At 55.1% G+C, this 57,437-nt stretch carries 54 protein-coding genes, 1 tRNA gene and 1 other RNA gene (2 of these 56 cut by a window edge); 24 read left to right on the plus strand and 32 right to left on the minus strand.

The genetic code is table 11. The annotated features are described in order from the left end of the window. The 8 genes from ACSC94_RS11225 to ACSC94_RS11260 all read right to left on the minus strand — a co-directional run. Window positions 1–1,455: the 5' portion of a S41 family peptidase gene (locus ACSC94_RS11225; RefSeq protein ID WP_435640928.1), read on the minus strand. 54 nt of this gene lie to the left of the window's left edge; 1,455 of the gene's 1,509 nt are visible here — the first part of the coding sequence; it begins with the start codon at window positions 1,453–1,455; the stop codon falls past the left edge of the window. 39 nt (window positions 1,456–1,494) lie between these two features. Beyond that, entirely contained in the window at window positions 1,495–2,979 is a 1,485-nt protein-coding gene (locus tag ACSC94_RS11230) for a S41 family peptidase (RefSeq protein WP_435640929.1), read from the minus strand. Window positions 2,980–3,142: 163 nt separating this feature from the next. Further along, entirely contained in the window at window positions 3,143–4,822 is a 1,680-nt protein-coding gene (gene ctaD / locus ACSC94_RS11235; RefSeq protein ID WP_435640930.1) for a cytochrome c oxidase subunit I, read from the minus strand. Between the two features lie 40 nt (window positions 4,823–4,862). Beyond that, window positions 4,863–5,708 (minus strand): cytochrome c oxidase subunit II, encoded by an 846-nt coding sequence (gene coxB, locus ACSC94_RS11240; RefSeq protein WP_435640931.1) that lies wholly within the window; start codon window positions 5,706–5,708, stop codon window positions 4,863–4,865. 153 nt (window positions 5,709–5,861) lie between these two features. Then, a complete protein-coding gene (locus tag ACSC94_RS11245; RefSeq protein ID WP_435640932.1) occupies window positions 5,862–6,425 on the minus strand; it encodes a hypothetical protein in 564 nt (187 codons plus the stop codon). 131 nt (window positions 6,426–6,556) lie between these two features. Continuing rightward, on the minus strand, window positions 6,557–8,032 hold the full coding sequence (locus ACSC94_RS11250) for a S8 family serine peptidase (protein ID WP_435640933.1): 1,476 nt from the start codon (window positions 8,030–8,032) through the stop codon (window positions 6,557–6,559). A 3-nt stretch (window positions 8,033–8,035) separates the two neighbouring features. After that, entirely contained in the window at window positions 8,036–9,496 is a 1,461-nt protein-coding gene (locus ACSC94_RS11255) for a hypothetical protein (RefSeq protein WP_435640934.1), read from the minus strand. A gap of 90 nt (window positions 9,497–9,586) precedes the next feature. After that, complete coding sequence (locus tag ACSC94_RS11260; protein WP_435640935.1) at window positions 9,587–10,312, minus strand: 16S rRNA (uracil(1498)-N(3))-methyltransferase; 726 nt, start codon at window positions 10,310–10,312, stop codon at window positions 9,587–9,589. A 106-nt stretch (window positions 10,313–10,418) separates the two neighbouring features. Here ACSC94_RS11260 and ACSC94_RS11265 point away from each other — a divergent pair, with 106 nt between their 5' ends. Genes ACSC94_RS11265 through ACSC94_RS11275 form a run of 3 tightly spaced genes read left to right on the plus strand, consistent with a single transcriptional unit; the run spans window position 10,419 to window position 12,723 of the window. Beyond that, window positions 10,419–11,027 (plus strand): hypothetical protein, encoded by a 609-nt coding sequence (locus tag ACSC94_RS11265; protein ID WP_435640936.1) that lies wholly within the window; start codon window positions 10,419–10,421, stop codon window positions 11,025–11,027. A gap of 7 nt (window positions 11,028–11,034) precedes the next feature. Continuing rightward, window positions 11,035–11,934: a 4-hydroxybenzoate octaprenyltransferase gene (gene ubiA / locus ACSC94_RS11270; protein ID WP_435640937.1), complete on the plus strand. Its 900-nt coding sequence runs from the start codon at window positions 11,035–11,037 to the stop codon at window positions 11,932–11,934. Between the two features lie 57 nt (window positions 11,935–11,991). After that, window positions 11,992–12,723, plus strand: coding sequence for a hypothetical protein (locus tag ACSC94_RS11275; protein WP_435640938.1), 732 nt, complete (start codon window positions 11,992–11,994; stop codon window positions 12,721–12,723). Window positions 12,724–13,161: 438 nt separating this feature from the next. Here the strand turns inward: ACSC94_RS11275 and ACSC94_RS11280 are convergent, their stop codons facing one another. Beyond that, window positions 13,162–18,009: an NAD-glutamate dehydrogenase gene (locus ACSC94_RS11280; protein WP_435640939.1), complete on the minus strand. Its 4,848-nt coding sequence runs from the start codon at window positions 18,007–18,009 to the stop codon at window positions 13,162–13,164. A gap of 305 nt (window positions 18,010–18,314) precedes the next feature. On the opposite strand from ACSC94_RS11280, the gene ACSC94_RS11285 reads away from it, so the two are divergent. After that, entirely contained in the window at window positions 18,315–18,488 is a 174-nt protein-coding gene (locus ACSC94_RS11285; RefSeq protein WP_435640940.1) for a hypothetical protein, read from the plus strand. Window positions 18,489–18,688: 200 nt separating this feature from the next. Here the strand turns inward: ACSC94_RS11285 and ACSC94_RS11290 are convergent, their stop codons facing one another. Further along, the gene (locus ACSC94_RS11290; protein ID WP_435640941.1) at window positions 18,689–19,477 is read right to left on the minus strand and encodes a 3-hydroxybutyrate dehydrogenase; all 789 of its coding nucleotides are present in this window, start codon (window positions 19,475–19,477) and stop codon (window positions 18,689–18,691) included. Window positions 19,478–19,591: 114 nt separating this feature from the next. Here ACSC94_RS11290 and ACSC94_RS11295 point away from each other — a divergent pair, with 114 nt between their 5' ends. The 5 genes from ACSC94_RS11295 (at window position 19,592) to phhA (ending at window position 24,423) form a co-directional block, all read left to right on the plus strand. After that, window positions 19,592–20,389, plus strand: coding sequence for a hypothetical protein (locus tag ACSC94_RS11295; protein ID WP_435640942.1), 798 nt, complete (start codon window positions 19,592–19,594; stop codon window positions 20,387–20,389). Between the two features lie 227 nt (window positions 20,390–20,616). After that, window positions 20,617–21,684, plus strand: coding sequence for a 4-hydroxyphenylpyruvate dioxygenase (gene hppD, locus ACSC94_RS11300; protein ID WP_435640943.1), 1,068 nt, complete (start codon window positions 20,617–20,619; stop codon window positions 21,682–21,684). A 148-nt stretch (window positions 21,685–21,832) separates the two neighbouring features. After that, the gene (locus tag ACSC94_RS11305) at window positions 21,833–22,813 is read left to right on the plus strand and encodes a fumarylacetoacetate hydrolase family protein (RefSeq protein ID WP_435640944.1); all 981 of its coding nucleotides are present in this window, start codon (window positions 21,833–21,835) and stop codon (window positions 22,811–22,813) included. After that, window positions 22,810–23,496, plus strand: a complete 687-nt coding sequence (maiA, locus tag ACSC94_RS11310) for a maleylacetoacetate isomerase (protein WP_435640945.1) — start codon at window positions 22,810–22,812, stop codon at window positions 23,494–23,496. Before ACSC94_RS11305 ends, maiA begins: the two co-directional genes overlap by 4 nt. Before the next feature lie 30 nt (window positions 23,497–23,526). After that, window positions 23,527–24,423, plus strand: coding sequence for a phenylalanine 4-monooxygenase (gene phhA / locus ACSC94_RS11315; protein WP_435640946.1), 897 nt, complete (start codon window positions 23,527–23,529; stop codon window positions 24,421–24,423). Window positions 24,424–24,441: 18 nt separating this feature from the next. Here phhA and ACSC94_RS11320 read toward each other — a convergent pair whose 3' ends face one another. Beyond that, a complete protein-coding gene (locus tag ACSC94_RS11320) occupies window positions 24,442–25,719 on the minus strand; it encodes a hypothetical protein (RefSeq protein ID WP_435640947.1) in 1,278 nt (425 codons plus the stop codon). Between the two features lie 204 nt (window positions 25,720–25,923). Here ACSC94_RS11320 and ACSC94_RS11325 point away from each other — a divergent pair, with 204 nt between their 5' ends. Beyond that, window positions 25,924–27,255 (plus strand): FAD/NAD(P)-binding protein, encoded by a 1,332-nt coding sequence (locus ACSC94_RS11325; RefSeq protein WP_435640948.1) that lies wholly within the window; start codon window positions 25,924–25,926, stop codon window positions 27,253–27,255. A gap of 63 nt (window positions 27,256–27,318) precedes the next feature. On the opposite strand, the gene ACSC94_RS11330 is transcribed toward ACSC94_RS11325, so the two are convergent. Then, window positions 27,319–27,525: a cold-shock protein gene (locus ACSC94_RS11330; RefSeq protein ID WP_435640949.1), complete on the minus strand. Its 207-nt coding sequence runs from the start codon at window positions 27,523–27,525 to the stop codon at window positions 27,319–27,321. Window positions 27,526–27,761: 236 nt separating this feature from the next. Next, window positions 27,762–27,856, minus strand: an RNA gene (gene ffs / locus ACSC94_RS11335) — signal recognition particle sRNA small type. A 178-nt stretch (window positions 27,857–28,034) separates the two neighbouring features. Here ffs and ACSC94_RS11340 point away from each other — a divergent pair. Further along, window positions 28,035–28,109 (plus strand) — tRNA-Thr (locus ACSC94_RS11340). A gap of 110 nt (window positions 28,110–28,219) precedes the next feature. Here the strand turns inward: ACSC94_RS11340 and ACSC94_RS11345 are convergent. From ACSC94_RS11345 to ACSC94_RS11355, 3 genes are all read right to left on the minus strand, one after another. Further along, window positions 28,220–29,911 (minus strand): hypothetical protein, encoded by a 1,692-nt coding sequence (locus ACSC94_RS11345; protein WP_435640950.1) that lies wholly within the window; start codon window positions 29,909–29,911, stop codon window positions 28,220–28,222. A 19-nt stretch (window positions 29,912–29,930) separates the two neighbouring features. After that, a complete protein-coding gene (locus tag ACSC94_RS11350) occupies window positions 29,931–31,169 on the minus strand; it encodes a PDZ domain-containing protein (protein ID WP_435640951.1) in 1,239 nt (412 codons plus the stop codon). 259 nt (window positions 31,170–31,428) lie between these two features. Next, the gene (locus ACSC94_RS11355; protein WP_435640952.1) at window positions 31,429–31,812 is read right to left on the minus strand and encodes a hypothetical protein; all 384 of its coding nucleotides are present in this window, start codon (window positions 31,810–31,812) and stop codon (window positions 31,429–31,431) included. A gap of 244 nt (window positions 31,813–32,056) precedes the next feature. Between ACSC94_RS11355 and ACSC94_RS11360 the strand changes: the two genes are divergently transcribed. The 4 genes from ACSC94_RS11360 to ACSC94_RS11375 all read left to right on the plus strand — a co-directional run bounded on the left by ACSC94_RS11360 (window position 32,057) and on the right by ACSC94_RS11375 (window position 34,583). Continuing rightward, window positions 32,057–32,638: a hypothetical protein gene (locus ACSC94_RS11360; RefSeq protein WP_435640953.1), complete on the plus strand. Its 582-nt coding sequence runs from the start codon at window positions 32,057–32,059 to the stop codon at window positions 32,636–32,638. Between the two features lie 93 nt (window positions 32,639–32,731). Next, complete coding sequence (locus ACSC94_RS11365) at window positions 32,732–33,472, plus strand: helix-turn-helix transcriptional regulator (RefSeq protein ID WP_435640954.1); 741 nt, start codon at window positions 32,732–32,734, stop codon at window positions 33,470–33,472. Between the two features lie 29 nt (window positions 33,473–33,501). Next, window positions 33,502–34,239: a helix-turn-helix transcriptional regulator gene (locus tag ACSC94_RS11370; RefSeq protein WP_435640955.1), complete on the plus strand. Its 738-nt coding sequence runs from the start codon at window positions 33,502–33,504 to the stop codon at window positions 34,237–34,239. Between the two features lie 38 nt (window positions 34,240–34,277). Further along, entirely contained in the window at window positions 34,278–34,583 is a 306-nt protein-coding gene (locus ACSC94_RS11375) for a hypothetical protein (protein WP_435640956.1), read from the plus strand. Window positions 34,584–34,589: 6 nt separating this feature from the next. On the opposite strand, the gene ACSC94_RS11380 is transcribed toward ACSC94_RS11375, so the two are convergent. From ACSC94_RS11380 to ACSC94_RS11405, 6 genes are all read right to left on the minus strand, one after another. Then, on the minus strand, window positions 34,590–35,615 hold the full coding sequence (locus ACSC94_RS11380; RefSeq protein ID WP_435640957.1) for an Lnb N-terminal periplasmic domain-containing protein: 1,026 nt from the start codon (window positions 35,613–35,615) through the stop codon (window positions 34,590–34,592). Then, the gene (locus ACSC94_RS11385) at window positions 35,593–36,345 is read right to left on the minus strand and encodes a hypothetical protein (protein WP_435640958.1); all 753 of its coding nucleotides are present in this window, start codon (window positions 36,343–36,345) and stop codon (window positions 35,593–35,595) included. The genes ACSC94_RS11380 and ACSC94_RS11385 overlap by 23 nt, the downstream gene beginning before the upstream one ends. Then, a complete protein-coding gene (locus ACSC94_RS11390; protein WP_435640959.1) occupies window positions 36,311–36,880 on the minus strand; it encodes a hypothetical protein in 570 nt (189 codons plus the stop codon). Before ACSC94_RS11390 ends, ACSC94_RS11385 begins: the two co-directional genes overlap by 35 nt. 108 nt (window positions 36,881–36,988) lie before the next feature. Beyond that, window positions 36,989–37,576, minus strand: coding sequence for a hypothetical protein (locus tag ACSC94_RS11395; protein WP_435640960.1), 588 nt, complete (start codon window positions 37,574–37,576; stop codon window positions 36,989–36,991). Window positions 37,577–37,753: 177 nt separating this feature from the next. Further along, window positions 37,754–38,461 (minus strand): isochorismatase family protein, encoded by a 708-nt coding sequence (locus ACSC94_RS11400; RefSeq protein WP_435640961.1) that lies wholly within the window; start codon window positions 38,459–38,461, stop codon window positions 37,754–37,756. 33 nt (window positions 38,462–38,494) lie between these two features. After that, window positions 38,495–39,376, minus strand: a complete 882-nt coding sequence (locus ACSC94_RS11405; protein ID WP_435640962.1) for a pirin family protein — start codon at window positions 39,374–39,376, stop codon at window positions 38,495–38,497. Window positions 39,377–39,486: 110 nt separating this feature from the next. Between ACSC94_RS11405 and ACSC94_RS11410 the strand changes: the two genes are divergently transcribed. The 3 genes from ACSC94_RS11410 to ACSC94_RS11420 all read left to right on the plus strand — a co-directional run bounded on the left by ACSC94_RS11410 (window position 39,487) and on the right by ACSC94_RS11420 (window position 42,328). Then, window positions 39,487–39,819 (plus strand): winged helix-turn-helix transcriptional regulator, encoded by a 333-nt coding sequence (locus ACSC94_RS11410; protein WP_435640963.1) that lies wholly within the window; start codon window positions 39,487–39,489, stop codon window positions 39,817–39,819. A 115-nt stretch (window positions 39,820–39,934) separates the two neighbouring features. Further along, on the plus strand, window positions 39,935–41,308 hold the full coding sequence (locus ACSC94_RS11415; RefSeq protein WP_435640964.1) for a cytochrome ubiquinol oxidase subunit I: 1,374 nt from the start codon (window positions 39,935–39,937) through the stop codon (window positions 41,306–41,308). A gap of 12 nt (window positions 41,309–41,320) precedes the next feature. Further along, window positions 41,321–42,328: a cytochrome d ubiquinol oxidase subunit II gene (locus tag ACSC94_RS11420; protein WP_435640965.1), complete on the plus strand. Its 1,008-nt coding sequence runs from the start codon at window positions 41,321–41,323 to the stop codon at window positions 42,326–42,328. A gap of 38 nt (window positions 42,329–42,366) precedes the next feature. Here the strand turns inward: ACSC94_RS11420 and ACSC94_RS11425 are convergent, their stop codons facing one another. Together ACSC94_RS11425 and ACSC94_RS11430 are read right to left on the minus strand one after the other, a co-directional pair. Next, window positions 42,367–42,978, minus strand: coding sequence for an NAD(P)-dependent oxidoreductase (locus ACSC94_RS11425; protein WP_435640966.1), 612 nt, complete (start codon window positions 42,976–42,978; stop codon window positions 42,367–42,369). A 23-nt stretch (window positions 42,979–43,001) separates the two neighbouring features. Next, on the minus strand, window positions 43,002–43,730 hold the full coding sequence (locus ACSC94_RS11430) for an SDR family NAD(P)-dependent oxidoreductase (protein WP_435640967.1): 729 nt from the start codon (window positions 43,728–43,730) through the stop codon (window positions 43,002–43,004). 184 nt (window positions 43,731–43,914) lie between these two features. Between ACSC94_RS11430 and ACSC94_RS11435 the strand changes: the two genes are divergently transcribed. Further along, entirely contained in the window at window positions 43,915–44,508 is a 594-nt protein-coding gene (locus ACSC94_RS11435) for a TetR/AcrR family transcriptional regulator (RefSeq protein WP_435640968.1), read from the plus strand. Between the two features lie 281 nt (window positions 44,509–44,789). On the opposite strand, the gene ACSC94_RS11440 is transcribed toward ACSC94_RS11435, so the two are convergent. From ACSC94_RS11440 to ACSC94_RS11475, 8 genes are all read right to left on the minus strand, one after another. Then, window positions 44,790–44,918, minus strand: coding sequence for a hypothetical protein (locus ACSC94_RS11440; protein ID WP_435640969.1), 129 nt, complete (start codon window positions 44,916–44,918; stop codon window positions 44,790–44,792). Between the two features lie 11 nt (window positions 44,919–44,929). Beyond that, window positions 44,930–45,067, minus strand: coding sequence for a hypothetical protein (locus tag ACSC94_RS11445; RefSeq protein WP_435640970.1), 138 nt, complete (start codon window positions 45,065–45,067; stop codon window positions 44,930–44,932). A 130-nt stretch (window positions 45,068–45,197) separates the two neighbouring features. Further along, window positions 45,198–45,380, minus strand: coding sequence for a hypothetical protein (locus tag ACSC94_RS11450; protein ID WP_435640971.1), 183 nt, complete (start codon window positions 45,378–45,380; stop codon window positions 45,198–45,200). 135 nt (window positions 45,381–45,515) lie between these two features. After that, window positions 45,516–46,406 (minus strand): pirin family protein, encoded by an 891-nt coding sequence (locus tag ACSC94_RS11455; protein WP_435640972.1) that lies wholly within the window; start codon window positions 46,404–46,406, stop codon window positions 45,516–45,518. Between the two features lie 286 nt (window positions 46,407–46,692). Continuing rightward, a complete protein-coding gene (locus ACSC94_RS11460) occupies window positions 46,693–47,334 on the minus strand; it encodes an FMN-dependent NADH-azoreductase (RefSeq protein WP_435640973.1) in 642 nt (213 codons plus the stop codon). A 109-nt stretch (window positions 47,335–47,443) separates the two neighbouring features. After that, the gene (locus ACSC94_RS11465; protein WP_435640974.1) at window positions 47,444–48,454 is read right to left on the minus strand and encodes an alpha/beta hydrolase; all 1,011 of its coding nucleotides are present in this window, start codon (window positions 48,452–48,454) and stop codon (window positions 47,444–47,446) included. Window positions 48,455–48,958: 504 nt separating this feature from the next. Next, on the minus strand, window positions 48,959–49,630 hold the full coding sequence (gene upp / locus ACSC94_RS11470; protein WP_435642176.1) for a uracil phosphoribosyltransferase: 672 nt from the start codon (window positions 49,628–49,630) through the stop codon (window positions 48,959–48,961). A 7-nt stretch (window positions 49,631–49,637) separates the two neighbouring features. Beyond that, the gene (locus ACSC94_RS11475; RefSeq protein ID WP_435640975.1) at window positions 49,638–50,900 is read right to left on the minus strand and encodes a GTP cyclohydrolase II; all 1,263 of its coding nucleotides are present in this window, start codon (window positions 50,898–50,900) and stop codon (window positions 49,638–49,640) included. A 133-nt stretch (window positions 50,901–51,033) separates the two neighbouring features. Here ACSC94_RS11475 and ACSC94_RS11480 point away from each other — a divergent pair, with 133 nt between their 5' ends. From ACSC94_RS11480 to ACSC94_RS11500, 5 genes are all read left to right on the plus strand, one after another. Beyond that, window positions 51,034–52,542, plus strand: coding sequence for a CoA-acylating methylmalonate-semialdehyde dehydrogenase (locus tag ACSC94_RS11480; protein WP_435642177.1), 1,509 nt, complete (start codon window positions 51,034–51,036; stop codon window positions 52,540–52,542). Between the two features lie 195 nt (window positions 52,543–52,737). Continuing rightward, window positions 52,738–53,481: a response regulator transcription factor gene (locus ACSC94_RS11485; protein WP_435640976.1), complete on the plus strand. Its 744-nt coding sequence runs from the start codon at window positions 52,738–52,740 to the stop codon at window positions 53,479–53,481. Between the two features lie 182 nt (window positions 53,482–53,663). Continuing rightward, on the plus strand, window positions 53,664–55,049 hold the full coding sequence (locus ACSC94_RS11490) for a nucleotide sugar dehydrogenase (protein ID WP_435640977.1): 1,386 nt from the start codon (window positions 53,664–53,666) through the stop codon (window positions 55,047–55,049). Between the two features lie 14 nt (window positions 55,050–55,063). Then, window positions 55,064–56,653: a Gfo/Idh/MocA family oxidoreductase gene (locus ACSC94_RS11495; RefSeq protein ID WP_435640978.1), complete on the plus strand. Its 1,590-nt coding sequence runs from the start codon at window positions 55,064–55,066 to the stop codon at window positions 56,651–56,653. Continuing rightward, window positions 56,646–57,437, plus strand: partial view of a DegT/DnrJ/EryC1/StrS family aminotransferase gene (locus ACSC94_RS11500; RefSeq protein WP_435640979.1) — the 5' portion only. It continues 375 nt past the right edge of the window; only the first 792 of its 1,167 coding nucleotides appear in the window; it begins with the start codon at window positions 56,646–56,648; its stop codon lies beyond the right edge, outside the window. The genes ACSC94_RS11495 and ACSC94_RS11500 overlap by 8 nt, the downstream gene beginning before the upstream one ends.

Below are 57,437 nucleotides of genomic sequence, written 5' to 3' on the forward strand. Positions count from 1 at the left end.
GGTTGCCAGCACATGTTCCAGCGCGCAGAGCAGAGCCTTGTCCACCGCCTTGGTTGTAATGCGGGCATCCATCACGACCTTATCGGGTGTGATGCCGTCATTGACGGCGCAGGTGAATTTGGGCTGCGCCGTGCGCGTTTCTTTTTCAGGGTTATGCAGCGTGTTCTTCAAATCCCGTTCGTGTTCCGGGGCAACGTCGTCGACATCCTGGACGAAAATGTCCGGCATAACGCCAAGGCCCTGAATAGAATCACCGGAGGGCAGGTGGTACAAGGCAACTGTAACTTTAATGGCATCCTTGCGGTCCGGAAATTTCGCAGCCAGTGGCAGAACGCTCTGCACCGAACCCTTGCCAAAGCTTTGCGTGCCGATGATCGTGGCCCGGCCAAAATCTTTCAAGGCACCAGCCACAATTTCCGATGCGGAGGCTGACCCGTCATTGATCAGGACGACCAGTTTCTTGCCATTCAGGATATCGCCGGGTGTGGCATTGAATGTCTGGGCCACCGCGCCGCCGCGGCCGCGAATGGTCAGGGTCGGATTGGTCCCATCCACAAACATATCGACGATGTCTGTGGCTTGTTCCAAACGGCCGCCTGTGTTGGAGCGCAAATCCAGAATGTAGCCAGCGGGATTTTTGCTGGCGGCTTTGGTTATGGCGGCTTTGATTTTCCCCGGGCTTCCATCGGTCAGGAAATCGCGCAGCTGGATATAGGACACAGTGCCGATCATCTTGCTGGCGACGGATGCAACGGTGAATGGTGCGCGGGTAATGGTGAAATCCAATTCCTGATCGTCACGACGCACGCGGATGGCCACGGTTGTACCGGCGGGGCCGCCGATGGTGTCTTGAACCTTGTACAGGTTGTCTTTCGTAATGGTCACGCCGCCCACGGCGATGATGTGATCTTCCGGCTTCAGTCCCGCTTTGTGGGCACCGCCGCCCTCGACCAATTCAAGGATGCGGATACTGTCGGCGCCTTCTTCCATGCTGATGACAACGCCGATACCGATCGTTGTGGGCGCGTTGCCCATGATAATCTCCAGATCTTCCGGGCTGACATAGGAATCATGCGGGCTGAGTGTTTTCAGCATGCCGTCAATCGCGCCCGTGCTCAGCTTGTCCTGATCGACGTCATGGACAGAAATTTTGCCGGCTACGTCGCGGATTGTCATGTACAAGTTGACGGTTTCCATTTCGCTCAGGGTCATGGGAACCATGATGACGGGTTCGGAGTCCGGGCCGATATCCGGCGATTCGGTGATGATTTTCGGTGCCGTTTCTCCGTCCGTTGCAACCGTTGGGGCCGGTGCGGGCTTCGCCGCAGGGGCGGTGACGGTTGCGGTCTCCGGGCGGCTCGCACTGGCATCCTTGACTGTGGCGCAGCCAAAGACACCCGTGCCAAGGGCCGCGGCTAAGAATGCGGAGCGTAAGGTTTTTGAATTGAACTGCATTGTGCATTCATCCCTGTTTGTTCTGAATTTTTTATATGTTTACGGCTTTGGCGCTGCGACCGGTGTGATGGTGGCATTCCCGGATGTGCCCTTCAGATGTTTCATGGCGCACAGCAATGCACGGTCCACATCATCGCGGCCCCAGCGGTAATCACGGCCCAGTTTTTTCCACGTTGCATCATCCTTGACGGTGCAGGTGTGGGTTTCGGTCCGTTTTTGCACGGTGTCACCGTTCGGGTTGTCGACATTGTTGCCCAGATCGCGTTCATGCTCGATGTTTTTCTCATCAACACCGTTGACCAGGATGTCCGGCGTGATGCCGACGTTCTGGATCGACCGGCCCGTGGGCAGGTGATACAGCGCGCTGGTCACCTTCATACCATCCTCGCGGCCCGGGATATACCTGCCGAACGGAAAAACGGATTGTACGGACCCTTTGCCAAAGGAGGGCGTGCCAATCAAGGTGGCGCGGTTGAAGTCCTGCAAGGCCCCGGCCACGATTTCGGAGGCCGATGCGGACCCGCCATTGATCAAAACGACCAATTTCTTGCCGTTCAGAATATCCCCCGGTACGGCGGCCCATTCGTGTGTGACCACGCCGTTTGCGCCGCGCATGTCAACGATCGGCCTGTTTTGCTGGCCAACGAACAGATCGGTAATTTCGGCGGCCATGTCCAACCGTCCGCCGCCATTATAGCGCAGGTCGAGAATGTAGCCGTTGACCGGCTTGCTTCCGGATTTTTCTTCCAGTTTTTTGAAAGCATCGGCGACCTGTGTATGGACGTCTCCCTCCATAAAGGTGGACAGGCGGACATAGGCAACATCGTCCAGCAATTTGGCGTCAACGGCTTTGACGACGACCACATCACGGACGATCTTCAGGGGCGGCTGCGCTTTGCCATCGCGTTCAAATGTCAGGGTTACGGTGGTGCCCTTTTCGCCGCGGATCAGGCCGACGGCCTTGTCGATGGGCAAGTCCTTCACCGATTGGCCATTCACATGGCTGATGATATCACCCGCGTACACGCCCGCTTTTTGAGCCGGGCCGCCGTCAAGCACGCCCTGAACGACGATCAATCCGGTATCGTCCATTTTTTCCAGGGTGGCGCCGATCCCGGTCAGGGTTTCGGGCTTACCGCTCATGCGGTCATTCATGTCTTCGGCTGTGATGTAGGCGTCATGCGGGGTCAATGTTTTCAGCATGCCGTCAATCGCGCCCTGCATCAATTTGTCGCGGTCCTGTGCCTGCGGCATCACGGAATTGTCTTGGATCAAGGCGCGCGTCAGCCCGATCATCGAAAAGCGTTCAAATTCTTCGCGGTCGTTGAAGCGCACCACGTAGCCCGGACGGGGATCGGGGTTGCCTTCAGGCGACACGGGCGTTGCTTGAACGGGGGTTTTGACCGGCTCGGACGGCTTCGGCGCGTCCGCATTATTGTCATTGGTCGTTGCGCAACCGCCCAGACCCATACCGATTGCGGTGGTCAGAAAAAGGGCGGACAGATTTTTGGATGTCAGGCGCATTATATGTATCCCTGTTTAAAGTTATTTTTTTGTTTGAAGGGCCTGATCCTAGGACTCTGATGTTGCTTCTGTCAAATCATTTGTCCCCTGATTCGGGGCATAAAAAAACACCCCCGTTTGGGGGTGTTTTCTTTAATTTCAATCCCTTAGAGGGGCCGTTTGTTTATTTCACTGTCGGCTGAACGTCGAACTGGTGGAACGGCGGCGGAGAGGACAGGGTCCATTCGAAGGTCATGCTCTGCGGACCGTTGTTCCAGTAATTGTCGCCAACGCGGCGGCCAAAGAACAGGGTGTAGAACACGATGAACACGAACAGGAGCGTTGCCGCACCGGACAGATAGGCGCCCAGAGAGGATACATAGTTCCACAGGTGGAAACCGTAATCCTGCGTCATGATCCACTGGATCTTCTCAACCGGGTTGACGAAGAAGCCTTGCAGGTGTTCCGGAGGCAGCGGAGCTTGGTAGTCCACATAACGGCGCGGCATACCGGCCAGACCCAAGAAGTGCTGCGGGAAGAACACCATGTTCACGCCGATAAAGGTCAGGAAGAAGTGCAGCTTGCCCAAGAACTCCGGATACTGACGGCCAGACATTTTGCCGATCCAGTAGTAGAAGCCAGCGAACAGCGCGAACACGGCACCCAGCGACAGCACGTAGTGGAAGTGGGCCACGACGTAGTAGGTGTCGTGCAGCGCCAAATCCATACCGCCGTTGGCCAGAACCACGCCCGTCACACCGCCAACGGTGAACAGGAAGATGAAGCCAATCGCCCACAGCATCGGGGTTTTGAATTCAATCGACCCGCCCCACATGGTGGCGATCCAGGAGAAGATTTTGATCCCCGTCGGAACGGCAATGATCAGCGTTGCGGCCGTGAAGTATGCGCGGGTGTCAACATCCATACCCACCGCGAACATGTGGTGCGCCCAGACGATGAAACCAACGGCACCAATCGCCACCATCGCATAGGCCATGCCCAGATAACCGAAAACCGGTTTTTTGGAGAAGGTCGAGATGATGTGAGAGACGATACCGAACGCCGGCAAAATCATGATGTACACTTCCGGGTGACCGAAGAACCAGAACAAGTGCTGGAACAGGATCGGGTCGCCACCGCCTTCAGGGTTGAAGAAGGACGTGCCGAAGTTCCGGTCGGTCAGCAACATGGTGATGGCGCCACCCAGAACCGGCAGGGACAGAACCAGCAGGAACGCGGTGACCAGCATGGCCCAGACGAACAGCGGCATTTTGTGCAGCGTCATGCCCGGGGCCCGCATGTTGAAGATCGTGGTGATGAAGTTTGCCGCCCCCAGAATGGATGACGCACCGGCCAGGTGAAGGGCGAAAATCGCCATATCCACCGACATATCCGGGTGCCCCAGCTTGGCCGACAATGGCGGATACACCGTCCAACCTGTTCCCGCACCCGCACCGATCAGTGTCGAGCAAGCGAGCAACAGGAAGGCCGGAACCATCAGCCAGAACGAGATGTTGTTCAACCGGGGGAACGCCATATCCGGCGCGCCGATCAACAATGGAACGAACCAGTTGCCGAACCCGCCAATCAAGCCGGGCATAACAACGAAGAACACCATAATCAGGCCGTGTGCCGTGATCCAGACGTTCCACATCTGGCCATCAGCAGCCAGTTGCAGGCCCGGGTCTTGCAATTCGGCCCGCATCAGCATCGAAAACGCACCGCCAATCAGGCCAGCGACGATCGAGAAGATGATGTACAGCGTTCCGATATCCTTGTGGTTCGTCGAGCAGAACCACCGGGTAAAGAAACCGGGTTTATGATCATGCGCATGATCATCATGGTGTGTTGTATGAGCGTTCATGGTTACGCGTTCCTTTTGGTCTTTTTAAGAAAAACGGTGATTATTCAGCGGATTCGGCGTTCGCGCCCGCGTCGTCTGCGGGAGCCTGAATGCCTTGGTCGGCCTGTTGACGGGCGATCCATGCGGCGAAATCTTCCTTGCTGACGGCATGGATTTCAATCGGCATGAAAGCATGGTTGATGCCGCACAGTTCCGAGCACTGACCGTAGTAAACGCCCGGCTTTTCAATACGCATCCAGGTTTCGTTGATACGGCCCGGGACGGCGTCCATCTTGATGCCAAAGTTCGGCATGGCGAAGCTGTGCAATACGTCTTGGGCGGTGACCAGAACCTGAATGGTGGTGTCGACCGGAACAACAACCGGGTTGTCGGTGGACAGCAGGCGAATCTGACCCTTGGCCGGATCAATTTCGTCATCCTTCAGGATGTTTGCGGTCAATGTCACGCCGCCTTGGTCCGGGTATTCATAGCCCCAATACCATTGATAACCCGTGACTTTCAGCGTCATTTCCGGGTCTTTCGCGCGGTCAACATAATAGAGCAGTTTGAAAGACGGCACGGCGATAACGATCAGGATGATCACCGGAACCAGCGTCCAGATAATTTCCAGCAGCACGTTGTGCGTGGTGGTGGACGGTGTCGGGTTTGATTTCGCGTTGAAGCGGATCATGACATACACCAACAGAACCGTCACAAAGGCCACGATCCCCGTGATGATGTACATCAGCAGGTGGTGGAAATTGTGGATCTCAGTTGCCGACGGTGTCGCCGCAGGCAGCATGCCAAGTTGTGTCGGATGAGCCAGATTGTCAGCCGCCATCGCAAAGGACGGCAGAATCAAAACCAGAGCGGAAAGGAAAATGGACAAGAGGGTTGTAATGCGCATGGACCAGAGCTTCATGTTACAGGATCGGGACGTGATATTCCTCAGCGCAAACAGCGCCTTAATCACGCCTTTCTGATACACGGAAAGGGGTGGTCAGCGCAAGGGGGAAGCGCAAAAACTTGCCGCGTTATGGCAATGCCTGGATTGATGGAATTAACCGTGGCGGGCCGGTTTAAAGACGGCTGTGGCCAGCGACGCGACCAAAGAGGGCAGCGGGCGAGCCTTAAATTCCATAACACTATATGTGTCAAGCTGCACCGGACGGGCCAAAGCGCGTTTCAAGGCGGCCCGGCTGTTCGTGGCATAGGAACGGGCTTCGTCCGTCACATTGTCGATGACCGAGGGAATGTGGAGCAGGGACGGAATATCCATCCGGCGCAAATCCGCGGCGGCCTTGCCAAAACCGGGGATCAGGCGGCGGGTCAGGTCTTCGCTCTGGTCCAATGTCAGGGAATAGACATAAATATTACCGCGTGACCGGGTCAGGCGGCGCATCACATCGTCCTGCCATATGTCAAAGCAAACGGCCAGCGTGTTGCGCACGAACACCAGATCACGGCGGACCGGGTCAACGATGTCCTTTTGCCCACGGCTGTCCAGAACGCTGTCCAATGTACGGACGGCGTTGCTGAGGTGGGTCAGGGAATCCAGCGGATTGTACACAGACAAAGTCGGCTCAGACTTTAGAGCGGCAAAAGCACGCGCTTCTACGGACATGATCACACCCATCGGTTCGGTTTTGTCTGCGCGCCTTCTTGATGGGCGGGTCAGGGGCCAAATGGATACCCGATTCGCCCCAACCCCGGCAACGGGGCATGGCAAAGTTGTGCACCGGAAGTTTAGGGGTGTCAGGGTTTCAATTGTATGAGGGTGTTCATGGCCGGGCTGGCCGTGCCCCAGATATAAACGCGGGCCTCGCTGACCTCTGGTGTGCCGAAATACATTTGCGGCAGGATCAGGGTCCAGTTGCCCTTTGTGCTTTCCCCCAGAAAGGCGGAGGTGGATACGACCATGCGCATGCCACGCGGGTCGGCCAGCGTGGGGCGATCCCATGCGGCGGTCAGTTTTACTTCTGTGCCGGACGGGGACCGCAGGGACACGTCTTCCGGCAAGCCGTTCTGATAAATTTCATACGGCGATACTGTTTGTGGTTTGACGCGAAATTCAAAAATTGTTTTCAGCGTTGCCATGTCATCCGGGATTTGAACGGTCACGCGGCGGGCATTGCGCTGAAAATCGAAATCAACGGTCTTTGCCCCCGTATCACGCAGGATCACAGGTTCGATATGCTGTTTGTTCGTATGCAGCGTATTCAGCAATGTTTTATGATGGTCGGGGTTGTAAATGCCAAACCCGGTGATTGTGCTGTGCTGCAGGCCGCGTGCGTTACGAACCATTGATTTTGTCAGGGCGGAACGATCCTGTCCTGAATCAACATCCACGTCATCTTGTGAAGCGGACAGCAAGGCCGTGGCGCGAATATCTTGGTCCGTCGCCTCGGGGAACTGGCTGCGCAATGTTGCGATATGCCCGGCCACGTTGGGGGATGCGAAGGATGTTCCGGTGACGTCACAATTTAATTTTCCGGCTTCTCGATCGGCGACAAAGGAATCGTGAATGGTGTTCCATTGCAGTTTGATGCCGTTCTGATCGCCCTGTGACATGCTGATGCGGAAATCGTCGATTTCCTTTTGTGTCATGTAATAATAGTTACAAAATCCCTGCTCATACGCGGTGGGGTAAACCAGATCGGGGGCGTTTTCGGATGTGTAGCATGTGACCGATCCATCCTCGGTCACGGCGCCGGTGAAAATGACGCTGTCCGAAAAGCTGTACGCGGTCAGGATTTGACGGCGCAGGGCGTCATAATTGCGTTTTTGCGGGCAGGTGAAATTGCCTGAATTCCCGATGGCAATGATGGGGTTCACATCCGTTTCCGTCCAGAGTTTCAGAAGCGTTTCCGTCTCCGCCCGCGGGGCCTTGTCAAAGGGGGATGGCGTGCTGGACACTGAAATCACTTTGTATTGGCGCAGATGATCCTTGTCTTCAATCTTGTCATAAGCATCTTCGTCAATGATCGGGATGAACGGGGCGCGATAGCCGTTCTGTTTGATCCGCCATTTGAAAATACCACTCGCCGATTGGGCGTGGTGAGTAAACAGCAAATCTTTCTTCAGAAAGCGGCTGGCGGGTTCCAGATGCGCAACGGAAACAACGGGCGTTGTCTGTGGGTCCGGTTGGACCGCATGGTTAAAACAGGCAGTCAGCGTCGTGCCCAGTGTGGCGCATCCAATGGCGCGCAGGATAGCGGATGAACGGGCCATGGCTTACGGCCCCGCCGGAATCAGACGGTTCAAGGTCGCGTTATCCGTGCCCCAGATATAAAGCGCGGCATGACCGATTTTCGGCGTATGAAATTCGCCGCGCGGCAGGCGCAGGGTCCAAACCCCATCGGTTTTTTCACCCAGAAACGCCGGCGCGGCCACGGCCATGCGGTAGCCATCGGCATCGCTTAAAGACAGCGGTTCGGTCGCAACGGGCAAGCGCATGGCTGTGCCCGATGGGGATACCAGCGTGACATGCGTGGGCAATCCCTGTTCCAGAATGTCATCTTTCGATGTGGAATGGGGGATCAGGCGGAATTCAACGATGGTCCGCACGGCGGCGGCGTTTTCATTCACGTGGAAGGTGATGGTGCGGTCTGCGCCGTCTGGTTCATTCACGGCACCCTTTGCGGCCTGTATGAAGCGGGTGGACAAAGACTGCCCGGAGGTCTTCATGGTTTGCAGCAATTGTGCATGCCGGGCTGGGTCGTATAACCCAAAACCGCTGATCATGTTGTAATGCAGGCCACGGGCGTTTGTGGCGGAATGCGTGTTGAAATAATCCGCATCCTGATCCGGCGCGATGTGCAGCGTGTCCTGCGACGCGGCCAGCAGGGCGGTGATGTATGTATCCATGTCCGTCGCATCCGGAAACTGGGTGCGCAGGGTGGTCAGATGCCCGTTGACGTTCGGGGCGGAAAACGATGTGCCCTCGATATTGCAGACCTGTTTCCCGGCATCCGGGTGGGCCACGAACAGCCGATCACCCATCATGCGTTCACGCGGGGTCATGGTGCTGAAACGGACGGTTTTGCGCATGGCGTCGATTTCGTTCTGGCTCATATAATAATCATTACAGAAGCCTTGCGCGTAGCCCTGTGGGTACAGCAGATCCGGCGCGTTTTCGGAGGAATAGCAGGAAATGGTGCCATCCAGTTCCGCCGCGCCAACCTTCATAAAGCTGTCGGCGAAGGTGTAGGGTGTAATGCGTTGCCAGAACAGCAGGCGCCATTCATCAACGGTCTGTTTCTTGTCGGTGCATACATAATTGCCCATGTTGCCGGTGGCCGCCATGGTCACCGTGTCGCTGGCGGCCCAGATCGGGGCCAGTGTCGCGGCATCCGACGTGCGTAAATCGGGATCGGGAATGGCGCTGGTCGACAGAATTTTGAAATCGCGGATATAGGGGCTTTTTTCAATGTCGCGATAGGATTCATCGTCAATCATTGGCGGAATGGCGGCAGCGGAGAAGCCATTTAATTGGACCCGCCACGCCAGAATATCGCGGGCCGATTGGCCGTGGTGATGGAAAAATCGGTAATCGCGGACCAGCCGGGTCATCGCTTCGATATGGGCCGATGGCACCGTGGCGGGTGCTGTTGCCTCTGCTGTTGCCTCTGCCGCCATCACGGGCACGGTGGCAAGGGCCGCAACGGCGGCGAAGATGGGTGAGAGTTTTTTCACTAAACCAGTCCCTGTTTCAACCCGAGTCTCTTTATAAGCCGGACCCGGACGAGAGGGACGTTAGGACAAAGGGGGCGGGGAAATCAAGTCTTAACGCCCGCGCCACAGGGATAAGCCATAAAGGGCGGCCGTTTCGCTGCGCAAGATGCTGGAGCCCAGTGAAACCGGGGTGAAGGGGGCGGTTTTGCGCAAGATTGTTGCTTCCTCCGCCGTAAATCCACCCTCTGGCCCGATCAGGATGGCGAAGGCGTTTCGGTTGCTCAAAAGATTTTGCAGGTCCGGCGTATCACCCTGCCGCTCCAGCGCGGCAAAAATCGGTGTGTCATCGGACCAGGCCCCCGGCACGCGGTCCAGCGCGATCAGCGGGTGCAGGGTGGGAATATCCATCCGCTCGCATTGCTCGCTCGCCTCAATAATCTGCGCGCGCAGCCGTTCATCATTCACATCGCGCACTTCGGTATTGCGGGTCAAAACGGGGTGCAGGTCGGTGACGCCCAGCTCGACCGCCTTTTCAATCAGCATATCCATCCGCGCCTTCTTGATCGGGGCGAAGAACAAATGGGCCGGGGACGGGGCGGGTGTTTGCGGAATCAACAGATCGGCAATGTGCAGCGCGCCATCGCGTTTTCCGACGGCATGAAAGGTGGAGGCCCATTCGCCATCGCGGCCATTGAACACGCGAACGGAATCGCCATCCTTGCGGCGCATCACGGTTTTGAAATAATGCGTTTGATCCGGCGACAGCGGCACATCCGCCCCGGCGCTCAGCGCGGCATCCAGAAACAAACGCGGCCATTTTTTGAAATCGGTTGTCATGGGGGAATATCACCATGAAAATTGGGTGGTTGTCTATCGACTGTTGACATATTTTGTGGGAATTGGTTTGTAAGCGTCATTCGTTAAAAGATTTAGGATGAAAACCATGACCAAAGAATCCGTCAAAGCCATGCGTGAATACCGGGCTGCCTTTATGACCGTATTGGGTCATCTGGATGCGGAGGGTGTGCCGTTTGAAAAGGCACCGCGCCTGTTGGGCGTGACCAAGCGTGAATTTAACAAATGTGCATTGGCGGCGGCCGCGGCGACGTGGGACCGGGTGGTGGATGATCTGGCCGTTATGGAGAGCAGCAACGATCCGTTCCTGATCGCGGGATTGGTGACCAGTATGGGCAACGTGCATGAAGTGTTGGCGCGGTTCGGTTGCGATATGACATCGGATTCCGGTTTTGCACCGTTGAAGATCAAGAAACAGGCGTTCGAAGATTACGGCTATGATGTTGTGATGATGACGCTGACTTGGGTTGAGGGGCGCGGCGCGCAGATGGCGACAAAATTTGGCACATGGAATTTGGTCGAGAATCTGGATAAATGTATGCGGTGCGTCGGCATGGACCCGTCCAATGAACAATTTTATAAAGACACCGGGTTTGAATCGCGTGCCGATTTTGAAAAGACCTATGCCAACCACGTGGAAAAGGCACAGCGCGTAAAGCTGGAAGCCATTTGCCCGACCCATCATCATTCATGCTGAGACATCCATGACCCACACCGACATTCATCATCAAGGCTGGATTGCATACCTCCCGGGATTTGTGCGTCCCTATGCCTTGCTGATGCGGTTGGATCGGCCGATCGGGACGTGGTTGTTGCTGTTGCCCGGTTGGTGGGCGATTGTGCTGGCGGCGGGCGGTGTGCGCGCCATGAATCCCTATGACTGGAAATTGATTATCCTGTTCGCCGTCGGCGCGATTGTTATGCGCGGGGCGGGGTGTGTGATCAATGATCTGTGGGACCGCAAGCTGGACGCACGGGTCGAGCGCACGGCGGCGCGCCCGCTGGCGTCGGGGGCGGTGTCGGTTCCGGCGGCGTGTGTGTTGCTGGGCGCGTTGCTCAGCATCGGGCTGATGATTTTGCTGGAATTGAACATCACGGCCATTTTGCTGGGGGTGTTGTCGGTGGCGTTTATCGTCGTGTACCCGGCGATGAAACGCATCACATGGTGGCCGCAGGCGTTTTTGGGGCTGACCTTTAATTTCGGCGCGCTGATGGGCTGGGCTGCCGTCACGGGCGCGGTGGATATGGCGGCATTGTATCTGTATGCCGCCGGGTTTTTCTGGACGCTGGGGTACGATACGATTTACGCCCATCAGGACAAGGAAGACGACGCCCGCATCGGCATTAAATCCACGGCGTTGTTTCTTGGTGAAAAAAGCCGCATCTGGATTGCCGGGTTTTATACGCTGACCCTGATCTTGCTCGCACTCGCCATCGGATCGGTGTGGGGCTTTGTAACGCTGATCCCTGCTGCGATGCATCTGGCGTGGCAGGTGAAGGATTGGGATATGAATGACCCGGCCAGCAGTCTGAAATTCTTCCGCTCCAACCGTGATTTTGGATTATTGGTTCTGGCGGCGGTGGGGCTGGCCACGCTTCTCTAACCCTTCACAAAACGCGCGGCGTGTGCGATCCTTATAAAAAATACAGGGAGAATAATCGTGCCGAGCCAAATTTACGCCCCATCCTTCGATATTTACCGTTTGTCCGATGCGTTCCGCGCCCGGGTTGAAACCGTGTCGATGCAGGCGCACCGCGTTTTGAACGTCGATGTCATCCGCCAGAATGCGCAGGACGGCAATGTCATGCAGACCTTGTCATGGCAGGGTTTTGACCGCCTCGATCTGGGGGTGGAGGATATTATGCTGGCCCGCGCCATTCTGGAACATCCGCCATTGGCCCCGGTTCTGATGCCGTATTTTTCCGACCCGTTCGAATTGCCGCCCGTGGCCATGCGTGTGCGTGAATTGTTCGATATGGCCAGCCTGACCCCTGTGCCGGGCCGGGATGAACTGGATGATCTGATCGCGGATACGGATCGGGCCTTGGATGATTGCACGATGATGATGACGGCTTTGCCGAAATCGGCGCTGGTGGGTGGGTTCCTGTCGCGTGATGTTGCGGGCCGGGCCGCCATGATTGATCGCGCGCCGGCGCTGCGCCATTATGCCTGTCTGAAGGACCGTGTGCGGGATTGGGTTTTGAACCCGCTGAAGGCCGCCCTGCTGGGGCAGGATGGGCGTGTGACCGAACAGGATATGGGCCCCGTCCATTCCATCCGCATTTCCAGCCGCGCGGTCACATCGCGCGACGAATTGATGGAAGCCCGCGCCATCGTGGCCGCCCTGCGCGGTGAAAGCAATCGGGTCGGGTTGATGGTGCCGAGGGTTTAAAATAAAACCACGAATAGACACCAATTCACACGAATAATATCGGCCCCCATTCGTCATCCCGGCGAAAGCCGGGATCTTCATGAATTTAGGCAGGATTTGAAACGCGACGGACGCGAAGAGCGCGACGGGTTTTGTGTTCTGTTTTCCCGTTTCAGGCATTCCCGCGTAAGCGGGAATCCACACTATCTATCCATTGGATTCCCGCTTACGCGGGAATGCCCGGTGGTGGAGGTGGTGAAAAACGTTGCGTCCTTTGCGTCCGTTGCGGTTCAAACACTTACAATGCGGAGGAAGATCCCGGCTTTCGCCGGGATGACGGATGACAGGGACACTTATTCGTGTGTATTCGTGTGTATTCGTGTGTATTCGTGTGTATTCGTGTCCATTCGTGGTCCAACAAAAAACCCCGCCAATCGGCGGGGTTTTTGTTTTTTGGTTTTAATCCGCGGCGCTGGCCAGATGGCTTAAGCGTTGTTCCGCGATCATCAGGCGGGGGATGTCCACCGCGCCGCCTTGTTGCAGGGTGGCCAGCAGCGGCGTGATTTGTTCGGCCTTGTCCGCATGCTGGATCAACCATTGTTGCAGCAACGAATCCTTCGCACCCTTTTTGGCATTGGCTTTCGCCGAATCCTTGAGGATGCGCAGGGTGATGGCGGCCTGTACGCTGAACAGGCGTTCGATCAACCCTTCGCGGGCTTCGTGGGTCCAGCGGTCACGCACTTCGATCTCGTCCGCGCGGCTGCGCAGCCAGTCGATGTGGAAATGTTCGCCGGCTTCGAAATACGCTTTCGCGGTCTGGATCGGGTCGGTTTTACCATCCAGCGTAATCCGGATGATATCACAGGCGGAATCCAGAACCGGGATCATCGCAATGTTGCGGGCCAGTGACGCCGGAACGCCGGAGGCTTTCAGGGCCTCCATCCGCGCCTTCATCGTGTCCAGCATCGCCGGGGTGGCGATATCCTCAACCGCGTCACGCAGTGCTTTAACACGCGGGGTAAAGCTGGCAATATCCGCATCGATATTCGGACGGCGGCCCAAACGGGTCAGCATCCATGTTACGGAGTGATCGGCCATGTACGCCAGATCGGCCAGCATGCTGGTTTGGATTTCGGCGGGGACTTTGTTGTCCAAGGCTTCAATCGCATCCCACAGCGCGCGCAGGCCAAAGATTTCCCGCACAATGATATAGGCGCGGGCGACATCGGCGGCGGAGGCGCTGGACGAATCCATTTTGGATTTGACGAACGTCGCGCCCAGGCGGTTGACCACGCCATTGGCAATTGCCGTGGCGACGATTTCGCGTTTCAGGCGGTGCTTGCCGATTTCGGTGTCATATTTCTTCCGCAAGGCGGCCGGGAAATAATCCGACAGCCAGATATGCGTGGCCTTTTCATCCGGAACGTCGGAATCCAGCAAAGCCCGCGTAAACATAATTTTCGCATAGGATTGCAGGGTGCAGAGTTCTGGACGCAACAGGCCCATGCCCGTGGACCGACGCCGTTCGATTTCTTCCTCGTCCGGCAAATGTTCCAACGCACGGCTGAGGCCATGGTCGCGTTCCAGATCGCGGATAAATTGCACATCCGTCGTGAATGTGTCGGAGGCGCGGTGGACCATCAGGCTGATGCCCTGCGTCTGTTGATAGTTGTTGCGCAGGACCAGACCCGCCACATCATCCGTCATGCTGGCCAACAGCGTGTTGCGTTTGGCCAGAGTCATTTTATTTTCCGCATCGTGCATCACGGCGGTCATCAAAATCTTGATGTTCACCTCAACGTCCGACGAATTCACACCGCCGGAATTGTCGATGAAGTCCGCGTTCAGGCGCACGCCACGGCGGGCCAGATCGTTCCGGGCCGCTTGCGTGACGCCCAGATTGGCCCCTTCGCCAATCACGCGGGCGCGAATGTCGGATGTGTTGACGCGCAACGCATCGTTGGCCTTGTCACCCACATCGGCATGGGTTTCGTGCGGGGCCTTCACATACGTGCCAATGCCGCCAAACCAGAGCAGATCAACCTGTTTTTTCAACATGGCGCGGATCAGGTCCGGGGGGGAGATTTCGCTTTTCTCAATGCCGTACTGGGCCATGATTTCCGGGGTGAGTTTCAAGCTCTTGTCCGCGCGGCTGTAGATACGGCCACCTTTGGACAACAGTTTTTCATCATATGCTTCCCAGCCCTTCACCGCGTCGAACAGGCGTTGACGTTCGGCAAAGCTTTTCGCGATATCCGGATTCGGGTCGCAGAAAATGTGAACATGGTTGAACGCGCCGATCAGGCGGATATGCGGCGACAACAACATGCCGTTGCCGAACACGTCGCCGCCCATATCGCCGACGCCGATGACGTCGAACGGCGTTTCCTGAATATTCTGGCCCAGTTCACGGAAATGGCGTTTCACCGATTCCCACGCACCACGGGCGGTGATGCCCATTTTCTTGTGGTCATATCCGGCGGACCCGCCCGATGCGAACGCATCGCCCAGCCAGAAGCCATATTCGGCAGACAGGCTGTTGGCGAGGTCGGAGAAGGTGGCCGTGCCCTTGTCGGCGGCGGCGACGATATACGGGTCATCCCCGTCACGGCGCACGACATCCTTCGGCGGCACAACTTTGTGGCCTTTCAGATTGTCGGTGATGTCCAGCATGCCGCGGACCAGCATTTTATAGCATTCGATCCCTTCGGCCATGAACGCCTCCCGCCCACCGGTGGTGGGTGGGTTCTTGAGGACGAAACCGCCCTTGGCCCCCATCGGCACGATAATGGCGTTTTTCACCTGTTGGGCTTTCATCAGGCCCAGAACTTCGGTGCGGAAATCTTCCGGACGGTCGGACCAGCGGATGCCGCCACGCGCAATGCGGTCGCCGCGCAAATGAATCCCTTCCATCCGCACGGAATAGACGAAGATTTCGCGGAACGGTTTCGGGTCCGGCAAATCGGCGATCTGGCCGCTGTCCAGTTTGATGGACAGATAAGGCTTCGGCTGACCATCGGCCCCCTTCTGGAAGAAGTTGGTGCGCAGGGTTGCATTGATCATCGCGGTGAAGGAGCGCAGGATTTTATCCTGATCCAGCGATTTCACGGCGTTCAGTTCTTTTTCAATCGCCTTGTTGATTTTATCCAGCGCGGCATCGCCGTCTTTTTGTTGGGCCGGGTTCAGGCGGGCCATGAACAAATCGACCAGCAAACGGGCAATTGCCGGATAATCGGTCAGCGCGCGTTCAAGGAAGCGGTTGGAATAGGTCGCGCCCGCCTGCCGCATATAGCGGACATAGGTGCGCAGGATGGTGACTTCGCGCCAGTTCATGGCGGCGGAGACCACCAGACGGTTCAAACTGTCATCTTCCGTTTCGCGGTTCCAGATGCGGATCAGGGCTTCCTCGAACGGTGTGTTGATTTTATCAATCGCCATCGCCGGTCCGGTTGTTTCCATCTGGAAATCGTGAATCCAGATGGCGGTGTCGGTGCCATGCGGGCGGACTTCGAACGGCAATTCGGCAATCACGCGCAGGCCCATATTCTCCAGCATCGGCAGAATATCGGACAGGATAACGGGTTTATCCGCGCGATAGAGTTTCAGGCGCAGTTCATTGTCCGGCAAACCGTGCGACCGGTACAGGTCGCGGGCCAGAATACCGGTCGATAACGCTTCCTCGATCTTGAAAACATCATGGACGCAGCTTTTCGGGATATAGGTTTCGCGGTACGCACTGGGGAACGCGCGGCCATATTTTTCGGTCAGATGTGCGATTTGCGCATCTTCGTGCAGTTTTTCGGCAAAGGCCACGTTCAGGCGTTCCGCCCATGAACGTCCGGCTTCCTGCAATTCCTGTTCAATCGCCAGACGGTCGAAATCCGGCTTTTTCTTCGGATCGATGGTGATGACATACATCACGCGGGCCAGCGGGGAATCATCAAGGCTGGCGTAATAATCATCGCATGTGCCGTTCAGGCGGTCTTCCAGAATGGATTGCATGCGCATCCGCAATGTCGTGTCATACAATTCACGCGGAACATAAACCAGGCATGACACATAACGACTGAACGTATCCAGACGGGTGTACAGCGCAATACGCTGGCGTTTCTGCAGGCGCAACATGGACAGGACATAGTCATGCAGCGTGTCCACGTCGATCTGGAACAATTCGTCGCGCGGGTATTTCTCCAGAATATGGGCCAGTGCTTTGTGGTTGTGGCTGCCGCTGGCGAAATGGGACCGGTCGGTAACCATGTGGGTCTTGCGGCTCAAATACGGAATGTCGCGGATGGACCGGGAATAGGTCACGGACGTGAACAAGCCGACGAACAGCGCCTCACCCTTGATCTTGCCGCCCTTGTCATACAGGCGAACCATCACGGCATCCATATTCACGCGGCGGTGTACAGTGGATTTGCGATGGATTTTGAAAATCAGCAACGGCTCGTCATTTTTATGCAGCTCGGCCAGATGCTGGGGCAGGGCTTCGCGCCCTTCCGGGAAAATGTTGGTCTTCACTTCCGTGCGCAACAGGCCCAGATGCGACCCCGGCACGGCCTTGGCCACCATCTTGCCATTCTTGTCCTTGGCATACGCATATTCACGGTAGCCGAGCAGGGTGAAATTGTCCTTGTACAGATATTCAAGGAAGCCCTGATAATCCTCGACCGCGTCATCGGCGAAATGGGCCGGGGCGTGGCTGAGCGCGTTTTCACAATCGCGCAATTTGCTGCGCATTTTCTGCCAGTCGCCGGTGGCGAAGCGGGCATCGATCAAAACCTGCTCCAGCCGTTCATGCAACGTTGCGATCTGCGCATCGCTGAGGGCGCGGTTCAGGTGGATGTGAATGTGGGATTGGCCGTGCGTGGTATCATCCGCTGTTGCGGATACGGATGTGACCTTGCCACTGGCATTGCGGCGCACCTGAATCACCGGGTGAACCAGCAGGGTGATAATCTGCGCCTGATGCGTGATTTCGGCGGTGACGGAATCGACCAGAAACGCCATATCATCATTGACGATATCAATGACGGTGCAACCGGGGGCCCAGCCGTCTTTCTTCATCGTCGGGTTGGTGATGCGGATATCCGGCGTGCCCACTTTGCGCGCATTCATCATGTCGAAATGCAGTTGCGCGGCCAGCGCCATGTTCTTCGGGTCCATCATCTCCAGATCGTCTTTCGACGTGCGCTGGAACAGGATCTCAGCGAAGTCCTTCAGGGCCTGCGGCGCCTTCGGCGGCAACGCATTCACAGCTTTGGTGATGAGGGGGTGAAGTTTCGTCGGGGCAGGGGCTTTGGCCATAGTGTCACATACATCCATGATGCTGGTGAGGGGGGTACTCTATATTACGCAGTCTATTCTGGCGGCAAACTAGGCCGAAACGCGGCGTGCGGCAAGTCTGCACCCATGTTGCGAACGCACAGGCGGCATGCGCCGCATGAGGGGATAATGATGGATTATTTCTTTTATTTTTCAAGGCCTTATTCGATGTTTGTTTGGTGTGCGCTGCACAAGGTGTGAAAATTGACGATTTATGGGAAAAGGCGTAGCTTGAACCCCGGTATGAAGGCCGCAAAGCCACGTTGAACAGAGCGAAGGATAAAAACATGACCACGAAAACCCAGAAGACCGAAACCACCGGAATGGATTTCTCCCGCGCCGCCGTAGGCCCGGACCGCGTTGAAAGCGCCGCGCAAACGGACGCCACCCGCGAATGCCAATATCCGCGTCAGCCGAAGCGCCAAGCGCATGAATCGTTTGAGTCGTATGGCTTGAACTAAGGTTTGATTTTTAAGATTGCGATAAACGCCTCCTGATGGGGGCGTTTATTTTTTTGAGCCATGAGGGAGCGCGCATTGTATTTCTACCCTCGTCATTGCCCGATTTATTCGGGCAATCCATAGGCTGGTATGGATCACCCGGATAAACCGGGTGATGACGAATGTATATATTCGTGTCCATTCGTGGTTTTAAAAAGCGACTACCGCGCCGTCCACCCACCATCAACGGGCAAGGATGTGCCGGTGATGTTCGATGCGGCGTCGGAACACAGGAACACCGACAACGCGCCCAATTGTTCCACCTCAACAAACTTCTTCGTCGGTTGCGGGGTCAGCATAATTTTCTCGACGACTTCGCTTTCGGGCAAATTATGCACCTTGGCTTGATCCTTGATCTGGTTTTGCACCAGCGGGGTCAGGACATAGCCCGGGCAAATGGCGTTGCAGGTGATGTTGTCCGTCGCGGTTTCCAGCGCGATCGTTTTCGTCATGCCGACAAGGCCGTGTTTCGCGGCGATATACGCGCTTTTAAACGGTGATGCGACAAGGCCGTGGGCCGAGGCAATGTTGATCACGCGGCCCCAACCTTTTTTCTTCATGCCGGGCAGGCAGGCCTTGGTCGTGTGGAATGCGCTGTTCAAATTGATGGCGATGATGGCGTTCCATTTATCTTCGGGGAATTCATCAATCGGGCTGACATGCTGGATGCCGGCATTGTTGACCAGAATGTCGATGGTGCCAAAAACGCCGATGGCTTTTTCGCACATGTCGCGAATTTGGTCCGGCTTGGTCATGTCGGCCCCGTGATAGAGCGCGCGGATGCCGTGATCCTTCTCCAAACTCAGGCGGATTTTTTCAATCTCTGCCGCATCGCCCAGCCCGTTCAAAACCACATTGGCCCCGGCTTCGGCCATGGCGGTCGCAATGCCCAATCCGATGCCGCTGGTCGATCCGGTGATCAGGGCGGTTTTTCCGGTCAGACTGGTCATGGTTTGTATCCTTTTGTTGCGATTGCGAATAATGACGCGCAAAGCGTAAAACGGCGGCTGGTTTAGGGCAAGGGCGGGTATTTATTTGACATAATTCAACAATTTGGATAAATTATGCTCATGAAACAGGTCACGCTGAACGATCATCCCGATTTTATCGCCGTTATTGACGGGCGCACCGATCTGGCTGCCGCGATGGCCGCGGCGCGCGATGCGTTGCTCGACCCGGCCTATCAGGCCGCCGTGATTGTGCGCGAGAGTGAAACAGCGGGCCAATCCGCCGACCGCGCCGCCGATCTTTTGAAAACCATGTCCCCCAACCGCGATGAACTGGGCCGCTTGGCCGATGGGCGTTTTGCCGTGATGCGAGCCAAGGAAAAAAGTCAGGATGTGTTCGCCGCATCCGATTTCAACCGCGTCGCGGGCCATGATGTTACCGATCTTCTGACCGCGATGGACGGCGTGTTTGCTTCACCGCCCGCCATGTATGTGCGCGTGGCCGATGGTGATAATGCCAATGGGCATCTGGATAGCGGGTATGAATTTATGACTCCGAATTTTTCTGGAGATTTTTCTCGTGCGGCCCCAACACCGGGCGGTATTACATTGACCATGGCGCTGCGCGGTGGCGGCACCATCGTGCGCGAATTGAGCCGTGATGAATTGATCCGCGTCCCCGGCCATAACGGCCAGGATGTCTGGCGTCAGCGAGATGACGTCCGTGACGACGATATTGGCCCCAACGGCGCCGCCATTGCCGATCATCTGGGGTGGCAGACCCGCGCCGGGGATGTGTGCCTGATGCGTGGCGGCGACTGGCCGGAAACGCATTTGCCGACGCTGCATGCCTCGCCTATTCGGCAACGACAGGGTGATCCGAAAGAGCGGGTTGTCTGTCTGGCATTTCTGTAAGCCAGGCATAATTATACCCTGTCATCCCGAACGCATGTGAGGGATCTCACCTTAAAAACCAAGCATTGCAGCAGAGGGGATCCCTCACATGCGTTCGGGATGACAGTCGGGGGTGTTGTGCGTGGTTATGGCATATTGCAATGCGTGTATGATGTTTTCCCATCATTGATTGAATGGGCTGGATCGCCTACCCTTCTCCCCACAATTCATAACAGGGGAGAACAATCATGGCTGATCTTTTTGAAAATCCGTTGGGCACCGATGGCTTTGCGTTCGTGGAATATACGGGAGAGCCGAAAATTCTGGAGACGCTGTTTGCCGATTTCGGTTTTACGGCGGTCGCTAAACACAAAACCCGCAATGTTGTTCTCTATCGTCAGGGCGGCGTGAACTTTCTGATCAACCATGACACCACGGGGCAGCCGGGTGAATTTCAGGCGATCCACACATCGGGTGCCAGCGCCATGGGTTTCCGTGTGAAAGACGCGAAAAAGGCGATTGAAGATGCGGTCAAACGCGGCGCGGAACGCGTGCAAAATCACGGCGGGTCGATGGGTGATGACATTCCGGCGATCAAGGGGATTGGTGGATGCCTGATTTACTTCATTGATAATGATGGCATGTATGACCGCGATTTCGAATTTTATCCGGGCGTGGATAAGCACCCCGCGGGCGTTGGTTTCACCTATATCGACCACCTGACGCACAACGTGCATCGCGGCAACATGGCGGTGTGGGCGAAGTTTTACGAAGATATCTTCAATTTCCGCGAAATCCGCTACTTCGATATCGAAGGCAAGCTGACCGGCCTGAAATCCAAAGCGATGACCAGCCCGTGCGGCAAAATCCGCATTCCGCTGAATGAATCATCCGATGATAAATCCCAGATCGCGGAATTTCTGAAACGCTATAACGGCGAAGGGATCCAGCATATCGCGCTGGGCACCAACGACATTTACAAAACCGTGGAAATGATGCGCGCGCAGAACGTGCCGTTCCAATCCACGCCAGCTACCTATTATGAATTGCTGGACAAGCGCGTGCCGGGCCATGGCGAGGATGTGACGCGGTTGAAATCGCTCAACATCCTGCTGGATGGTGCGCCGACGGAAGGGCAGGGTTTGTTGTTGCAGATTTTCACCCGCGATGCGATTGGCCCGATCTTCTTTGAGATCATTCAGCGCAAAGGCAACGAAGGTTTTGGTGAGGGCAATTTCAAGGCCCTGTTCGAATCCATCGAGCTGGACCAAATCCGCCGCGGTGTTTTGGATGATGGCAAGGCCGCGAATGCTTAAATAGAGATGCGCCACCCATTTTGAGCATCCCCGCGCCATCCCCGCTTTTGCGGGGGACGGATCAAGCGGGGATCCATGGGGTGGTGGTGGGTACGGTGTGGATTCCCGCTTTCGCGGGAATGCTGAGGAAAAAGAGAGTTCGAGAATAATGAAACTAGCGTCCTATAAAGGTGGGCATGACGGGTGGTTGATGGTTGTGGCCAACGACCTTTCCGTCTGGGCCCCGGCGACTGATGTGGCCCCAACCCTGCAATATGCGCTCGATAATTGGGCGGATGTTGAGGAAGATTTGCGTATTCTGTCCGATGCGTTGAATTCCGGTCGGGTTAAGGATGTCGAAAAATTTGATACGGCGAATTGTTCCGCTCCGCTGCCCCGCGCCTATCAAATCACGGATGGCAGTGCGTATTTGAACCATGTTGAACTGGTGCGCAAAGCGCGCGGGGCCGAAATGCCGCCGGAATTCCTGCATGATCCGCTGATGTATCAGGCCGTGTCCGACCCCATTTTGGCCCCGAACGACGATATTGTTGTGACCAGCGAAGAATACGGCATCGATTTCGAAGGCGAAGTGGCTGTGATTACCGGCGATGTGCCGATGGGGGCGACACCGGATGAAGCCGCCGCGCAAATCCGCCTGATCATGCTGATGAACGATGTGTCGCTGCGCAATTTGATCCCCGCCGAATTGGCGAAGGGGTTTGGGTTTTTCCAGAGCAAACCACCATCCGCATTCTCCCCCGTGGCCGTCACGCCCGATGAATTGGGGGCGGCATGGAAAGGCGGGAAAGTTCATTTGCCCCTGATCTGCGCCCTCAATGGCCGCGTCGTGGGCAAACCCAATGCGGGCGTGGATATGCAGTTTGATTTTGGCCAATTGGTGGCCCATGCCGCGAAAACGCGCCCCCTGCGCGCCGGGGCGATTATCGGGTCGGGGACCATTTCCAACCGCGACCGTTCCGCCGGCGTGGCGTGTCTGGCCGAAACGCGGATGATCGAAAAAATCGAAACCGGGTCCATGACCACGCCGTTCATGGCATTTGGCGATGTGATCCGCATTGAAATGATCAATGAAAAGGGCGCGTCCGTCTTTGGCGCGATTGAGCAAAAGGTCGTCCAAGCATCATGATTACACTCTATAGTTACTTCCGCTCCTCCACCGCGTACCGTGTTCGCATCGCCCTGAATTTAAAAGGGGTCGAGTATGAAACCGTGCCCGTGCATCTGGCCAAGGGGGAGCAGTTTGCGGACATGTACCGCCTGATCAACCCGATGGCGGCGGTGCCGGTGCTGGACCATGATGGGTTTCGCGTGTCGCAATCCCTCGCCATCATGAATTATATCGACAATATCGCGCCCAACCCGCCTTTGTCCCCCGTGGATGATGTTCAGGGGCAGGCCTATGTGCGGCAGGTCGCTCTGGCCATTGCCACGGACATCCACCCGCTGACCAACCTGAAGGTTCTGAAAAAACTGGGCACGATGTTTGATGCGTCGGAAGACCAGAAGAACGAATGGTATGGCCATTGGGCGTTGGATGGCATGCGCGCGGTGGAAACCATGTTGCATGATTGTGGGCGCACCGGAAAATTCGCCAATGGCGATGCGGTCAGCGTGGCCGATCTGTGCATCGTGCCGCAAATGTACAATCTGCGCCGTTATAACCTACCGCTGAATGAATTTCCGATCTGCCGTCAGATTGAGGCCAATTGCATGGCAATGACCGCGTTCCAGACCGCATCGCCGGAAATGCAGCCCGATGCGCCGGATGATCTGGAGATTATTCACGGCCCGCATTTTAAAGCCGCGTAAGAACAAAATTTTTTAAGGGAGGCATAGAGCATGAGCGAATATGATTCAGGAAACCCGCTGGGGGCCGGTGTGGCCGCCGATGCGATGAAATATGTGATTGATCAGGGATGGGACAATTACACAGAGGAAGAACATGAAACATGGCGCTTGCTCTATGCGCGCCAACGCACATTGATGCCGGGCCGCGCCTGCAAGGAATTTTTGCAGAACATGGATGCGCTGGGCATTGGCGATCAGCAAATTCCGCGTTTTACCGAACTGAATAAAAAATTAAAGGCCCTGACCGGGTGGGAAATTGTCGCGGTTGAGGGGTTGATTCCCGACGCGCCTTTTTTCCAGCTTCTGGCGGATCGTAAATTCCCGGCTGGGTCGTTTATTCGTCGCCGCGACCAGATGGATTATCTGGAAGAACCCGACGTGTTCCACGACGTGTTCGGCCATGCGCCGATGTTGGCCCATCCGGTGTTTGCCGATTACATTCAGGCCTATGGTCAGGGTGGCCTGCGCGCGATGAATGAAGGGGTGATTACCAACCTGACGCGCCTGTACTGGTACACGGTTGAATTTGGCCTGATGAAAACGGATGAAGGTCTGCGCATCTATGGTGCGGGCATCCTGTCATCGCCCGGCGAAACCGTTTTTGCGGCGGACAGCGATTCCCCGAACAAAATCGGCTTTAACCTGAAACGGGTGATGCAGACGAAATACAAAATTGATGATTTCCAAACCAGCTATTTCGTCATTGATTCATTCGATGATCTGTTCAAACAGACCTATCAGGATTTTGGCCCGATCTATGCCGATTTGAAAGCCGCACCGATGAAATATGCGCCGGGTGATGTGTTGCCAGATGATGTGGTCTTGCAACGGGGCACGGGCGTGTATGCCGCCGAAGCCGCCGAGCGCAAGAAACAGGCGCAGGGATAAAGCATTGAGGTGAGGGAATTACTGTCCGCCGGACAGCAATTCGCCATCCTGAACCGTATCGTGACCATGCTCAATCGGCGTGGTCACGTTTGTTTTGGGGGTGGCCGTTGTTGTGCCCGCTGTTGTACCCGTTGTTGTGCTGGGGGCCGGGGCCGACAGGGTGGATGGTGGCGGAACGTGCGCGGCCGGTGTTGTTGCGGTTGGTTCCGGTGTTGTAACGGCAGCCGGGGCTGTTGCCGTCGCCGTCGCCGTCGCCGTCGTTGTCGCTGGGGCTGTGCCTGCGGCGGGCGCTGTTGCGGCGGCCTGTGGCGCAGCGGTTTCCGTTTTTACGGGTTCCGCCGTTGCCGGGGTCGGTGTTGTGGCGATCGGGGCGGCGGCCGGTTCTGCCTTCGGTTCTGCGGCCTTTACAGGTTCAGGTGTTTCTTGCGGCGCTACTTTCGGCGCGGCCTTGCGGATCGTGCCCTGATGTTTCAAATCAATCACGGCGCGGTAATGGGCCGCGTTGGCATCCGGCGCGATCATGCTTTTGTCCGTAATGGCCACATCCTGACGCAGGACGAGGACCAGACGGGTGCCATCCGTGCCGTTATCCATGGCTTGCGTCGACCATGACTTGATCGCGGGGGATGACGATGTGCCGCTTTTCGCTGCGGTCCATTTCATGCCTGGCAGTTCGACCAGCAATAAGTCTTCGCTGTTATCCAGATCGGTGGTGAATTTCACCGATGACCCGGCATCCAGAACCAGACGGGTCTTGCCCGTATGTTCACCAATGCGCAGGGCGCTGATTACCGGGCCGGACGGCGCGGCAATTTTGCTTTGTACGGGCGCGGTTGTTTTAACGGCGGGTTCATCCATCACCGGAGACGGTTTGCTGACCACAGGGGTGGCGGTGGCCGTCGGGACGGGTGTGGGTTCATTTACAATCGGCGACAGGCTTTGCGGCGCGGCGGTTCCGGCGGCCATGATCGGCGCGGGCGGCGGCACTTGATCCTGCGGTGTTAAATTCGTGGCCGCGGCAACCGTTGTCGATGGGTGCAGCGCGTTCATGTCACGGTGCAGGTCAACAATCGCGGCTTCGGCGCGTTTGATGCGGGCCATTGGGTCTTGAATATCGTCGGCGAACAAAGCTTCAGGGCTGACATTCATGCCGCGCGCCGGTTGCATATCGGGCTGCATATCAGGGGACGCTTCGGTCATGGTCATCGGGCAAATCTGATTTGCGGTGCGCACCACGCCTGTTTCTTCCGCATCCGACCCGCCGCACGCCGACAGCGTCAGCGCGCACACCATCATGGCTGTGCTGCAAAAAAGACGGTTTAGAGTGGGGCGAGGGACCCGAAAAAACGACATGGACATTGAAATCCGAGCAGAAGGAGCAGAATGAAAAACGCGGAAGGGGGCCAGTGATTCGGCCCTGTCTATAAGAGTACGGGCGCGGGCTTGTCTTCGTCAATAGCCAGGCGTTATCATCCCGGGCAAAGGACCGGGTCTGATACCATGCAAAAACAATCTCATATCGGCATTATTGGCGGCGGCGCGGCGGCGGTGGCTTTGGCGGCCCATCTGGCGCGGGCCGCGGCCCAGACGGGTATAGCGGCCCCGTCCATCACCATTTTCGATCCGGCGGATGTGATTGGGCTGGGTGTGGCCTATGCCACCCGTGACCCGGCGCATGTGCTGAACGTTCCGGCGGCGGGGATGAGCCTGTGGCCCGACCAGCCCAATGATTTTCTCGATTGGCTGAACACCAATCCCGGCTGGCGCGTGCTGGATTCGTCCTTCGAGGATATGGCGGTGACGCCGTACAGTTTTATGCCGCGCATGGTCTATGGCGCGTATCTGCGGGACCATCTGGCCCGGGTCAATGTGACCCACCAACGAGCCATGGTGACCAATGTGGTGCCACAGGATGCGGGCCTTGCCGTGTCCTATGGGGATCAGACGCAGGTCTTTGATGCCGTCGTGCTGGCCTGTGGCAATGTGGCCCCGGTGCGGGTGCCAGGAATGGACGTGGAACCGCCTGCCATCCCACTTTATGGCCTGCGCCCCAATGATACGCCCCCCGATTTCACCGGAGAGAATGTGATGATTCTGGGGACTGGGTTGAGCATGGTGGATGCCGTTCTGACCCTCGACCGTATTGGCTATGACGGGCAGATCATGGCGGTGTCACGCCATGGCCTGCTGCCCCAGCCCCATGCGCCCCAGATGTTGACGCCGCGTCCGCCCTTTGTGGCGGTCGAGGCCTTGCCCGCGACGGCGCGCGCGATGATGCGGGCGCTGCGCCGCGCCGCGCGGGATGGGGAATGGCGCACGGCCGTGGATTCCTTGCGCCCCTTCAGCAACACAATCTGGCGCGGGCTTTCGCTGTCTGAACGGGCGCGGTTGCGCCGGGTGTTGCCCTATTGGGCGGTGCATCGCCATCGCATGGCGCCGCACGTGGCCCTGCGTCTGCAGGACTTGATGGGCGCGGGCCGTTTATCCATCCACCATGGCCGGGCGGATTATGTGCGCGGCGATGGCAATAACGGCGTCATTGTCGGTGTGGGTGGGGTGGATCACGCGTGTGACGCGGTGATTTCCGCGCTGGGGTACCGCTCCGATCCCTTCGCGCCGGGCAGCTTGAGCGCCACATTGGTTGAAACGGGCGTCTTAAATGTGGATGGCCCGGCGATTCGGATTTACGACGATGCGTCCCTGCGCCTGCACGCGCACGCGCCGCTTTATGGGTTGGGTCCGGTTCTGGGGGCGGCCTTTATCGAAACCACCGCCATGCCTGATATTCGGCAACAGGCGGCGGCCATTGCCGCGACTCTTCTGGCGCAATAAAACGAGCCCAATAAAAAACGACCCGCTTCAATCAGCGGGCCGCTTTCATGAATGTATGGAGACTTAGTCTGCCAGCTGGATGTTCCCGGCTGCGGTTTTGCCGCGGCTGGTGACCAGTTCGTAGTTCAGTTTCTGGCCTTCTTTCAAGCCGCGAATGCCGGCTTGTTCCAGAGCGGTGATGTGAATGAACACGTCGCTTCCGCCATCGTCGGGCTGAATGAAACCAAATCCTTTTGTGGTGTTGAACCATTTGACGGTCCCGGTGGCCATAGTCGTCTCCTTTATTCAATGAAAAGCACGTGTGTATAAACGGATCCATGCCGCGGCCGGCGGAATGATTCCGGGGTTTTGAATGCCTCGAACCCGGTCCGTACAATACCGTTAAAATGCACCCCTCGCAAGGGAATCGTAAGGGTTGCGGACGCATGAAAACAACCCGCATCCCACGCATGGGCGCATGGCAGGTGGATACAGAGGGTGAAGGTGAATATTACGAAAAAGAATTAAGTGGAAGGCCGAACGCGACCCGGCAAATTTCGTTACGGCTGCTGCCTCTCGGCCCTGACCGGATTGGCGAACTGTCCGCCCGCGCCGACCTTCCGGGGGTTGATATAGGCCCTCGCGCCTGTAAATGCAATATAGGAAGGGGTTTAGGATGTGTTATTTTCCAGATTACGCAAGGAGTCTTGCCCCGCACCCCAGAATTTCCCCTCTGCGCCCTTGCGCTCCATAGCGGGAATGCGCTATAGGCATCCGGTCTGTTTTCTTACAAACAGTACGCCGCTGTAGCTCAGGGGTAGAGCAGGTCATTCGTAATGACAAGGTCGGGGGTTCAATTCCCTTCAGCGGCACCATTATTTTCACGAAACCTCAACTCGACGCGCAACCGCTAATCTGCCCGCCGTGTATTGTTTGCAGGCTATCTGTGTGCACTCCAGATATAAGAGCATTTATAGAGAATGGCTCAGGGCTCAGATATAACATTCCCTGTTTCTTCTGAAATAACAGTAGAATGTCCGGGATTTCCCTTTGGCAAAGCCACGCCTTTACCCAGTACGAATTTTGTTGAATACCCCCCATAAAGGCCCGAAGGAAAATATGGGATGCTCTTTACAATCTTGAAAACATTTGCCGTTTCAAATTGAATTTGGGAAGAGGCCGTGTTGTTCATTTGAATATTCTCAACGCCATCCACGCCCATCACCGTCACAGAAGGTAGCCCCTTCCCCGTTATCCGGACACCCACAGAGCCACGCCCGCTCTCTGGAACAATTGCGCCATCATGGGCCAGTTTGGCCATGCCTGCCCATTTAGGCAACACGTCATAGCGGACAACAGGACCATCGGAGACAACATCAGCCGCCTTCAAATCAATCAATCCACCAGGCATATATCGAAGATGCTTTGCCCAAAGATTTTTCTCAAATCCGTCAGGGGCTTGCTTTTGTTGATCTTCCAATTTGGCTGATATATCGGAATTAATCCGATCGCCAAAGATATGTAATCCAGTCACGCCATACGTGGAGAAAAATAAGTCAGGGGAGCGGCCTAAAAGTTTTTTAAGCACATTTAAAGTGGTTTCCTTTTTTCTATTGTCTTGGCTGTCGTATCCTGTGTGCAATCCGCAATCTCGGGCCCGCTGGAACGTCACCTTATTCTGTGATACTCCAGTTACGCCTGCATTGATGTAGTTCCCGCCAATGTCATTGTTGTCTGTTCCCTCCGGCATTGATCGGCCAGCCAAAATAATGCGCTCTACACGATCTGTATCGCCCGTTAACTGCCAAATGACTGGCGAAAACGCCGATGTGACGATGTATAGTTTCTCTGAACCCTTATCAATTTGAACGGGGATCACATTTGTTTCTGCGGTCTGTCCTGCTACAGAGACGGTAGAAACGGTGTTGCCTTCATAAACGCCAATGAAGATAATTTTTTCATCGGTCTGGGGTTTGGGTAAGGAGCAATTTGATGATATCTTTCTTGACGTTTCAGCTTGAGCGTTGGCCTCTTTTCGCATATCTGCAATCTCTGTCTCTGACAATATTCCATCTGCATTGACGTCTAAAGTGCGAAACGCTTTTTCGGCCATTGTCGCGAGTTCAAGAATCGATAGCTTTCCATCCTTGTTGGGATCTAACGCCAAAACCTCAGCCAATTCAAGCGATGTGCCAGAGCCGCCGCCACTCTCTTTATTCTCTTTTATTGTCGACATTTCATCTGTCATAATAACAGAATCATTGTCGATGTCGGTGGCCATAATCTGATCAGTTTTTCTGTCTATATGTTTTTCATTCCTTGCTGTTAGCGAGGATACAACCTCATTACGGGTCACTTTCCCGTCAAAGTCAGTGTCGTAAGTCATAATTTTTTGCACTTGTCTTCGACGCAGCTCGTTATTCTGCTTTTCTTTCAATGCGTTTATATCGTCAGGGGTTAATGAAGTTTTGTCCTGCGCACCTTGGCGAATTATACCGAGCACTTGAGCAATATATTGCTCGTGATATTGCGATGTCATCAGCCTGCGTGACAGCGGGGCGGGAATGTCAGAAAATGAGGCGTAAGCATTCGCTGATGCGGCCTCTTCGGAATGCGCGACGCTGCACAAGGAGCATAGCACGAGCGCCCCCATCAATATGACATTTTTTACCTGCATAAAATTCTCCTGCTTTAAATCATTCCTCTAGCGAGATAACGCTCCGAATTAAGGCTGTGTCCCTTACGGTAGAAAGGGTTCCTGAGGGCATATAGTGAAGAGTGACGGATGTCCCCGGAGGGCCACGAAGGGCCTCTACAACTTGCTGGCGGCTCATGTCATGGACAGGGCGTTGGTCGATCTTGACGATCATATCGCCGGAATATAGCCCACCTTTTTCAGCGGGGGTATTGGGTAAGATTTCTGTGATATGCAGCCCGTCTTTCGTCTTTCTAAATTTAATTCCCACGCCCCCAAAAGTTTTTTCTGCAGGAAGATCGTTATATCTGTTTTCTTTGGAAAATGCAGATGGTTTGGCCATCTTGTCATCACGCAGATTCTGGGCAAGACGGTTTTTCATCTCTTTCTCGAGATAATTATTTTCACAAGATTCTTTAACAGAAGCGGGAATTGTAGCGGTCATTTTGACCCGTCTTATCTCCCCTTCATTATCCTTTGCTTTCCACACGGAAAAGCCACTCGCTTCGCTCTCTTTTGTCCAATCAAGGCAACCATCCAAAAGAACGCTATCCATCTGAGCATCGCCGCGTATAGTCATCGTGTCCTGAGTCATTGCAGCGAGGCCGGGCGCTGTCACAAAAACAACATTTGCGAGGCTGTTCTCAAATCGGTAACCGTTTATGCCCTGATAAAAAAGGCCATTCACAATAAAGTTCCCGGATTCGCGGACAGATATAAACGGCCCAAATTCGTTAATTCCTCCGGTTATGCTCCACCCTTCATTTAAAAGAGTTTCATGCTCGGTCAAAAAATTCGTGACCTTTTTCTGCCAATCAGCTCCGCTGTAATATGAGAAGGGCTTGGGTTTTCCAATGTTTTCGGAAGAATTTGATTTTAATAGAGTGTCGACAAAATTTTCAACCTTCGCGTGGAGATTCTTATTCTCTGTTGTTGCCGCCTGAACCGTCTTTATATCTTCAAATGCCTGACTGATCTTTCGTTCTTTGTCTCGCATTCCTTCATTTAGTGAATCATATTTTCTTTGGTTATTTTCAGACTGGCGCTGAATGTCCTTTTCTAAAGCCAAAATAGATTCTTGAATGGCATCAATGCTCTTTTCTTGTTTTTTTTCTTCCAGAAAATTAAAGAAAACGCCCGCTGCCAGTCCAAAAACTAAGACAGCGCACGCCAGGCTCTGAATGATTTTTCCGGTCTTGTGTTCTGTTTTTAACTTTTTTTCAGCCATTCCCGCAGGCATGTTATGGTTCCTTTTGAGGTAAAGCATAACGAACCAGTCATTGTTGCATACAGATCGTTAAATGATACTTATTATCCATGGTTGTGCAAGGAGGGCTCCACGTTCAGTGAATACGATATGAGCGCTTGTGTGAAAATTATGTGAAATTCATGCGCGTCTGCATATCCGCAGATGCTGAGGCTTATAACTCAGTGGCCTGCTGCTTATTTCTTCTGGATTCTGGGGCTGCCTTGCTCGGTGGTGCTAACCTCTCCATGAATTAAGTTCTCTTACACGTAATCACGCCGGTTACGCCGCCATGTTCTTCCATGGCTGTTAGGAGAATCTGGCCGTCTTTGCGGCTGATTGTATAGGTGCCTTTAATGGTCTGGGCGCCGTCACTGAGGAGGCCGTTTTCAAGTGTTGTAATGATCTCTTTGTTTTCGAGCGGGTCGATCCTGATCGTAAACGCGACATGGTCGTCGTCTATCGCGGTAAGCGAGCCGCTGTGTAATACGCCGTACTCATCTGTGCCCGTGATGGAGCCGTTTTCAATGGTATGGTGCGCGCCCACGGTCTTTTGTGAATATACGCCCTTGCCGTGGCCCTTCACGGACACTTGGTAATGCCCGTCCAGTTCTTTTATATCCATGTCATGCGCCATTTTTATCGCGCTATTCTGTTTAAGGTTAACACGTTCAAAGGGGGCGATACAGAGAACAATTTGGGCCGTGAAATAAGGCTGCGCGCTTTATTTACGAAAGATTTTGTGTCTATCCAGATTGATTAAAAATTTAAATATATTTGTAGGATGTCCTAATTTTTCCTGGTTCCTTGACATTTGCAATCCGCGGAAAACCTTAGTTAGAGGGGGCTTTGACTTCACTCTAAAGGGATGAGGTGCCGTTATGATACGTGTTCAAAAAGCAGGGAATGATGATCCTGTTATGGTGCATGAGGCGGTGGGTGTCTTCAGCAATACCGATGACCTGCAAGCTGCCATGGATGACCTGCAATCACATGGTTTTATGCGTCATGAATTAAGTGTTCTGGCTGATCAGGAAAAAATAAAAGCCAAGATCGGGCGGAAATACCGCGATGTCCGTGAACTGGAAGATGATCCGTCCGCGCCGCGCACGACCTTCTTGCCCGATGAAACGGTTGGTGAAATTGAGGGGGCGTTTATCGCCATCCCCATGTATCTGGCCGTGATTGCATCGACCTGGATCGTCGTGGCCGAGGGCGGAACGTTGGCGCATGCCGTCGTGGCCGCCATTGCGTCCGGGGCGATCGGTGCCATTATCGGCATTATGATGGCGCGTGGTTTTTCCGAACGGCGTGATCAAGATCTGCGGGATAAAATCCGCAAGGGTGGGTTGCCGTTGTGGGTCCATCTGCGCGCCCCGGAGCAGGAAAATACGGCGGCCGAGATCATGAGAAAGCATGCAGCGCGAGATGTGCATATTCATGATGTGCCATTGTATGGGTAAAGAATAACACAATCCGTTGTCTTACTTTTGTTTTTTAAAAAAACCCCGCTATGATGGCGGGGTTTTTTTATGTGTGTCGGGGCGTAAATAATTATGACTGTCGGGTTGGATAATTATTTTTTTGAAGATTATCTGAGAGAGGCCAATCGAGCCGCCTCTACGGATGAACTTTTCTCTGTGCTGATGGGGGCTGTTGGCCGGCATGGATTTAATAGTGCCTTGTTTGCTCTTATTACAGATCACGATGATATCGGACAGAAAGCTGATTTTGGCATTGTGCGGAGTTATTCTGAAAGTTGGATGGATTATTATTTTGAAAAAGGATACGGAAACATTGATCCTGTGACGCTGAGCATCAGTACACAAAGTGAAATTTTTTGCTGGGACGATCTGCCGCGATTGATGCGAATGACAAAGGATCAGCATGTTCTGTTGAAACAGGCGGATGATGCGGGATTGCGTAATGGCGTGGCCGTTCCTTTGCGAGGCGTGGGCAACCAGCTTGCGGCACTGGGCTTTGCAACAGCAGAGAAAAAGGACGCTTGTGACGGTGATCTGGATATAATTTCAGCCTATGCCAATCATTTTTATGTCGCATATAAGCGTCTGCACAGACAGGAAAAGCAATTGGCGACCGTTGTTCTAACGGCCAAGGAGCGTGAGGTTTTAACGTGGGCCGCTTCGGGGAAAACGGACGCAGAAATTGCCGTTATTCTCAATCTCAGTCGCAATACCATTGATACGCATATGCGGAAGATTTTTAAAAAATTGGACGCAAATAGTCGCGTTCTTGCATCCGTGAAGGCGATTTCAATGGGGCTAATTCATATTTGATCTGCGTTTGAATTGTTGGGGGCGTTGCGATGGTTGGGCTAAATAATTATTTTTTTGAAGATTACCTGAGGGCCGCCAATCAAGCAGATACCGTGGATGCCTTATTCTCAGTTTTGATGAAAGCTGTGGGAAGGCATGGTTTTAACCGCGCTGTTTTTGGCATGATGACGGATCATTTGGATATTGATAAAAAGGCCGGTTTTGGTATTGCCTACAGCTACCCTGACGATTGGGTTCAATATTATAATGAAAAAAAACTGCAATATATTGATCCGGTTATGACGCTTGGATCTGTGCGGTCGGAATCGTTTTTGTGGTCAGATCTGGACAGATTGGTAAGTTTAACCAAGACCCAAAAGCAGTTTTTATTGTTGGCAGAGGACGCCGGTTTGAGAAATGGCCTGTGTGCGCCATTTCACGGCCCTCACAATCAAATCGCCGGGATTGGTCTGGCGACCACTGAAAAAAAAGATGCGTTTGATGGGAATGTCGATTTGGTGACGGCATATTGCAGTCATTTTTATGTTGCCTACAAACGGTTGATGCGCCGGGATTCTGCGGTCGAGCATATTGTGCTTACGAATAAGGAAAGTGAAGTCTTGACATGGGCCGCCGCGGGAAAGACAGATGCGGAAATTGCGGTCATTCTGAACATAAGTCACAACACCGTTGACACGCATATGCGAAAAATTTTTCAAAAGCTCGGAGCGAATAGCCGCGTCCTTGCCGCGGTGAAGGCCATTTCGCTTGGTTTGATAAGTGTTTGATTTAAAATAATTTAATGCCCCCATCACGGATCTTCGTGATGCCTGATTTTTCCTGTCCATCCTATACTCGTTTTATGAGTTTGAACTGCGTAGGCGAGGAAGCGATGAAAAAGGTAAAGCAGGTGAAAGATAAAGAAATGGAAACCAAGGGGTACGACTACGACAAAATCAAAGGGATCGTGGATTCCTTGCAGTATTTAAAGGAAGAAGCGCGCAATTGCGGAAATGAGGATGTCGAAATCCTGATTCAGTCCATGTTCAATATTATGATCACGACCTATTGCATGCTTTTGCGCGAGCGTTTGCCGCGGCAGGTTTTTGATCTGGCGCCGACGACGAGTTAGGCGAGCTTATTCAGCCCGTATCCGCCGCGAATAGCCGTCAGCGCCGTTAATCTTGCGGGCTTTTGCGGTGATGGCGGCGGCGGATTTTATGTCGGTCAAGGTGGCCCCTTCGGGGGCGTTGAGCCCGCCGCGTTCGTGCATATATTCAGGCAGATAACCGGACAGGATCACGCGCGGGTCCATGTGCAGACCCGGTACGATGGCTTGGGCCATGCTGAACACAATGGTTGTGCAGTTGGCGGTCAGCGTGTTGTAAAATTGCGGGGCCTTGCGCAGGGTGTTGCCCGTGTTCAGGTACGAGAGGAACAGGGCCTTCATCGATTCGGGTTTGGCCTTGATGGAATAACGGTACACGTCTTCACCGCGGACATTGGTGCGCAGATAGATGATGTCGCGTTCGTCCGCGGCAATCAGGGCCAGTTCGTATTCCTTGAAAAATCCAGCCAGATTGGAATAGACCTCGCCCTCTTCCTTGCGAATTTCAACGGAAAAGACCAGATGGTCGCCGTTTGCGAAGCCAAAGCTGACCAGCGTGTGGGCAATGGCGGGCATGCCCCAATACGATAAGAACAAATCAACCGATGTGATGGTGTCGATGTCGTAGGTGCGTTGGTCCCATTTGGCATCATAATCATCCAAACTGCGCCATGTGAAATTGCGCACGTCTTTGATCGTGACCATATTGCCGTCGATATCGGCGGCCAGAATGTTGGCAACCTCCGGCATCCAGTATCGATAATTTTGCGGCTTGATCGCTGTCCACCACATCACGGCCAATGCCATGGCCAGCATAAAGGCCCCGGTGGCCAGCGGGCGGCGCCATGTGAACAACGCGTAGTAGAGTGTCGCAACGACATAAGCAGCCCACAGCCCGGCGGCCAGCCAACTGCCATCCCCCAAGCCGAACAATCCCTGCCCCGGCGCACGATACCACAGCGCCAAGCCCACAAAGATGGATGGGATCAGGATCACAAGGCTCAGGCCAAGGGCACGCAGAACCGCGATGATTTTACTTTTTCTGCTTGGTTGCATATTCAGTCCAGTTGCATCGTTCTGTAATCAGCGGGTTCATGTGGCTGCGGTCCAGGCCATTGGTGATCAGGGCCGAAACCCGGTCGTCATCCAGATAACCAACATGCGCCTCCAGTGGGTTGGCCAATTCGGTTACGCCAAACAAGTCTTTGGGTTGGGCCACGTTGATATCGACATTGACGATTTCCGGGCAAAAGCGGCTGTCGATATATTTATCGGCATAATCCGGAGGGATGGGGTAGCTGAGAATATCGTTCGGGTCGTTAAACGCCACAATGCGCACTTTGCCGATCAGGCGTTCGTTGTAATGCGCACCATCGGGCATGCAATACTCTCCCGTCACGCCTGTGATCGTCGGTTGTTTCTGCCCGACCTGCAACAAGGGCAATTGATTGGCTAGCATGAAGACCGTGATGGTTTCGTTTTGTAATGTGGCGTTCAGGCCGTCGAGCTTTTTGCATTCTTCACAATGTTCGCGGTCGGCGGCAAAGCGGTTGAGCGTATCGATCGTAATGCGACTGCCCAGGCTGTGCGTGACGATAAAGAAATCGTCCTGTTTGATGTTGTTGGCGATTTTATTGTCATACACATCGCAATAATGCGCGCCTGCGTCGGGCAAATCATCCCATGTGCTCTTGAACGACCAGCAGACGGATTGACCAATCGACTTATCAATTAATCCCTTCTTCTCGCCCTCATAGACCAGAAGATCCGGAACCGTTGCGTTCATGAATTTTTTTCAGGGTTTTATTCAATCCGGCCCGGCGATAGGTGTAGGCCTCGGAATCATCAAAAGCGATGACTTCTTTGTCCGCATCACCAATGCTGGACCATGTCAGTTCATAGAACAGCAATTCGCGGTTATTCGCGCTGGAAAAATGGCGGGAGATGCGCAGGATGCCGGCGCCATCGCCATCTTTCTCTGCGCTGCTCATGGTGATTTCCTTGATGGTGGGGTCCATGCTGTCCAGCCCCAGGGCGCCGATCAGTTTGTCACGGAACCGCGCGGAATAGCCGGGCAGGTGTTTGCTGATGCCGTGAACCATCAGAACCTTGGTGACGCCAGGTGCGTTTTCGGTGGCTTTTTGTGCGACGCTGTTTTCAACCCCTGCAAAGGCCGGGCCGCCAATTTCGCAGATGCGCGTATCTTCCGTTTTTCCTTTGTCTTCCATGATGGCCTCGGTGACACCCTTGGCGATGGAGCTGCACCCGGTGAGGGGCAGTGTCAGGGAACATAAAGCCAGACAAAGGAAAAGCTTTTTCATGGTTTCTACCGTTTTGATTTTCAATGACAAAAGTATGAGCGGTCTTGTGCATAACCGCAACGAAAAACCCCGCTGGTGATGGCGGGGTTTTCTGTAATCCTGTTGCGCTTACATGCCGGGGGCTGCCATGCTTGGTCCGGTCGGCGCGGGCCGGTTCTCTGGAGCCATGGCCGGGGCACTGCCCGGGTTTTGATAGGCCCCGGTGGCGCTTTGGTTAAAATGGGTGCCAATCACGCCGCGCTCGGCGGGGCCCAGCGTGTCCTGATTTTTCCAGGCTTCCATTTTTGCGGCCACATCGTCGGCTTCCTGCGACCACGCGGTTCCGGCGGCGGGCAGGCTTTCGATCATGTTGATCAGATCCTGCTCGTTCGATTGGTTTTGGAAATTCTGAATATTCTGTTCGCCTTCCGGGGTGATTTCGGTGCCGGGTGCGGGCAAGCTGACTGTTGGATCTTCAAAATCCATGGCTTGTTCTTGGTTCTGATTTTGGAAATCCTGAATGGCCTGTTCACCTTCCGGCGTAATCTCTGTTCCCGGTGCGGGCAGATCGACGGTCGGGTCAAAATCGGCGCCTTGCTGTTCCAGCGCCTGAATGGTTTGCTCACCGGCCTCGGTCATCTCTGATCCGGGGGGTGCAATGTCATTCAAGTGGTTTACCAGTTCGTCTGCACTCATCTCCGCCAGATCTTTGGCCATGGTCTTATCCCCTCTGTCTGATTTCTTATCGGTTTTTCGCGACCGTGCCCCCAATCTACGCCTAAAGAATTAGGGTCCAATTAAAAATGCCCAGCTTTTTAGGTATTTTTATTGCCTTTTTATGGGGCATAAAAAACCCCGCATTTCTGCGGGGTTTTGTAGGGGTGTGGGGCCTCTCTAGGCTGATTTGCGCAAGGTCGCTTCCAGCTTTTCCAGCCGCGTTTCGTGGCCGTTTTTCTCCACGTCCTGCGCTTTCTGATAGCTTTCGATGAGTGCGCGATAGGGTGGCACGATATGGTCAGTCATGATCGCCGCAAAATCCATCGCATCGGCGCGGTTCCACGTGCTCATGATTTCGGCCAGCACGGCGTAGGTGTCAATCGGCATCGCACCCGCCTGCTGCACGCGGGCGAGCGTCAGGTCGGTGGCCATCTTGCTCCAGTTCCCGGAGGCATCAATGACCGTGAAAACGCGGAAGCCTTCTTCAATCGCGCTCAGCGTTGGGAACGCCATGCACACGCTGGTCAATGTTCCGGCGATCAGCAATGTTTTACGCCCGGTTTTGCGAATGGCTTCGACGAAAGCCGGATTGTCCCACGCATTGATCTGGCCCGTGCGCGGAATATACACGGCATCCGGATTGAAATGGTGGATTTCCGGGATCAGCGGACCATTCGGACCATCCGGCACCGACGCGGTGGTAAAGGTCGGAATTTTGGCCAGATGCGCAACCTTCGCCAACGCCGTCACGTTGGATCGCAATACGGGTTGCTCTATATCGCGGACCAGTTGGAACAATCCGCTCTGGTGATCGATCAGCAGCATGACGGCGTCATCTGGATCAATCATCCATTTGTTTTTTCCGACGGATTTTTTATCGAACATTTTTCAAGCTCCTTGTTTAAAGGTGGTGGGTCATCAGAATCGTCCGGCGCGGTAATCGTCCAACGCCTGACGAATTTCGTCCTGCGTGTTCATGACGAAGGGACCGTACCCGGCAATCGGTTCATCGATGGGGGCGCCGTTCAGCAGCAGAATCGCGGAGTCCTCAAGGGCTTCTACTGATATATCCTCGTGCGCCACATCGAACAGCGCCAGATCCCGGGAGTTCAGCGTTTTCAACCCGTTAACCCGCACTGCGCCCCGCAAAATCAGCGCCATGGTGGTAAAACCATCGGGCAGGGACAGTGTCGTTGCGCCGCCCGCTTTCAATCGCATGTCAAAGACATTGATGGGCGTGAAGGTGCGGGCGGACCCGGTCGTGCCGTTATAATCACCAGCAATGACGCGCAGCGTTCCGGCATGATCGGGCAGGGTTACCACCGGAATATCCTTGCTGATAATTTCCTGATACGCGGGCGCGGTCATTTTATCCTTCGCCGGCAAATTGACCCAGAGCTGGATCATCTCCAGCGTGCCGCCGCGCGCGGTGAAATCACGGCCATGCATTTCTTCGTGCAGGATACCGCGCCCGGCGGTCATCCATTGCACGTCGCCGGGGCCAATTTTACCGCTGTTTCCGGCATTATCGCTGTGCTCGACCTCGCCGTCATACACAATGGTGACGGTTTCAAACCCACGGTGCGGGTGTTGTTCCACACCGCGCGGACGATCGGAGGGTTCAAATGTCGCGGGGCCCGCGTAATCCAGCATCAGGAACGGGCTGACCTCCGCGCCTTGCGCGTTGTACGAAAACATCGTGGTGACGGGGAAGCCATCACCAACCCAATGGGCCTGTGTGTTGCGAATGACACGCTTTATCGCTTTGGTGGCGGGTGCATTGTTTTTTTGCGGTTTCATCACGAGTCCTCCTTCAAATTTCTTGTCTGAAGGGTAAGTTAGTGGAGTACGATCATTTTGTAAGTACGATCAAAAATGATACCGCCCTGTGATAATGAAAAGGCCCAAAAATGGCTGAAAAGAAGGAAAAAACGGTGTCCTGCCCGGTCGAGGCCACGCTGGCCGTGATGGCGGGGCGATGGAAAGTGCTGATCATCCACCAGCTGGTGGAGGGGCCGAAACGGTTTAACCAGCTTCAACGTGAATTGGGTGCGATTACGCATCGCACGCTGACCCAGCAACTGCGCGAGATGGAGGATGACGGTCTGGTGATCCGCACGGATTACAGCGAAATACCACCGCGTGTGGATTACACATTGTCGCCGCGTGGAATGACATTGAAACCCATTCTCATTGCGATGGAGGAATGGGCGTATCAGCATGGCGGGTATGTAAAAAAATAATGACCCTTGCGGGCTGCGGCTCTGGTGTTTGCGTATTATATTTTGTATGGTTCGAACCAGAGGATGTTCCTTTTATATAAGGGGCGGCCATCTCGCCCCGGAAAGTGTCTGACCCATGGACCTCGATCCCGCCCTTCTGGCCCGCGTTCAGTTCGCCGCCAATATTACGTTCCATATTTTATTCCCCAGCATCACCATCGCGCTTGGATGGATTCTGTTGTTCTTCAAAACGCGTTTCAACGCGACGAAGGATCAGAAATGGATGGATGCGTATTTCGTCTGGACAAAAATTTTCGCGCTTTGCTTCGCCATGGGTGTGGTCAGCGGCATCACCATGTCGTTCCAATTCGGCACCAACTGGCCGGGTTACATGGAAACGGTGGGGAATATCGCCGGGCCATTGCTGGCGTATGAGGTTCTGACGGCCTTTTTCCTCGAAGCCACGTTCCTCGGCATCATGTTGTTCGGCTTCCGGCGCGTGCCGGGGTGGCTGCACACCACGGCCACGGTTCTGGTCGCGGCGGGCACGACATTTTCCGCCTTCTGGATTCTGGCGTTGAATAGCTGGATGCAAACCCCGGTCGGGTTTGAAATGATCCCGAACGAAGCGGGCCATATGCAGGCCCACGCAACGGATTGGATGCAGATTATTTTCAACCCGTCCTTCCCGTACCGCATGGTGCATATGTTGCTGGCCTCGGGTTTGACGGCCTCGTTCCTGGTGGCGGGGATTTCGGCCTATCGCTGGTTCCGCAATGATCGCGTGCCCGCCGTTCTGGCCGCCTTGCGCACGGGTGTGACGATTGCCGCTATCCTGATTCCCATTCAGATTTATGCGGGTGATTTGCATGGCCTGAACACGCTGGAACACCAGCCGCAAAAAGTCGCGGCGATGGAGGGATTGTGGGAAACGCGCGAGGGTGCGCCGCTGGTTCTGTTCGCCATGCCGAACGAAGAAACCCGCACCAATGATTTCGCCATTGAAATTCCCAATCTGGCCAGTCTGATCCTGACCCACCATATGGATGGGGAATTAAAGGGCTTGAATGATTTCGTCGGCAATCATCCCCCCGTGGCCCCGGTGTTCTGGGCGTTCCGCATTATGGTGGGCACGGGTGTTTTGATGCTGGTGCTGTCCTGGGCGGCGGCGTTCTTCCTGTGGCGTAAGGGCGATATGCCACGCGTGCTGACCGCGGCTATGATTCCGATGGCGTTTTCGGGATGGGTGGCCACGGTGGCCGGGTGGTATGTCACCGAAATCGGGCGTCAGCCTTGGTTGGTCACGGGTATCTTGCGGACGGAGGATGCGATCTCCGCCGTTCCGGCCCCGATCATCGGGATCAGCCTGTCGATGTATCTGGCGGTTTACGCCGTGTTGCTGGTGGCCTTTATCGGCACGCTGCTCTACATCGCGCGGAAGGCGGGAACGCAGGTGGTGCAAACACCGCCCGCCTCCGGTCAGGCCATTGTTGAAGCAATCGCGGAATAGGGGAGAGATACCATGGACATTTTTGCAAACGGACATTGGTTGCCTCTGGCTTTCGCGGGATTGATGGGCTTGTCGATGCTGATCTATGCCGTTCTGGACGGCTATGATCTGGGTGTTGGTATCCTGATGCGCGGCGCGGACGAGGCGGAGAAAGACCGCATGATCGCCTCCATCGGCCCGTTCTGGGATGCGAATGAAACGTGGCTGGTGCTGGGGGTGGGGTTGTTGCTGGTGGCGTTCCCCATGGCACACGGCATTATTCTGTCCAGCCTGTATCTGCCTGTGGCGTTGATGTTGATTGGTTTGATTTTGCGCGGGGTCGCGTTTGACTTCCGCGCCAAGGTCAGTGCCGCGCATAAAGGCATCTGGAACAATCTGTTCTTTGGTGGATCGTTGTTAACGGCCTTGTCGCAGGGTTATATGCTCGGCTCCTACATTCTCGGGTTTGATACCGGGTGGGGGCCGGTGGCCTTTGCCCTGCTGACCGGGGTGTGCGTGGCGTTCGGCTATTGCCTGATTGGCGCGTCATGGTTGCTGATGAAAACCGAAGGGGATTTGCAGAAAAAGGCGTCCCGCTGGGCGCGTTTTGCCCTGTGGGGAACGTTTGCTGGCATTACCTTGGTGTCCATCGCGACGCCGTTGGTCAGTGAACGCATCTTTGATAAATGGTTTGCGTTCCCGAACGTCTTGTTGCTGGCCCCCATTCCGGTCATGACCGGGTTGCTGGTGATTGGGTTGGAAACGGCGTTGCGTCGCCTGCCACGCCCGGATGATCATTGGTGCTGGTTGCCGTTTGTGGCCACCATCTGCCTGTTCGTATTGTGCTTCCACGGGCTGGCCTACAGCTTCTATCCGTACATCGTGCCGGATAAATTGACGATCGTGGATGCGGCCAGCGCGCCGGAATCATTGATGATCATTCTGGTCGGGGCGCTGATCGTCCTGCCCGTGCTGATCGGCTACACGTTTCTGGCGTACAAGATCTTCCATGGCAAAAGCCGGGATCTGCATTACGATTAAGAAACAAAAAAGCCCCCAAATTCGGGGGCTTTTTCTTATCAATAGCCAACGGTAAAACGCTGCCGAATATGGGTGGGGTTTTCCAGCTCGTCGATCAGGGCGATGGCGTAATCTTCCTGTGATATACGGCTCGACCCATCGGGGGCGAATAAGACGGTATCGCCACCCAGACGGAATGTGCCCGTGCGTTTCCCCGGTTCGATCATGATGGACGGGGAAATGAAGGTCCAATCCAGATCCTGTTCCCGGCGCAAGCGGGCGAGGTAGTCAGCGCCCTTGCGGGCCTCCGGCTTCCATTCGGCAGGAAATTCCGCGCTGTCGACCAGACGCAGGCCGGGTTTTAATTCCAGACTGCCCGCACCGCCCACAGCGATGTAGCGTTTGACACCAGACGTCTTGATCGCGGCCAGCAAACTGTCCGGATCAAAGGCGGAAAAATGCAGGCTGCTGATCACCGCGTCGTGCCCGGTCAGAAGCGCGGACAAGCCCGCTTCATCACCGACATCGCCTTTACGCGCGCTCAGCCGGTCATGGGTGGGCAAAGCGTCCGTATTGCGGACGATGGCCGTGACGGCATGACCGCGACTTAACGCTTCGGCCAGAATTTTTGATCCGATATTTCCGGATGCGCCAATCAATGCAATTTTCATGGGTGGTCTCCTTTCAAAGACGGCTACGCGTTCAACCCGCCATCGACGGTAATTTCCGCACCTGAGATATAGCTCGCGGCGGGAGAGGCCAGGAAAGCGGCCAGTGCGGCCACTTCTTCCGGCTGGCCCAGACGCTTCATCGCGGTAAAGGCGGCGGCATCCGGGTTGCCCATATCGGTTTCAATCGGGCCGGGCAGGATGGAATTGACAGTAATGCCGCGCGGGCCCAGGTCCAGCGCCCATGACCGCGTCATACCATTGACGGCAAATTTACTGGTGTTGTAGATGCTGAGACCCGGCATCACGGCGCGTTCGCCCAGGACGCTGGACAGGTTGATAATGCGGCCCTTGTCCGGCATGACTTTCGCCACGGCCTGGGTCAAGGTGAACAGGGATTTCACGTTGATATTGAGCGTGCGGTCCAGTGCCTCCATCGGCACGTCACCGATTGTGGCGGCGCCCTCCATAATTCCGGCATTGTTGACCAGAATATCGATGCGCCCGAAATGTTTGACGACGGTGTCGGCGACGGCTTGCATTGTTTCCGGCTTGTTGGCGTCCCCGTGAATGACGATGGCTTTGCCGCCTGCGGCTTCAATCTCTTTCACGACGGCATCGGCTTTGTCTTTTGATGCGCCATAGGTGATGGCAACGGCGGCCCCATCAGCGGCCAGTTTTTTGGCAATGGCGGCACCAATACCGCGCGAGGCTCCGGTGACGAGGGCGACTTTGTTATCCAATGGGCGGGTCATGTGTTTATCCGTTCTCTCATGCTTAAGGTTAAAATCTGTACCATTCAGTAAATATTATAGCGGGACAGGGGTTTGGTCAAGGCATATTTTACCAATCGGTAAAAAATAATTATGGACTTTATTCAATAGATTCTGTATATTTTACCTATAAGTATAAATGTCACTGTGGCAAAGGAGCATGAAAATGGCAGCCGGACGTCCCCGTCAGTTTGATTACGATCAGGCTTTGGACAAGGCCATGCACGTCTTTTGGGAAAAAGGGTACGAGGGTGCATCCCTCCCCGATTTGACCGAGGCGATGGGCATTAACCGCCCCAGCATGTATGCCGCCTTTGGTAACAAGGAAGAATTGTTCCGCAAAGCCCTGCAAAAATATCAGACCGATGCGGCGGATTTGTTCAAAGACCTGCTGGATGCGCCGACCTTGCGTGAATCGCTGGAGCGCTTCCTGCTGGGCTCTGCGGAATCCTTCACCTGCAAGGAACGTCCGAGCGGCTGTCTGGCCGTGCATGGGGCGTTGGTCGGTGGTGATGAGTGCAGCGAAGCGCAACTGGCTGCCAAAGAATCCCGCGACGTGATTACGCGGTTGCTGAAAGAACGGTGTGATCGTGCATTGGATGATGGCGATTTACCCGCCGGGACCAACACCGCCTATCTGGCCCGTTTCTACACCACCATCCTGAACGGCATGTCGATCCAGAGCAGCAGTGGCGTGTCCTGTGATGAAATGCGTGCGATTGCCAAACACGCACTGGATGCGTTGCCGACAAAAGAGTGATGGAATGAATGATCAAATAAAAAATCCCGGTGTGAAGCCGGGATTTTTTTTGTGGGAACGGTTGGCCCCTTCTTGATTGGTTGAAGGCCCTCTCCCCAACCCCTCTCCCAGAGGGAGAGGGGCTTTAAAGTGTGCGGCGTTTTTATTCCCTCTCCCTCTGGGAGAGGGTTAGGGAGAGGGTCTTAACTTGAGATAGCCTTTCAAAGCATAAGGCCCCCCGGTAACGGAGGGCCTTAAATACATGAACAATCCATAGCGGACCCTTTCACTGTCGATCTGTGTTAGCGGGGGCGGGCAATTACTCCGGTATAGCGGGCGCGGTCGCGCAATTCACGAATGCGGGCGTCTTGTTCCGCGATGTGGCGGTTAAAGGCGACTAACTCTTCAATATCCCATTGCAAATTTCTCATGATTATTCTCCTTACATTTGGCTGTGGGCGCGCAGGTATTTCACAACGGCCGGTTCGTTTTCATCGGATTCAAAGTGCGTCACGATGCGGTTGAATTGTTGATACATGGGTTGCGAAAAAAATTGGTCTTGGAAAGATTGCGTGTTCATTTTGATCTCCATTTATTTCATGCTGTTCAGGGTCAGGGTTGAGGTCTTCAGATATGTGATCAGGTCACTGATAAAATCATCGCGGTTTTGCATTTTTAAACTCCCTGTTCGTGTTGGTTTCATTTTTCGATTAACCGTTGATCCAGTCGGATACGGCATACGCGCCGTGAACGTCACCGCGGAACATGTTCGCGCGTTTGGTCAGTTCGGCCAGGTAGACGTCGCCGGTTTCAAATTCCAGATCCAGAACCGGGGTTCTCTTGTGGCTGCGGCTTGTGTGCTTGTTTGTGTGTTTCAGAGCTTGGCGTGTCATTTTGGTTGTCCTTGTTGTTGTGTGTTCCGTGGTCATTTGTATTCTGTACTTATAAGTATAGAATAACCCAGACTTGACCGGTCGGTCAACAATTATTTATCAACCAGTATAAAATTTATTATCTTTATATTTCAGCTATTTACTAGATTTTACCCGATCCGGGGGCAAGGGGAGGGCATCATTTTTATCGCCGGGAATGTCCCCGAACAGCCCTTTGGCCCAATCGTCCTTGGCCTGTTCGATCCGCTCTTGCGAGCTGGACACGAAATTCCACCAGATAAAGCGTTTCTCTGGCAAGGGCTCACCCCCCAGCAAAACGAAATGGGCATCGGTGACGGCTTCAATCCGCACCGTGCCATCGGGCAGGAAGACGGGCAAAGTGTGCGGCATCACATCTTCGCCGCCCACGCGAATGTTGCCATCAATCAGATACAGGCCGCGTTCGCGGTATTGCGGCGGCAGGTCAATATGACGCCCCGCATTCATATGCACTTCGACATAGAACAGCGGACTGTGAATTTTCACGGGGGCTTCTTCGCCAAAGGCCGATCCGGCAATCACCTTCATCCGCACACCGGGGGATTCGAGGACGGGAATTTTGTTCGCTTCGTAATGTTCAAATTCGGCGCCCTTTTCTTCAAACTCTTTCGGCAGGGCGATCCAGAATTGCAATCCATGCACATCATTGGCATGCACACGCTCGGCATGGTCGATGCGTTCGGAATGGGCGATGCCTGATCCTGCAATCATCCAGTTGACCGCGCCGGGTGTAATCGCCTGATGCGAGCCTAATGTGTCGCGGTGAAGAATTTCGCCATCGAAAAGATAGGTGAGTGTTGCCAGTCCGATATGCGGGTGTGGGCGTACATCCAGCCCGTGTCCGGCGTCGTAATGTTTGGGGCCAATGTGATCGAGAAAGATAAACGGCCCGAGTGTGCGGCGTTTCATGTACGGCAATAGGCGACGCACCAGCAGGTCACCAATATCAGCTTCACGCGATGGGATGGTCAGTTCGATCAGGGACATGGTGTGGGGCCTTGGGTGAAAAAGGAGTGGGCGAGGAAATTGTACGGGGGCAGAGATGAAAAGGAAAGGTTGGGGTGTGCGGCTCATCCCCCCACCCTGACCCTCCCCCCTTGAAAGGGGGGAGGAGATTATAGGGAGCCCTCCCCACTCACCAAGGGGGGAGGGTTGGGTGGGGGGAGTGTTGGTGTCGTGCAAATCGGTAAGATGCAAAAAAGAAGCCGGGCGTCCCGACCACGAGGACGCCCGGCTAGACAGAGTGCGGGGAGATGGATTGGGGGCGATCTCCTTACGCGACGGCCTGTCTGTTCGTTTTCGCCTTCTCGCATTGGCTGGCGATTGTGTTCATCGCGCTGTCCAATGCGGATTGGCGTTGATCCGGGCCCATGGCGACCCCTTCGGCGCGGATATACTCAATATCCGTAATGCCAAGGAAGCCGAACACGGCACGTAAATACGGTTCCTGATGGTCCAGCGGGGCGGCGGGTGTGTCGGGGCCGTAAAATCCGCCGCGGCTGGACACGATCACCACTTTCTTGCCACCGGCCAGACCTTCCGGTCCTTTTTCGGTGTAGCGGAATGTTTTTCCGGCCACGGCGATGCGGTCGATCCAGGCTTTCAACTGGCTGGGCACCGAAAAATTATACATCGGTGCGCCAATGACGATGATATCCGCGGCCAGAAAATCATTCATCATCTTTGCGCCATGGTCGATGTCGCGTTGTTGATCGGCGGTGCGGTGTTCGGGGGCGGAGGCTTGGGCCGTGAACAATTCGCCGCTCAGATGCCGGATGGGGTCGCGGGCCAGATCGTGATAGGTGGTTTCAAATTCATCGTGGTCAGATTCAATTCGTTCGACAATCGCTTTGGACAATTGCCGCGAAATGGAATTGCCACCCATGATGCTGGAATCGATATGCAGAATGTTCATTACGTTGATCTCCGTTAATCTTTTGTTTTTGGGTACGCTCCCCCGGCGGACGGTCGTTACGGGAGATAACGACCGTCCTTTTGGGTGGGCTTGGGGATTTGTTTAGGGTTTAGTTCGTGCCAAAGGCGCGTTTGATGGCGCTCGCGGCCTGGGCAATGGCCCCTTCGGTCGCAGGCGTTTCGGCCAGCGCGTTCAGCAACAGGAAGTCATGGATCGTGCCGTTATAGCGCGTGACCGTGGTGCGGACACCGGCTTCGTCCAGCTTCTCGCCATAAGCTTCACCCTCATCGCGCAGAACGTCGTTCTGAACGGTGATGATCAAGGCTTCCGGCAATCCCTTCAGCGTGTCGATCGAAGCGCGCAGCGGGAAGATGTGCGGGTCATTTCCCGGATCTTTATCCAGCAGCGCTTCACCGAACCATTTCATGGCAGGCAGGGTCAACCACGGGCCATCCGCAAACGCGGTGTAGGAACTGTTGTTCGAAACATTATCCGTGACCGGATAGAACAACACCTGCATCGCAATGCTCGGGCCTTTGCGTTCCTTGGCCATGATCGCCACAACGGCGGCCATGTTTCCACCGGCGCTGTCACCGGCCACGATGATGCGGCTGCTATCAACGTTCAGTGAATCTGAATTCGCGGCGATGTATTCCAGAACGGCGTAGGCTTGTTCATGCGGAACCGGGAATTTCACTTCCGGGGTGCGGTCATAATCAACGAACATCAGGGCGGCCCCGGTGGCGTGAACCAGATCGCGGCTCAAACGATCATGCGTGTTGGCATCACCCAGCATCCAGCCACCGCCATGGGTGTACAAAATGACAGGCAGTTTTGCCGTTGAACCGGCGGGACGATACAGGCGCACCTTCACACTGCCCGTCGGGCCGATATTCAGAGTCATGTCTTTGACATCGGCTGCGCGCAGGCGGGTCGGAACCTGTTGCACGGTTTCAAGAACCTTGCGGGCCTCGGCCGGGGTCAGGGTGTAGAGGGCGGGTCCGCCAGCGGCAGCCACGGCGTCCATAAAGGCCTTGGTCGGTTTGTCGAGGTTGGGGCCCTTCGGGGTGCCGTGAATGACGTTCAGGGACAGGTCTTTTGCTTTTTGAAGGATATTCATGGTCGGTCTCTCTTTCATGGTCTGTTGTGGTCTGAATCTGTACCAGTAAGTACATATTAAGCTGGATTCGGGTGTGGCGCAACAGAAATCTGTACCGAACGATAAGAAAATTTATTCATTATTTATTTCAAATGGTTGGGATGGCGGAAAGAGGGGGGGCTAAATAGCCCCAAAAACCCCCTCTCCCATGGGGAGAGGGTTGGGGTGAGGGGGGGTATGTTGGGGGACAACACGACGGGCACGACGAAAGGTCCACGACGACCACGACGTTTTTCTCCATGTGGCATCCCCGTGAAAACGGGGATCCATAGGATGTGCGGACAATCCCCATGGATTCCCGCCTGCGCGGGAATGACGACCCATAAAAACGTCGTGGTCGTCGTGCGCGTCGTGTTGTTATCCCGTTTAAGGGGGGATCCCTCGTCGCTACGCTCTGTCGGGATGACAAAATAAAAACCCCCGGTTTTTGCAAACCGAGGGTTTTATTTTTAAATTTTACAGCCCTTACTTCGTCCCGAAAATCCGGTCCCCGGCATCGCCGATGCCCGGCAGGATATAGCCATGCTCGTTCAATTGACGGTCGATGGCGGCGGTGTAGATGGGCACATCCGGGTGCGCGTCCTGAAGGGCTTTGATCCCTTCCGGGCAGGCGATCAGGCAGAGGAATTTAATATCCACGGCGTCATGATCCTTGATCCGGTCAACGGCGGCGATGGCCGAATTGCCGGTGGCCAGCATCGGGTCAACGACAACGACCTGACGGCTGCTCAGATCCTCGGGCACCTTCATGTAATATTCAACCGGGATCAATGTTTCGGGATCGCGGTACAAACCGACATGGCCCACGCGGGCGGAGGGCACCAGATCCAGCAACCCATCCACAAAACCGTTCCCGGCGCGCAGAATGGAAATCAGGCAGAGTTTTTTGCCCGCCAGTTGTTGGCCTTCCATCGTTTCCAGCGGTGTTTCGATTTTCACACCCTCGGTCGGCAGGTCACGCATCAGCTCGTACCCCATCAACATGGAAATTTCGCGCAACAGGTCGCGGAATTCTTTCGTCGATGTGTCGGTTTTTCGCATGATGGTCAGTTTGTGCTGAACCAGCGGGTGGTTAATCACATGAACATTCGTATCGGCCATGCCTGAAATATCCTTTTCATCCATAATCTTATTCATCGATACATTACTCATCGAGACCGCGCCCTTTGACATCTTGTAATCCTTTCTCGTCTTTCACTTGGTCCGCATCGGGTACGAAATACCCGGCGGCTTTTTTGGCTTCCATTTCCACGGCGGCATCCGGCGGAATCAATTCGTCGGGAATGGAAATACGGTGGGTCACTTCGATCCCGTGACGGGCCAGCGCATCGAACTTCATGTTGCTCATGCTGGCGAAACGGTCGATCTTTTTAATGCCCAGCCAGTGGAAGATATCCGGCATCAGTTCCTGGAACCGCATATCCTGTACCCCGGCGACGCATTCGGTGCGCTCGAAATATTTCGCGGCGGAATCGCCCCCCACTTGCCGTTTGCGGGCGTTGTAGACCAGGAATTTGGTGACTTCGCCAAGGGCGCGGCCTTCCTTGCGGTTATACACCACCAGACCACAACCGCCTTGCTGCGCCGTTTCGATGCACAGCTCGATGCCGTGGCACAGATACGGGCGGCAGGTGCAGATGTCGGACCCGAACACGTCGGACCCGTTGCATTCATCATGCACGCGGCACGCCAGCGGAACGTTCGGGTCATGGATGGTTTCAACATCGCCCATGAAATACAGCGTATGCCCGCCAATCGGGGGCAGGAACACCTTCAAATCCGGGCGTGTTACCAATTCCGGGAACATGCCACCGGAATTTTCAAACAGGCTGCGACGCAGATCATGTTCATCCACACCCAGACGGGCGGCCAGACCGGGCAAATGCCAGACCGGGTCAATCGCGGCCTTGGTCACACGCACGTCACCGTTTTCTTTCAGGATTTTTCCATCCGGTTTCAAACGGCCGGCGCGCATGGCGTCATGAATTTCCGGCACGTTGATATGCGCGCGGGTGACGGCAATGGTCGGGCGTACGTCCAGGCCCTTCTGGCGGTAATCTTCAAACGCTTCGCCCACCATGTGGCCCCACGGGTCGAGCGATACGATCTTGCCCGGCTCGAACCATTGTTCATGCGGGCCGATTTGGACCGGCGGTGCGGTGTTGTGCAAATCCGGAACGTGCAGCGGGTCCAGTTCTCCGGTGGCCACGGCCACGGCGCGGTACACGGAATACGCCCCGGCATACGCGCCAATCACGTTCGATGCGGCGTGATCCGCCATGCTGGCGATCAGGGGCCCGCGTTCGGCCAGCGTTTTTGCGCCCCACGTGATTTTCGGAATCTTGCCATCCTTCGGCGGATGGGATGTCAGAACAATATGCGATGGATTGGATCGGTTCTTTTTCATTATGGCCTCCCGGCCTTATGCCCTGTTGAATATATGCCCCATAAATGGACGGGCACTATAGCGCAGGGTGACGGCGGGGGCAAAGGATGATAGATATTGGGCCTGAAAAACGGAACTGAAACGGGGTAGAATGATGACCGCAGCGCAACAAATCCAGCATTTCATCAATGGCCGGACCTATGTCGACCCGGATGGGCGCGCGGGCGCGGTTTATAACCCCGCCACGGGTGAGGTTGCGGGATCGGTCGCGTTGGCCGCCCCGGCCACGGTGGAACGGGCCATTGCCGCCGCCGAAGCCGCCTTGCCCGGTTGGGCAAACATGCCCCCGCTGCGCCGGGCGCGCGTTTTGTTCAAGTTCAAGGATCTGCTGGATCAAAATGCCGATAAACTGGCCGCGATTATCACGGCGGAGCATGGCAAGGTTCTGTCCGATGCCGCCGGCGAAGTCACGCGCGGGATCGAGGTGGTTGAATTTGCCTGTGGCATTCCGCATTTGCTGAAGGGCGAATATTCCGAAAATGTTGGCACCAACATCGACACCTATTCCATTCGCCAGCCAGTGGGCGTGTGCGCGGGCATTACGCCGTTTAACTTCCCGGCCATGGTGGGCATGTGGATGTTCCCGGTGGCGATTGCATGCGGCAATACATTTATTTGGAAGCCGTCGGAGCGTGACCCATCCGCTGCCTTGTTCATCGCCGATCTGTTTAAACAGGCCGGGTTGCCGGATGGTGTGTTGAACGTCGTGCATGGTGACAAGGGGGCCGTTGATGCGTTGCTGCATGACAAACGTGTCAGCGCGATCAGCTTCGTTGGCTCCACACCCATCGCCCATTACATTTATGAAACCGCGGCCCGCAACGGCAAGCGTGTGCAGGCGCTGGGCGGGGCGAAAAACCATATGGTGGTGATGCCCGATGCCGATATGGACCAGGCGGTGGATGCGCTGATGGGCGCGGCCTATGGCTCCGCTGGTGAGCGTTGCATGGCGATTTCGGTGGCGGTGGCCGTTGGTGATGCCGGTGAAAAGCTGATGCAGAAATTAAAGCCGCGGGTTGAGGCGTTGAAAATTGGGCCGGGCACGGACCATGAATCCGAAATGGGTCCGCTGGTGACACGTGATCATTTGAACAAGGTTCTGTCCTACGTCGATGCGGGCCTGAAAGAAGGCGCGAAGCTGGTCGTTGATGGCCGCAATTTCAAACTGAACCGTCAGGGGTATGAAGACGGGTTTTATATGGGCGGGTGCCTGTTCGACCATGTGAAGCCGGACATGACGATTTACCGCGAGGAAATTTTCGGTCCCGTTTTGTGTGTGGTGCGCGCGGAGAATTTCGATTCCGCCGTTGATCTGATCAACAATCATCAGTTTGGAAACGGTACGGCGGTATTCACACGCGACGGTGATTGCGCGCGGACCTTCGTGAATAAAATTCAGGTCGGGATGGTCGGTGTGAACGTGCCAATCCCTGTGCCCGTTGCGTTCCACAGCTTTGGCGGGTGGAAAGATTCTGTGTTTGGTGCACATGGTATGCACGGGCCGGAAGGCATTCATTTCTACACGCGCTTGAAGACGGTGACATCACGCTGGCCAGCGGGCGTGCGTGAAGGCGCGCAATTCGTCATGCCGACGATGAAATAAAGATACCAACCTTAAGTATGTGTTAACAACGCCCCCCAGCCATGGGGGGTGTTCACGCATGTTATCTGCGTGTACATTATTATCCACCTGAATCAATAGGATGTGGGCGCTGACGAAAGTCGGTAAGCTTCACGTCATAATAGAATGGCACAGTAACCTTAAGATAGGGGTTTTACCGTGCAGGACAAAAATCGAATGCAAAGTCTCTTACTCATCGAAGATAACCCGATTATCGGGTCCATGACGGAAACGGTTTTGAAATCCGCTTACAAAGTTGAGTGGGTTCAATCCGCTGAGGCGGCTGCGCAAAAACTGCAAAGCGGGACGCATTATGATTTGTTGATTCTGGATGTGAATTTACCCGGCATGTCCGGTTTCGATTTCCTGCGCCAGATGCGCGAAGGCGGACAGGATTATCCCGTCCTGATGCTGACCGTTCACAATTCGGTCGATAACCGCGTCGAAGGATTGAATGCCGGGGCGGATGATTACGTCTGTAAACCCTATAACCCCGATGAATTGCTGGTCCGTGTGGCCACGCTCCTGCGCCGTGTTGGCGGCAGCACCCAGCATATTATTACCCACGGCGATATGCGTTATGACACAGCGTTTTGCAGTGTCGAGAAGGCGGGCGTCCCCATATCCCTGTCCGCGCGTGAAGCGGCCGTTCTGGATATTCTGATGGGCAATATCGGCCGGATCATCAGCAAGACCCAGATCGAAGATTTCGTCTATGGCCGCGCCGGGTCGGATCAGGCGCAAAGCAACGCGATTGAGGTGCATGTCTCCTCCCTGCGCCGTAAACTGGGCCACGGGGTGATCCGCACGGTTCGGGGTCTGGGCTACACCATCCCGACCGAGGTGGATCAGGATCATATTGATTCCGAAGACGAAATTCCCGCGCCGCACAAAACCGGACTGGCCGATCCTGCCGAATAGGCGGCGGCTTGTTCTGCGCCGCCTAAATCCAGCGCTTTTCCTGCTTATAAAGCTTTTCCTGATGCCCCAAATCTTGTACAAACCGGGCGAGCCTTGGGCTCATGTGGTTTTACATAAACATTGATGATCGCGCTGGTGCTGGATGATTTGGTTGCCCGCGACGATCGACGGGTGATTTCATCATGAAAAGTTCTGCGCTTCCGCAATTCACAACCATTGAACCAGCCTCGGACCTGCCGTCCGACATTCAGGACATCGTTAATGCCTATGCCACGGCCAAGGCGACTGTTGGGGTTGTAGGCCTCGGGTATGTCGGCATTCCGCTGGTGTCCACATTGAATGCCAATGGGTTTGACGTTATCGGCTTTGATGTTGATGAGGTGCGTGTGGACAGCCTGAAAAACGGCAAATCCCCGATCAAGCACATCCCGTCCTCTGACATTCAAAAAATTCTGGATACGGGCAAATTCGATGTTACGTCCGATTTCACCAAATTGGCCAAGGTTGATGCGATCCTGATCTGTGTGCCTACGCCGCTGACAAAACAGCGCGAGCCGGATTTGAGCTTCGTTGTCGATACCACCCGCGTGATTGCGAAATATCTGCGCAAAGGCCAACTAATCGTTCTGGAATCCACAACATATCCGGGCACCACAACGCAAGTGATGCGCCCGATTTTGGAAGAAACCGGCCTGAAATGTGGTGAAGATTTCTTTATGGCCTATTCGCCGGAACGCGAAGATCCGGGCAATGAAAAATATTCCGCCGCCTCCATTCCGAAAGTCGTCGGTGGTGACGGCGCGGCGGCGATTGCCATGGCGACCACGCTGTACGGCAAAATCGTACCGCAGGTCGTGCCAGTATCCTCCACCGAAACGGCGGAAGCGGTGAAGCTGACCGAAAACATTTTCCGTGCGGTCAACATCGCGCTGGTGAATGAACTCAAAGTTATTTACTCCGCCATGGGTATCGATGTGTGGGAAGTGATCGATGCGGCGAAGACGAAGCCGTTCGGCTTTATGCCGTTCTATCCGGGTCCGGGCCTGGGTGGTCACTGCATTCCAATCGATCCGTTCTATCTGACGTGGAAGGCGCGTGAGTACGAAATTTCTACCCGCTTCATCGAACTGGCGGGTGAAGTGAACGTGAACATGCCGCGCTACGTTGTTACCAATCTGGCCGAAGCGTTGAGCGTGCGGGCGAAGAAAAGCCTGAACGGGGCCAAGATCCTGTTGCTCGGTATTGCGTACAAGAAAAACGTGGACGATATGCGCGAAAGCCCGTCTTTGCGTTTGTGGGAAATTATGGAAGAGCGCGGTGCGACCGTTGATTTCCATGATTCTTACATTCCGGTTGTGCCGAAAACGCGCGAACATATGGCGTTGGCGGGCCGCAAGGGGATTGATTTGACTCCGGCGGTGCTGGCGCAATATGACGCCGTGCTGATCGCCACCGATCATGATGACGTTGATTACAAAATGATTGTCGATAATGCCAAGCTGGTCGTGGATACGCGCAACGCGTGTGAACGGGCTGGTTTGACCGGCGGCAACATCGTTAAATCATAATCGGGGTATTGGGCATGGCCAGTGTGAAAAAGAATATCGCGGTTGCGGGTTGTGGGTACTGGGGCAAAAACCTGGTTCGTAACTTTGCCGAGATCGGCGCATTGGCCGCTGTGTGCGACAACAACCCTGATCTGGCCAATGCCATGTCGGTCCAACACAATGTTCCGGTCCTGACATGGGATGCGGTTCTGGCGGACCCGGCGATTGCGGGTGTAGCGATTGCGGCCCCGGCGGCTTTGCACTACACGCTGGCGAAGCAGGCGATGCTGGCGGGCAAGGACGTGTTCGTTGAAAAACCGTTGTCACTGGACGTAAACGAAGCACAGGAATTGTGCCAACTGGCCGATAAGCATGGCCGCATCCTGATGGTCGGGCACTTGCTGCAATACCATGCCGCGTTCCTGAAGCTGAAGGACATGGTCGCATCCGGTGATCTGGGCCGTTTGAATTACATTTATTCCAACCGTCTGAACCTCGGTAAAATTCGCCGGGAAGAAGACATTCTCTGGTCTTTTGCGCCGCATGATCTGTCCATGATCCTGGCTTTGGCGGGGCAGGAGCCGGAGCAGGTTCACGCCCACGGCACCTATACCCTGCACAACTCTATCGCCGATGCGACGATCACCCACATGGAATTTGCCAGCGGGTTGAACGCGCACGTGTTCGTATCCTGGCTGCATCCGTTCAAGGAACAGAAGCTGGTTGTCGTCGGTGAAAAGGGCATGGCCGTATTTGATGATGGGCAAGCCTGGCCGAACAAGCTGACCCTGTATCGCCACGCGATTCAATGGAACGGCGATGTGCCGGTGCCGGAGAAAGCCGATGGCGAAGCCGTTGAACTGGTTGTATCCGAACCGTTGCGCGGTGAATGCCAGCATTTTGCCGATTGCATCGACAGCCGCAAGCAGGCCCGCACCGATGGCCGCGAAGGTTTGCGCGTGTTGAAGGTTCTGGATCGCGCGTCCAAGGCGTTGAAAGCCGAGCGTCCAGTGGTCAAGGCCGTTGAAAATGCCCATCCCGGCGTGATGGTGCATGAAAGCGCCTATGTCGATCAGCCGAGCACGATTGGTGCGGGAACGAAAATCTGGCACTTCTCCCATGTTCTGCCGAACACGGTAATCGGGAAAAATTGTGTGATTGGCCAGAACTGTGTTCTCGGCCCGGATGTCAGCGTCGGCAACACCTGCAAAATCCAGAATAACGTCAGCCTGTATAAAGGTGTGGTGCTGGAAGATGGCGTGTTCTGCGGCCCGTCCTGCGTGTTTACCAACGTGAACAACCCGCGTGCGGAAATTGAACGCAAAAGTGAATATCGCCAGACATTGGTGAAGCGCGGCGCGACGATTGGTGCGAACGCGACCATCGTGTGCGGCCATACGTTGGGTGAGTACTGCTTTATCGCCGCTGGTGCGGTGGTGGCGGGCGATGTTCCGGCTTTCGCGCTGATGGCTGGCGTTCCGGCCAAGCGCATCGGCTGGATGAGCCATGCGGGCGCGAAGCTGGGCGCCGATCTGGTCTGCCCGTTGAGCGGTGATAAATATCAGGAAAAAGACGGCGTATTGACGCTGGTTGAACAAGGAAAGAAGGACGTAATCCATGGCTAATGCAAATCTGAAACTGGTCAAACCGGAAGCGGACATTCAATTCATCGACTTGAACGCCCAGCGTTTGCGTATCACCCCGGCGGTGGATGAGGCGGTTGTGCGCGTGATTCACCACGGCAAATACATCATGGGCCCGGAAGTGGCCCAGTTGGAAACCGAACTGGCCAAATGGGCGGGATGCAAACATGCTCTGTCCTGTGCCAACGGCACGGATGCTCTGGGTCTGGTCCTGATGGCCAAGGGTGTCGGCGCGGGCGATGCTGTTTTCGTTCCGGCCTTTACTTTCGTTGCAACGGCAGAGGTCGTGGCGTGGGTTGGGGCAACGGCGTATTTCGTCGACGTGCTGGAAGACAGCTTCAACATGGACCCGGACAGCCTGAAAAAGGCGATTGCCGCGGCCAAGGAAGATGGTTTGAACCCGGCGGCTGTGATTCCGGTCGATCTGTTTGGTCAACCGGCGAACTATCCTGTGATCGACGGCATTGCCGCTGAAAACAATATGTGGGTGATGGCGGATTCCGCGCAGAGCTTTGGTGCGTCGCTGAATGGCAAAAAAGTTGGCTCCATGGGGCTGGCCACCGCGACCAGCTTCTTCCCGGCGAAACCGCTGGGGTGCTACGGCGATGGCGGCGCGGTGTTTACCGACAGCGACGAGATGATCGCCCTGCTGAAATCCTTGCGCGTGCATGGTCAGGGTTCGGATAAATACGACAACGTCCGCATCGGCATGAATGGCCGTCTGGATACGATGCAGGCCGCTGTCCTGCTCGAAAAGCTGAAAATC

The organism is Micavibrio aeruginosavorus, assembly GCF_051245535.1.
Taxonomy (GTDB): domain Bacteria; phylum Pseudomonadota; class Alphaproteobacteria; order Micavibrionales; family Micavibrionaceae; genus Micavibrio; species Micavibrio aeruginosavorus_D.

Coding starts and splice junctions, on each gene's coding strand:
- ACSC94_RS11230 (WP_435640929.1), bottom strand. CDS start 2,979: ATGCGCCTGACATCCAAAAATCTGTCCGCCCTTTTTCTGACCACCGCA.
- ctaD (WP_435640930.1), bottom strand. CDS start 4,822: ATGAACGCTCATACAACACACCATGATGATCATGCGCATGATCATAAA.
- coxB (WP_435640931.1), bottom strand. CDS start 5,708: ATGCGCATTACAACCCTCTTGTCCATTTTCCTTTCCGCTCTGGTTTTG.
- ACSC94_RS11245 (WP_435640932.1), bottom strand. CDS start 6,425: ATGTCCGTAGAAGCGCGTGCTTTTGCCGCTCTAAAGTCTGAGCCGACT.
- ACSC94_RS11250 (WP_435640933.1), bottom strand. CDS start 8,032: ATGGCCCGTTCATCCGCTATCCTGCGCGCCATTGGATGCGCCACACTG.
- ACSC94_RS11260 (WP_435640935.1), bottom strand. CDS start 10,312: ATGACAACCGATTTCAAAAAATGGCCGCGTTTGTTTCTGGATGCCGCG.
- ACSC94_RS11265 (WP_435640936.1), top strand. CDS start 10,419: ATGACCAAAGAATCCGTCAAAGCCATGCGTGAATACCGGGCTGCCTTT.
- ubiA (WP_435640937.1), top strand. CDS start 11,035: ATGACCCACACCGACATTCATCATCAAGGCTGGATTGCATACCTCCCG.
- ACSC94_RS11280 (WP_435640939.1), bottom strand. CDS start 18,009: ATGGCCAAAGCCCCTGCCCCGACGAAACTTCACCCCCTCATCACCAAA.
- ACSC94_RS11285 (WP_435640940.1), top strand. CDS start 18,315: ATGACCACGAAAACCCAGAAGACCGAAACCACCGGAATGGATTTCTCC.
- ACSC94_RS11290 (WP_435640941.1), bottom strand. CDS start 19,477: ATGACCAGTCTGACCGGAAAAACCGCCCTGATCACCGGATCGACCAGC.
- ACSC94_RS11295 (WP_435640942.1), top strand. CDS start 19,592: ATGCTCATGAAACAGGTCACGCTGAACGATCATCCCGATTTTATCGCC.
- hppD (WP_435640943.1), top strand. CDS start 20,617: ATGGCTGATCTTTTTGAAAATCCGTTGGGCACCGATGGCTTTGCGTTC.
- ACSC94_RS11305 (WP_435640944.1), top strand. CDS start 21,833: ATGAAACTAGCGTCCTATAAAGGTGGGCATGACGGGTGGTTGATGGTT.
- maiA (WP_435640945.1), top strand. CDS start 22,810: ATGATTACACTCTATAGTTACTTCCGCTCCTCCACCGCGTACCGTGTT.
- phhA (WP_435640946.1), top strand. CDS start 23,527: ATGAGCGAATATGATTCAGGAAACCCGCTGGGGGCCGGTGTGGCCGCC.
- ACSC94_RS11320 (WP_435640947.1), bottom strand. CDS start 25,719: ATGATGGTGTGCGCGCTGACGCTGTCGGCGTGCGGCGGGTCGGATGCG.
- ACSC94_RS11325 (WP_435640948.1), top strand. CDS start 25,924: ATGCAAAAACAATCTCATATCGGCATTATTGGCGGCGGCGCGGCGGCG.
- ACSC94_RS11330 (WP_435640949.1), bottom strand. CDS start 27,525: ATGGCCACCGGGACCGTCAAATGGTTCAACACCACAAAAGGATTTGGT.
- ACSC94_RS11345 (WP_435640950.1), bottom strand. CDS start 29,911: ATGCAGGTAAAAAATGTCATATTGATGGGGGCGCTCGTGCTATGCTCC.
- ACSC94_RS11350 (WP_435640951.1), bottom strand. CDS start 31,169: ATGCCTGCGGGAATGGCTGAAAAAAAGTTAAAAACAGAACACAAGACC.
- ACSC94_RS11355 (WP_435640952.1), bottom strand. CDS start 31,812: ATGGCGCATGACATGGATATAAAAGAACTGGACGGGCATTACCAAGTG.
- ACSC94_RS11360 (WP_435640953.1), top strand. CDS start 32,057: ATGATACGTGTTCAAAAAGCAGGGAATGATGATCCTGTTATGGTGCAT.
- ACSC94_RS11365 (WP_435640954.1), top strand. CDS start 32,732: ATGACTGTCGGGTTGGATAATTATTTTTTTGAAGATTATCTGAGAGAG.
- ACSC94_RS11370 (WP_435640955.1), top strand. CDS start 33,502: ATGGTTGGGCTAAATAATTATTTTTTTGAAGATTACCTGAGGGCCGCC.
- ACSC94_RS11375 (WP_435640956.1), top strand. CDS start 34,278: ATGCCTGATTTTTCCTGTCCATCCTATACTCGTTTTATGAGTTTGAAC.
- ACSC94_RS11380 (WP_435640957.1), bottom strand. CDS start 35,615: ATGCAACCAAGCAGAAAAAGTAAAATCATCGCGGTTCTGCGTGCCCTT.
- ACSC94_RS11385 (WP_435640958.1), bottom strand. CDS start 36,345: ATGAACGCAACGGTTCCGGATCTTCTGGTCTATGAGGGCGAGAAGAAG.
- ACSC94_RS11390 (WP_435640959.1), bottom strand. CDS start 36,880: ATGAAAAAGCTTTTCCTTTGTCTGGCTTTATGTTCCCTGACACTGCCC.
- ACSC94_RS11395 (WP_435640960.1), bottom strand. CDS start 37,576: ATGGCCAAAGATCTGGCGGAGATGAGTGCAGACGAACTGGTAAACCAC.
- ACSC94_RS11400 (WP_435640961.1), bottom strand. CDS start 38,461: ATGTTCGATAAAAAATCCGTCGGAAAAAACAAATGGATGATTGATCCA.
- ACSC94_RS11405 (WP_435640962.1), bottom strand. CDS start 39,376: ATGAAACCGCAAAAAAACAATGCACCCGCCACCAAAGCGATAAAGCGT.
- ACSC94_RS11410 (WP_435640963.1), top strand. CDS start 39,487: ATGGCTGAAAAGAAGGAAAAAACGGTGTCCTGCCCGGTCGAGGCCACG.
- ACSC94_RS11415 (WP_435640964.1), top strand. CDS start 39,935: ATGGACCTCGATCCCGCCCTTCTGGCCCGCGTTCAGTTCGCCGCCAAT.
- ACSC94_RS11420 (WP_435640965.1), top strand. CDS start 41,321: ATGGACATTTTTGCAAACGGACATTGGTTGCCTCTGGCTTTCGCGGGA.
- ACSC94_RS11425 (WP_435640966.1), bottom strand. CDS start 42,978: ATGAAAATTGCATTGATTGGCGCATCCGGAAATATCGGATCAAAAATT.
- ACSC94_RS11430 (WP_435640967.1), bottom strand. CDS start 43,730: ATGACCCGCCCATTGGATAACAAAGTCGCCCTCGTCACCGGAGCCTCG.
- ACSC94_RS11435 (WP_435640968.1), top strand. CDS start 43,915: ATGGCAGCCGGACGTCCCCGTCAGTTTGATTACGATCAGGCTTTGGAC.
- ACSC94_RS11440 (WP_435640969.1), bottom strand. CDS start 44,918: ATGAGAAATTTGCAATGGGATATTGAAGAGTTAGTCGCCTTTAACCGC.
- ACSC94_RS11445 (WP_435640970.1), bottom strand. CDS start 45,067: ATGAACACGCAATCTTTCCAAGACCAATTTTTTTCGCAACCCATGTAT.
- ACSC94_RS11450 (WP_435640971.1), bottom strand. CDS start 45,380: ATGACACGCCAAGCTCTGAAACACACAAACAAGCACACAAGCCGCAGC.
- ACSC94_RS11455 (WP_435640972.1), bottom strand. CDS start 46,406: ATGTCCCTGATCGAACTGACCATCCCATCGCGTGAAGCTGATATTGGT.
- ACSC94_RS11460 (WP_435640973.1), bottom strand. CDS start 47,334: ATGAACATTCTGCATATCGATTCCAGCATCATGGGTGGCAATTCCATT.
- ACSC94_RS11465 (WP_435640974.1), bottom strand. CDS start 48,454: ATGAATATCCTTCAAAAAGCAAAAGACCTGTCCCTGAACGTCATTCAC.
- upp (WP_435642176.1), bottom strand. CDS start 49,630: ATGAATAAGATTATGGATGAAAAGGATATTTCAGGCATGGCCGATACG.
- ACSC94_RS11475 (WP_435640975.1), bottom strand. CDS start 50,900: ATGAAAAAGAACCGATCCAATCCATCGCATATTGTTCTGACATCCCAT.
- ACSC94_RS11480 (WP_435642177.1), top strand. CDS start 51,034: ATGACCGCAGCGCAACAAATCCAGCATTTCATCAATGGCCGGACCTAT.
- ACSC94_RS11485 (WP_435640976.1), top strand. CDS start 52,738: ATGCAAAGTCTCTTACTCATCGAAGATAACCCGATTATCGGGTCCATG.
- ACSC94_RS11490 (WP_435640977.1), top strand. CDS start 53,664: ATGAAAAGTTCTGCGCTTCCGCAATTCACAACCATTGAACCAGCCTCG.
- ACSC94_RS11495 (WP_435640978.1), top strand. CDS start 55,064: ATGGCCAGTGTGAAAAAGAATATCGCGGTTGCGGGTTGTGGGTACTGG.